Source organism: Anaerovibrio sp. RM50, from assembly GCF_000622005.1.
Taxonomy (GTDB): Bacteria; Bacillota; Negativicutes; order Selenomonadales; family Selenomonadaceae; genus Anaerovibrio.
Window position 1 is genome coordinate 115,344 of the sequence record NZ_KK211383.1, and the last position, 57,671, is coordinate 173,014.

General features: G+C 46.5%; 58 protein-coding genes and 3 tRNA genes (2 of these 61 cut by a window edge). 6 read left to right on the forward strand and 55 right to left on the reverse strand.

All coding sequences use genetic code 11. From position 1 onward, the window contains the following. From T525_RS15120 to T525_RS15145, 19 genes are all read right to left on the reverse strand, one after another. A protein-coding gene (locus T525_RS15120; protein ID WP_051533574.1) for a protein O-GlcNAcase crosses the window boundary here: on the reverse strand, nucleotides 1-1,372 show its 5' portion. 92 nt of this gene lie to the left of the window's left edge; the window shows 1,372 of its 1,464 coding nt (coding positions 1-1,372); it begins with the start codon at nucleotides 1,370-1,372; its stop codon lies off the left edge, out of view. A 24-nt stretch (nucleotides 1,373-1,396) separates the two neighbouring features. Next, the gene (locus tag T525_RS0111895) at nucleotides 1,397-2,800 is read right to left on the reverse strand and encodes an aminopeptidase (RefSeq protein ID WP_027407363.1); all 1,404 of its coding nucleotides are present in this window, start codon (nucleotides 2,798-2,800) and stop codon (nucleotides 1,397-1,399) included. A 271-nt stretch (nucleotides 2,801-3,071) separates the two neighbouring features. Further along, nucleotides 3,072-4,028 (reverse strand): tRNA dihydrouridine synthase DusB, encoded by a 957-nt coding sequence (gene dusB, locus T525_RS0111905; RefSeq protein WP_027407364.1) that lies wholly within the window; start codon nucleotides 4,026-4,028, stop codon nucleotides 3,072-3,074. A gap of 3 nt (nucleotides 4,029-4,031) precedes the next feature. Further along, a complete protein-coding gene (locus T525_RS0111910; protein WP_027397470.1) occupies nucleotides 4,032-4,796 on the reverse strand; it encodes a type III pantothenate kinase in 765 nt (254 codons plus the stop codon). Between the two features lie 28 nt (nucleotides 4,797-4,824). Beyond that, the gene (locus tag T525_RS0111915; RefSeq protein WP_027407365.1) at nucleotides 4,825-5,796 is read right to left on the reverse strand and encodes a biotin--[acetyl-CoA-carboxylase] ligase; all 972 of its coding nucleotides are present in this window, start codon (nucleotides 5,794-5,796) and stop codon (nucleotides 4,825-4,827) included. Between the two features lie 94 nt (nucleotides 5,797-5,890). Further along, the gene (gene ftsH, locus T525_RS0111920) at nucleotides 5,891-7,888 is read right to left on the reverse strand and encodes an ATP-dependent zinc metalloprotease FtsH (RefSeq protein WP_027407366.1); all 1,998 of its coding nucleotides are present in this window, start codon (nucleotides 7,886-7,888) and stop codon (nucleotides 5,891-5,893) included. A gap of 87 nt (nucleotides 7,889-7,975) precedes the next feature. Continuing rightward, nucleotides 7,976-8,512 carry a hypoxanthine phosphoribosyltransferase gene (hpt, locus tag T525_RS0111925; RefSeq protein WP_027407367.1) on the reverse strand — a complete coding sequence of 179 codons (537 nt, stop codon included), beginning with the start codon at nucleotides 8,510-8,512 and terminating at the stop codon, nucleotides 7,976-7,978. A gap of 1 nt (nucleotide 8,513) precedes the next feature. Next, nucleotides 8,514-9,932, reverse strand: coding sequence for a tRNA lysidine(34) synthetase TilS (gene tilS / locus T525_RS0111930; protein WP_027407368.1), 1,419 nt, complete (start codon nucleotides 9,930-9,932; stop codon nucleotides 8,514-8,516). Between the two features lie 64 nt (nucleotides 9,933-9,996). Continuing rightward, the gene (locus tag T525_RS0111935; protein ID WP_027407369.1) at nucleotides 9,997-10,479 is read right to left on the reverse strand and encodes a S1 domain-containing RNA-binding protein; all 483 of its coding nucleotides are present in this window, start codon (nucleotides 10,477-10,479) and stop codon (nucleotides 9,997-9,999) included. A gap of 90 nt (nucleotides 10,480-10,569) precedes the next feature. Further along, nucleotides 10,570-10,875: a septum formation initiator family protein gene (locus T525_RS0111940; protein ID WP_037325646.1), complete on the reverse strand. Its 306-nt coding sequence runs from the start codon at nucleotides 10,873-10,875 to the stop codon at nucleotides 10,570-10,572. Nucleotides 10,876-10,907: 32 nt separating this feature from the next. After that, nucleotides 10,908-11,942, reverse strand: coding sequence for a hypothetical protein (locus tag T525_RS15730; protein ID WP_051533575.1), 1,035 nt, complete (start codon nucleotides 11,940-11,942; stop codon nucleotides 10,908-10,910). A 164-nt stretch (nucleotides 11,943-12,106) separates the two neighbouring features. After that, a complete protein-coding gene (locus tag T525_RS15130) occupies nucleotides 12,107-13,222 on the reverse strand; it encodes a glycosyltransferase (RefSeq protein ID WP_037325647.1) in 1,116 nt (371 codons plus the stop codon). Nucleotides 13,223-13,312: 90 nt separating this feature from the next. Continuing rightward, nucleotides 13,313-14,071 carry an SDR family NAD(P)-dependent oxidoreductase gene (locus T525_RS0111955; RefSeq protein ID WP_027407371.1) on the reverse strand — a complete coding sequence of 253 codons (759 nt, stop codon included), beginning with the start codon at nucleotides 14,069-14,071 and terminating at the stop codon, nucleotides 13,313-13,315. A gap of 102 nt (nucleotides 14,072-14,173) precedes the next feature. Beyond that, nucleotides 14,174-14,506 carry an HU family DNA-binding protein gene (locus T525_RS15135; protein ID WP_051533576.1) on the reverse strand — a complete coding sequence of 111 codons (333 nt, stop codon included), beginning with the start codon at nucleotides 14,504-14,506 and terminating at the stop codon, nucleotides 14,174-14,176. 143 nt (nucleotides 14,507-14,649) lie between these two features. Then, nucleotides 14,650-16,086 carry a nucleoside triphosphate pyrophosphohydrolase gene (mazG, locus tag T525_RS0111965; RefSeq protein ID WP_027407372.1) on the reverse strand — a complete coding sequence of 479 codons (1,437 nt, stop codon included), beginning with the start codon at nucleotides 16,084-16,086 and terminating at the stop codon, nucleotides 14,650-14,652. Nucleotides 16,087-16,164: 78 nt separating this feature from the next. Then, complete coding sequence (mfd, locus tag T525_RS0111970; RefSeq protein ID WP_027407373.1) at nucleotides 16,165-19,467, reverse strand: transcription-repair coupling factor; 3,303 nt, start codon at nucleotides 19,465-19,467, stop codon at nucleotides 16,165-16,167. A 113-nt stretch (nucleotides 19,468-19,580) separates the two neighbouring features. Then, the gene (locus T525_RS15140) at nucleotides 19,581-20,480 is read right to left on the reverse strand and encodes an ATP-binding protein (protein ID WP_051533577.1); all 900 of its coding nucleotides are present in this window, start codon (nucleotides 20,478-20,480) and stop codon (nucleotides 19,581-19,583) included. A 117-nt stretch (nucleotides 20,481-20,597) separates the two neighbouring features. Further along, entirely contained in the window at nucleotides 20,598-20,837 is a 240-nt protein-coding gene (locus T525_RS0111980; RefSeq protein ID WP_027407374.1) for a hypothetical protein, read from the reverse strand. A 20-nt stretch (nucleotides 20,838-20,857) separates the two neighbouring features. Beyond that, complete coding sequence (locus T525_RS15145; RefSeq protein WP_051533578.1) at nucleotides 20,858-21,304, reverse strand: GNAT family N-acetyltransferase; 447 nt, start codon at nucleotides 21,302-21,304, stop codon at nucleotides 20,858-20,860. A gap of 330 nt (nucleotides 21,305-21,634) precedes the next feature. Here T525_RS15145 and relB point away from each other — a divergent pair, with 330 nt between their 5' ends. Together relB and T525_RS0111995 are read left to right on the forward strand one after the other, a co-directional pair. Further along, a complete protein-coding gene (relB, locus tag T525_RS0111990; protein WP_027407375.1) occupies nucleotides 21,635-21,859 on the forward strand; it encodes a type II toxin-antitoxin system RelB family antitoxin in 225 nt (74 codons plus the stop codon). Beyond that, nucleotides 21,856-22,122 carry a type II toxin-antitoxin system RelE/ParE family toxin gene (locus tag T525_RS0111995; protein ID WP_027407376.1) on the forward strand — a complete coding sequence of 89 codons (267 nt, stop codon included), beginning with the start codon at nucleotides 21,856-21,858 and terminating at the stop codon, nucleotides 22,120-22,122. The genes relB and T525_RS0111995 overlap by 4 nt, the downstream gene beginning before the upstream one ends. A gap of 102 nt (nucleotides 22,123-22,224) precedes the next feature. On the opposite strand, the gene T525_RS0112000 is transcribed toward T525_RS0111995, so the two are convergent. Then, on the reverse strand, nucleotides 22,225-22,887 hold the full coding sequence (locus T525_RS0112000; protein WP_027407377.1) for a hypothetical protein: 663 nt from the start codon (nucleotides 22,885-22,887) through the stop codon (nucleotides 22,225-22,227). A gap of 207 nt (nucleotides 22,888-23,094) precedes the next feature. Here T525_RS0112000 and T525_RS15150 point away from each other — a divergent pair, with 207 nt between their 5' ends. Continuing rightward, a complete protein-coding gene (locus tag T525_RS15150; protein ID WP_051533579.1) occupies nucleotides 23,095-23,745 on the forward strand; it encodes a hypothetical protein in 651 nt (216 codons plus the stop codon). A gap of 96 nt (nucleotides 23,746-23,841) precedes the next feature. On the opposite strand, the gene T525_RS0112010 is transcribed toward T525_RS15150, so the two are convergent. The 6 genes from T525_RS0112010 to T525_RS0112035 form a co-directional block, all read right to left on the reverse strand. After that, nucleotides 23,842-25,449: a CTP synthase gene (locus tag T525_RS0112010; RefSeq protein ID WP_027407378.1), complete on the reverse strand. Its 1,608-nt coding sequence runs from the start codon at nucleotides 25,447-25,449 to the stop codon at nucleotides 23,842-23,844. 25 nt (nucleotides 25,450-25,474) lie between these two features. Then, nucleotides 25,475-25,852 (reverse strand): DNA-directed RNA polymerase subunit delta, encoded by a 378-nt coding sequence (gene rpoE / locus T525_RS0112015; protein ID WP_027407379.1) that lies wholly within the window; start codon nucleotides 25,850-25,852, stop codon nucleotides 25,475-25,477. A 41-nt stretch (nucleotides 25,853-25,893) separates the two neighbouring features. Further along, complete coding sequence (gene argS / locus T525_RS0112020; protein ID WP_027407380.1) at nucleotides 25,894-27,555, reverse strand: arginine--tRNA ligase; 1,662 nt, start codon at nucleotides 27,553-27,555, stop codon at nucleotides 25,894-25,896. A 68-nt stretch (nucleotides 27,556-27,623) separates the two neighbouring features. Beyond that, nucleotides 27,624-28,055: a DUF1934 domain-containing protein gene (locus tag T525_RS0112025; protein WP_027407381.1), complete on the reverse strand. Its 432-nt coding sequence runs from the start codon at nucleotides 28,053-28,055 to the stop codon at nucleotides 27,624-27,626. A 219-nt stretch (nucleotides 28,056-28,274) separates the two neighbouring features. Next, complete coding sequence (locus tag T525_RS0112030; RefSeq protein WP_027407382.1) at nucleotides 28,275-28,736, reverse strand: chemotaxis protein CheX; 462 nt, start codon at nucleotides 28,734-28,736, stop codon at nucleotides 28,275-28,277. A 3-nt stretch (nucleotides 28,737-28,739) separates the two neighbouring features. Continuing rightward, a complete protein-coding gene (locus tag T525_RS0112035; RefSeq protein ID WP_027407383.1) occupies nucleotides 28,740-29,603 on the reverse strand; it encodes a response regulator in 864 nt (287 codons plus the stop codon). A gap of 364 nt (nucleotides 29,604-29,967) precedes the next feature. On the opposite strand from T525_RS0112035, the gene putP reads away from it, so the two are divergent. Further along, nucleotides 29,968-31,395: a sodium/proline symporter PutP gene (gene putP, locus T525_RS0112040; protein ID WP_051533609.1), complete on the forward strand. Its 1,428-nt coding sequence runs from the start codon at nucleotides 29,968-29,970 to the stop codon at nucleotides 31,393-31,395. A gap of 296 nt (nucleotides 31,396-31,691) precedes the next feature. On the opposite strand, the gene T525_RS0112045 is transcribed toward putP, so the two are convergent. Beyond that, a complete protein-coding gene (locus T525_RS0112045) occupies nucleotides 31,692-32,627 on the reverse strand; it encodes a glycosyltransferase family 2 protein (protein ID WP_027407385.1) in 936 nt (311 codons plus the stop codon). Between the two features lie 114 nt (nucleotides 32,628-32,741). Between T525_RS0112045 and T525_RS0112050 the strand changes: the two genes are divergently transcribed. Next, nucleotides 32,742-33,143: a GtrA family protein gene (locus tag T525_RS0112050; RefSeq protein WP_027407386.1), complete on the forward strand. Its 402-nt coding sequence runs from the start codon at nucleotides 32,742-32,744 to the stop codon at nucleotides 33,141-33,143. Nucleotides 33,144-33,247: 104 nt separating this feature from the next. On the opposite strand, the gene T525_RS0112055 is transcribed toward T525_RS0112050, so the two are convergent. The 12 genes from T525_RS0112055 to T525_RS0112110 form a co-directional block, all read right to left on the reverse strand. After that, nucleotides 33,248-33,616, reverse strand: a complete 369-nt coding sequence (locus tag T525_RS0112055) for a hypothetical protein (protein WP_027407387.1) — start codon at nucleotides 33,614-33,616, stop codon at nucleotides 33,248-33,250. 14 nt (nucleotides 33,617-33,630) lie between these two features. Then, the gene (gene floA, locus T525_RS0112060; RefSeq protein WP_027397358.1) at nucleotides 33,631-34,617 is read right to left on the reverse strand and encodes a flotillin-like protein FloA; all 987 of its coding nucleotides are present in this window, start codon (nucleotides 34,615-34,617) and stop codon (nucleotides 33,631-33,633) included. A 48-nt stretch (nucleotides 34,618-34,665) separates the two neighbouring features. Further along, nucleotides 34,666-34,920, reverse strand: a complete 255-nt coding sequence (locus T525_RS0112065) for an NfeD family protein (RefSeq protein WP_027407388.1) — start codon at nucleotides 34,918-34,920, stop codon at nucleotides 34,666-34,668. A gap of 67 nt (nucleotides 34,921-34,987) precedes the next feature. After that, nucleotides 34,988-35,506 carry a transcription repressor NadR gene (locus tag T525_RS0112070; RefSeq protein WP_027407389.1) on the reverse strand — a complete coding sequence of 173 codons (519 nt, stop codon included), beginning with the start codon at nucleotides 35,504-35,506 and terminating at the stop codon, nucleotides 34,988-34,990. Nucleotides 35,507-35,605: 99 nt separating this feature from the next. Further along, a tRNA-Val gene (locus T525_RS0112075) sits at nucleotides 35,606-35,681 on the reverse strand. A gap of 38 nt (nucleotides 35,682-35,719) precedes the next feature. After that, a tRNA-Glu gene (locus T525_RS0112080) sits at nucleotides 35,720-35,794 on the reverse strand. Nucleotides 35,795-35,796: 2 nt separating this feature from the next. Beyond that, nucleotides 35,797-35,872: transfer RNA gene (locus T525_RS0112085), tRNA-Asn, on the reverse strand. A gap of 77 nt (nucleotides 35,873-35,949) precedes the next feature. Then, nucleotides 35,950-37,119, reverse strand: coding sequence for a YecA family protein (locus T525_RS16645; protein WP_037325650.1), 1,170 nt, complete (start codon nucleotides 37,117-37,119; stop codon nucleotides 35,950-35,952). 50 nt (nucleotides 37,120-37,169) lie between these two features. Continuing rightward, on the reverse strand, nucleotides 37,170-38,384 hold the full coding sequence (locus T525_RS0112095) for an N-acetylmuramoyl-L-alanine amidase (RefSeq protein ID WP_037325651.1): 1,215 nt from the start codon (nucleotides 38,382-38,384) through the stop codon (nucleotides 37,170-37,172). Between the two features lie 124 nt (nucleotides 38,385-38,508). Beyond that, a complete protein-coding gene (locus T525_RS0112100; protein ID WP_304412566.1) occupies nucleotides 38,509-39,288 on the reverse strand; it encodes an amino acid ABC transporter ATP-binding protein in 780 nt (259 codons plus the stop codon). After that, a complete protein-coding gene (locus T525_RS0112105; RefSeq protein ID WP_027407393.1) occupies nucleotides 39,269-39,913 on the reverse strand; it encodes an amino acid ABC transporter permease in 645 nt (214 codons plus the stop codon). Before T525_RS0112105 ends, T525_RS0112100 begins: the two co-directional genes overlap by 20 nt. A gap of 200 nt (nucleotides 39,914-40,113) precedes the next feature. Beyond that, nucleotides 40,114-40,908: an amino acid ABC transporter substrate-binding protein gene (locus tag T525_RS0112110; protein ID WP_051533580.1), complete on the reverse strand. Its 795-nt coding sequence runs from the start codon at nucleotides 40,906-40,908 to the stop codon at nucleotides 40,114-40,116. Between the two features lie 235 nt (nucleotides 40,909-41,143). Between T525_RS0112110 and T525_RS0112115 the strand changes: the two genes are divergently transcribed. Further along, nucleotides 41,144-42,208: an HD-GYP domain-containing protein gene (locus T525_RS0112115; protein WP_027407395.1), complete on the forward strand. Its 1,065-nt coding sequence runs from the start codon at nucleotides 41,144-41,146 to the stop codon at nucleotides 42,206-42,208. A gap of 78 nt (nucleotides 42,209-42,286) precedes the next feature. On the opposite strand, the gene T525_RS0112120 is transcribed toward T525_RS0112115, so the two are convergent. The 16 genes from T525_RS0112120 to T525_RS0112195 all read right to left on the reverse strand — a co-directional run. Then, nucleotides 42,287-43,504 (reverse strand): ABC transporter permease, encoded by a 1,218-nt coding sequence (locus T525_RS0112120; RefSeq protein ID WP_027407396.1) that lies wholly within the window; start codon nucleotides 43,502-43,504, stop codon nucleotides 42,287-42,289. Beyond that, on the reverse strand, nucleotides 43,494-44,210 hold the full coding sequence (locus tag T525_RS0112125; RefSeq protein ID WP_027407397.1) for an ABC transporter ATP-binding protein: 717 nt from the start codon (nucleotides 44,208-44,210) through the stop codon (nucleotides 43,494-43,496). The genes T525_RS0112120 and T525_RS0112125 overlap by 11 nt, the downstream gene beginning before the upstream one ends. A gap of 19 nt (nucleotides 44,211-44,229) precedes the next feature. After that, entirely contained in the window at nucleotides 44,230-45,357 is a 1,128-nt protein-coding gene (locus tag T525_RS0112130) for an efflux RND transporter periplasmic adaptor subunit (RefSeq protein ID WP_027407398.1), read from the reverse strand. Between the two features lie 35 nt (nucleotides 45,358-45,392). Next, entirely contained in the window at nucleotides 45,393-46,703 is a 1,311-nt protein-coding gene (locus T525_RS15155) for a TolC family protein (RefSeq protein WP_037325684.1), read from the reverse strand. 140 nt (nucleotides 46,704-46,843) lie between these two features. Further along, on the reverse strand, nucleotides 46,844-47,995 hold the full coding sequence (locus tag T525_RS0112140; protein ID WP_027407399.1) for a S41 family peptidase: 1,152 nt from the start codon (nucleotides 47,993-47,995) through the stop codon (nucleotides 46,844-46,846). 94 nt (nucleotides 47,996-48,089) lie between these two features. Further along, nucleotides 48,090-49,223 carry a murein hydrolase activator EnvC gene (locus T525_RS0112145; RefSeq protein ID WP_037325652.1) on the reverse strand — a complete coding sequence of 378 codons (1,134 nt, stop codon included), beginning with the start codon at nucleotides 49,221-49,223 and terminating at the stop codon, nucleotides 48,090-48,092. 9 nt (nucleotides 49,224-49,232) lie between these two features. Further along, nucleotides 49,233-50,120 carry a permease-like cell division protein FtsX gene (ftsX, locus tag T525_RS0112150; RefSeq protein WP_027407401.1) on the reverse strand — a complete coding sequence of 296 codons (888 nt, stop codon included), beginning with the start codon at nucleotides 50,118-50,120 and terminating at the stop codon, nucleotides 49,233-49,235. Beyond that, nucleotides 50,110-50,796, reverse strand: coding sequence for a cell division ATP-binding protein FtsE (ftsE, locus tag T525_RS0112155; RefSeq protein WP_027407402.1), 687 nt, complete (start codon nucleotides 50,794-50,796; stop codon nucleotides 50,110-50,112). The genes ftsX and ftsE overlap by 11 nt, the downstream gene beginning before the upstream one ends. A 207-nt stretch (nucleotides 50,797-51,003) precedes the next feature. After that, entirely contained in the window at nucleotides 51,004-51,870 is an 867-nt protein-coding gene (locus T525_RS0112160; protein WP_198022694.1) for an Rpn family recombination-promoting nuclease/putative transposase, read from the reverse strand. A gap of 284 nt (nucleotides 51,871-52,154) precedes the next feature. Further along, nucleotides 52,155-52,889: an ATP-binding protein gene (locus T525_RS0112165; RefSeq protein ID WP_027407404.1), complete on the reverse strand. Its 735-nt coding sequence runs from the start codon at nucleotides 52,887-52,889 to the stop codon at nucleotides 52,155-52,157. A 135-nt stretch (nucleotides 52,890-53,024) separates the two neighbouring features. After that, nucleotides 53,025-53,951 carry a ketopantoate reductase family protein gene (locus T525_RS0112170; RefSeq protein ID WP_027407405.1) on the reverse strand — a complete coding sequence of 309 codons (927 nt, stop codon included), beginning with the start codon at nucleotides 53,949-53,951 and terminating at the stop codon, nucleotides 53,025-53,027. A 199-nt stretch (nucleotides 53,952-54,150) separates the two neighbouring features. Next, entirely contained in the window at nucleotides 54,151-54,756 is a 606-nt protein-coding gene (locus tag T525_RS0112175; RefSeq protein WP_027397375.1) for a DUF1847 domain-containing protein, read from the reverse strand. Between the two features lie 32 nt (nucleotides 54,757-54,788). Continuing rightward, complete coding sequence (locus T525_RS0112180; RefSeq protein WP_027407406.1) at nucleotides 54,789-55,664, reverse strand: uroporphyrinogen decarboxylase family protein; 876 nt, start codon at nucleotides 55,662-55,664, stop codon at nucleotides 54,789-54,791. Nucleotides 55,665-55,700: 36 nt separating this feature from the next. Then, entirely contained in the window at nucleotides 55,701-56,471 is a 771-nt protein-coding gene (locus T525_RS0112185) for an ABC transporter ATP-binding protein (protein WP_037325653.1), read from the reverse strand. A 13-nt stretch (nucleotides 56,472-56,484) separates the two neighbouring features. Further along, nucleotides 56,485-57,276, reverse strand: a complete 792-nt coding sequence (locus T525_RS15160) for an ABC transporter permease (RefSeq protein ID WP_051533582.1) — start codon at nucleotides 57,274-57,276, stop codon at nucleotides 56,485-56,487. Beyond that, nucleotides 57,266-57,671 carry the 3' end of an ABC transporter substrate-binding protein gene (locus T525_RS0112195; RefSeq protein WP_027407408.1) on the reverse strand. It continues 644 nt past the right edge of the window, so only the last 406 of its 1,050 coding nucleotides appear in the window; its start codon lies beyond the right edge, outside the window — the gene reads right to left on this strand; its stop codon occupies nucleotides 57,266-57,268. The genes T525_RS15160 and T525_RS0112195 overlap by 11 nt, the downstream gene beginning before the upstream one ends.

Here is a 57,671-nt window from a genome sequence, read left to right on the forward strand (position 1 = left end):
CATAGGCTTCATATTGTGTATATTTGGCTTTTGCCTCCTTGAATTTTTGATACAATTCCGGCTTTTTATATTCAGATGGTTTTTGATCCAATATCATTAAAGCGTATTTTTCAGCCTCAGTAAGGGTCTGGAGCTGTTCCAGCTGAAGCTGGCATTCGCTAAGGTACTTCTTTGGCAGCTTGGCATGGAGCTTTGCCAGGGCCTTTTCCCGCTTACGGTTGTCCTTTTTTAGGTCATCCATGGTCTTTCTTTTTGGAATAGTATCCCTACCATTTACTGTTCCCCAAAGGTTCTTGTACAGCACCTGTAAATTAATAGCATCGGGACGGCCAATATGGGCCCATTTATTTTCCAGACGCTGGGAGTGACTGGCAAAAATTCTCATGGGCTCGTACAAATCGCCAAACAAATCCTCAAGGGCCAAGTCCCAGGATTTTCCCTCATTATATTTGCCCGGATTTTTGGCAAAATCAGCCCCGGTGGCAATGGCAATTTTGGAAAGCTCCGCCTTTTCCATAGGATTTATGAAAAACGCAGGAACATCCTTGGCATCCATGGCCTTATCCATTTTGTCCAAAGGGCCCAGGGCCAGCTTTTCCTTCTGGTAATCTGTCACAGGATAATTCCACCAGATTCCCATTGGCTTTCTGTAAATTCTGTTGGTCTGTTGGATAGTATTCTCCGTAAGGCCGTCAGGGCAAACCTCTTCACCGGTGTAAAGCACCAGTACATCCTTGTCCAGCTCATCAGCCAGAATCCTGGTATAGTCGGACACATAGCCCCCCTTGGTCATATCACGAAGATAATATTCCGTAGGTACCAGAATCAGATTACTGCAGTCGGGACGGACCTTTATGAAGTTATCATTTACCCAGTTAACGAATTCCGCCTGGCCATGGGCATCCTTGGTTGGAATGTCATCAAAAAACAGGGCAAAGTGTCTGATACCAATATCATACATAGCCTGCATCTTGTTAATCATGGCATAACGGTCTTCATACATATCCTGGCCAGAAAAGGCAATATCATTACCAGGAGAAACGGCAAAAATCACATCAATTTTCAGTTTTTTGGCCTTTTGGGTCAGCTCCTGAAGCTCCCTGTATTTATCCTCAGGATATGGCTGCCGCCAATACTTGCGGTGATACTCATCATCCTTTGGGGCATAAATATAGGCATTAAGCTTTTTCGAGGCCATAAATTTAAGCATGTCCAGACGGTGCTCATGGGTCCAGGGTTCCCCGTAAAAGCCCTCCACCACACCACGCATTGGAATAGCCTTGCTGTTGCCCCTGTCCGCATGGGCATTTATGGGAAGCTGTGATAGCACTATCAAGCACACAACCAACAAAAATATTAATTTCATTTTCATATACCATTCACCTGGAATAATTGTTTAGATTTCCTGCAAAAAAGCCTTGTAACCCTTCATGGTTTCGTATACATCTACCTTGCTTACTGCCTCCCAAGGAGCATGCATACTGAGAACAGCCACACCACTGTCAATTACATTCATGCCATAGAGAGCCATAATATAAGCGATGGTGCCGCCGCCCCCCAGATCCACACGGCCCAGCTCAGCAGTCTGGAAGGTAACATTATGCTTTTTCATAATGGCCCGGATCCTGCCAAGATATTCTGCACTGGCATCATTTGAGCCAGATTTGCCCCCACGGCCTGTAAATTTATTGAATACCATGCCCTTCCCCGGATATGCCACATTCTTCTTGTCAAAGGCAGAGGCATAAAGGGAATCGTAAGCAGAGCTTACATCAGAGGACAGCATCCATGAATTGGCCAGACAGCGGCGCAGTGAAATGGCATTGTAGCCACCCAAAGCATGGAGCAGCTCTGCCACGGTGTTTTCAAAGAAGCGGGACTGCATACCGGTGGCCCCCACGGAACCGATTTCCTCCTTGTCCACCAGCAAGCAGCATGATGTACGCTTAACCTTCTTTGTTTCCAGCATGGCCACCAAAGATGTGTAAGCACATACTCTGTCGTCATGGCCATAGGCCAATACCATGCTGCGGTCCAGCCCCAGATCCCTTGCCTTTCCGGCAGGCACCATGGTCAGTTCAGCGGAAATAAAATCGTCTTCCTCAATATTGTACTTATCCTTTAAAAGCTTAAGGATACCCGCCTTGACAGCGTCCTTTTCCTCTCCCTTTAATGGATAGCTGCCAATAAGAATATCCAGATTTTCACCTGTAACCACCTTGCTGGCCTTCTTTTCCATCTGCTCCTGGGACAGGTGGATAAGCAGGTCTGTTACGCAGAATACAGGATCCCCATCATCCTCGCCGATGACGATTTCCTGCACGCTGCCATCCAACCGTGCCACCACGCCGTGAAGTGCCAATGGCAGTGTTACCCACTGATATTTCTTGATGCCGCCGTAATAATGAGTATCAAAATAAGCCATCCCCTCGGATTCGTAAAGGGGATTTTGCTTTAAGTCTAGACGGCAGGTGTCGATATGGGCCCCCAAAATGGCCATGCCATCCTCAAGGGACTCCGTGCCAATATTGAACATGGCTATGGCCTTGCCCATGCAAGTGGCATAAACCTTGTCACCGGCAGAAAGCTTTTTGCCGGACTTTATAATGTCATCAAGATTCTTATAGCCAGCCTTTTCAGCCTGCTTTACGGCCTCAACCACGCTTTCACGCTCAGTCTTGCACTGGCTGAGGAATTTCTTGTAGCCTTCGTTCAGCTTGTGGAGGGCCTTCTTTTCTACTTCAGAGTATTTATTCCAAACAGGAGTCTTCTTCTCGTCTTTTTTCTTATCTTTAGCCATGTTTGTTCCTCCTAATAAAACATTTGGTCAGTGGACTATAACTTTCACGCCGTACCAGTACAAAATGTTCTAGTCACCAGCCCACCGTCAAATAAATAATATCAATAATTCATGAAAGGTTCGTGGGGGAGGTGCACATGGGGACGTATTTTGCGTTGGTACTTAGTAAATCCAAGCCAGAGGCGCAGGATGAACTTAGTATCCACTACGCAAACTAGTGAGCGAGAGCGTTCCCCATTGTACCTCCCCACAGGACCTGTAATCAATCAAATCACTTCATCTTGGCAAGAATACGTAAAAAATCGTCGCGGGTTTCGGCCTTGTTGAAGAGAACCCTCAGCTCCGCATTGCCCTTTATGCCTCTGGTGTACCAGGTGGCGTGCTTGCGCATTTCCCTTGGGCCCACGTAATCTCCCTTGAATTCCAGCAGCATATCCAGATGGCGAAGGATTATTTCCTTACGCTCCTCCATTGTTGGACCTGGGAGACGTTCCCCGGTCTTTAAATACTGGGTTAGCTGGCGGAAAATCCAAGGGTTGCCCTGGGCTGCCCTGCCTACCATAACGGCCTCACAGCCAGTTATTTCACGAATCTTTATAAGATCATCCACAGTTCTGATATCCCCGTTGGCAATGACAGGAATATTCAAATGCTCCTTCACCTTGCGGATAATTCTCCAGTTGGCGTGATCCCGATAGAACTGCTCCCGGGTACGGCCATGTACTGCCACCGCCTTAACGCCTGCTTCCTCGGCCAGCTTGGCCATTTCCAGCACGTTAATGCGGTTTTCATCCCAGCCAATACGCATTTTTACAGTAACTGGCATGCTTACTGTATCCACAAGGGCTTTCAGAACTTTATAGGCCCGCTCCGGATCCAGCATCATGGCTGAGCCCTCATGGTTCTTCACGATTTTAGGGGCAGGACAGCCCATGTTAAAGTCCAGTATATCGGCACAGCCCAATGATTCTATGTATTCAGCCGCCCGAGCCACACTGTCAGGCTCCGCCCCAAAGAGCTGCATGGCCATAGGCCGCTCAGCCTCCTCGGTATGAAGCATTTTCAGGGTATGCTCATTGCGGTAGTTAATTCCCTTGTCACTGACCATTTCCGAATACACCAGAGGACAGCCCATTTCCCGGGCCAGTATTCTGTATGGGGTATCCGTAACTCCAGCCATGGGAGCCAAAAAGACAGGGATAGGGAATTCAAAGTTTCCTATTTTCATTAATTACTGATTCCTTTCATATAGAACCCGCAGACCTGTAAGTGTGAGGAAATGGTCGATTTCGTCAATAGTCTGGGACTCCTTGGCAATCATTTTGGCATAACCGCCGGTGGCAATAACCTTCATTGGCTTGCCGTACTCCTGCTTAATGCGGCGGACAATTTCATCTATCTGCCCCACAAAGCCGAAAATAATGCCCGCCTGCATGCCAGTAATGGTATTACGGCAAATTACATTTTTCGGGGTAACCAGCTCGATTCTTGGGAGCTTGGCCGCCTTTTGAAACAGGCCCTCAGCTGAGGTACCAAGCCCGGTGGAAATGACGCCCCCCAAAAAATCGCCGTTTTCATCCACCACGTCAAAGGTGGTGGCAGTACCAATATCAATTACTATAAGCGGACCGCCATACTGCTCATAGGCCCCCACCACATTTACAATACGGTCAGCACCAATATCACGTGGGTTCTCATATTTCAGGCGAATACCGGTTTTTATACCAGGACCTACGATAAGAGGCTTTAAATGAAAATAGCGTTCGCACATTTTCTCCATAGGCACTACCAATGGCGGCACTACAGAGGATATGATTACAGCGGTAATGTCCTCCATCTTGATGCCGTGATACAAAAAGAGATTGTTTATCTCCATACCATATTCATCACTGGTTTTCTGGCGTTCGGTAGATACGCGCCAATGGCGGTACAGCTTCTTGCCATCATAAGTTCCCAACACCACGTTACTGTTGCCAATATCTATTACTAAAAGCATACTTGCCTCCAAACTTTCGGACATTTATTTACTTTCTCGGGCGAATTGATACATCACCGGCATACACCTTGCGGATTTCATCGCTGCCCTCCGGCAGCACCAGCAGTGCACCATCCTCGGCAATATCCACTGCTTCTCCGGCAAAGGTTTCATTAATACCCAAAACATTTATATTTTCACCCAGGGTTACGGAGAGACTGCGCCATCTGTCCAGCACAGCGCCAAAACCATTTTTTCTTACCTCAAGATAATGTGCCTCCAAACGGCGAAGCACCTCCTGAAAAAAGGCTACCCTGTCAAACTCTCCCAAAAACATGGACATGGATCCTGCCTTGTCCTTAATATCCTTCGGGAAGGTTTCGGCAGCAATAATGGCATTGATGCCCATGCCGATAACCACATAATTTATGCGGTCAATTTCAGCGCTCATCTCCGTGAGAATCCCCACCAGCTTCCGACCTTGATATAATATATCATTTGGCCATTTTATTCCAGCCTTCAGCCCCACATTTTGCATTGCCTCGGCAATGGCCACGGCCGCCATCAAGGTGCATTTTGGTGCCTCCTGGGGCAGAAAATCCGGCTTTAATATGACTGAAAACCAAATCCCCCCCTTGGGACAGAAAAAACTACGGTCCAGCCGCCCCTTTCCGGTATTTTGGCTTTCCGCCACCACTATGGTGCCATCAGGAGAACCTTGGGCCGCCAGGCGTTTGGCCTCTGTATTGGTGGAGGAAATTTCCTCAAAGGCCACAATATTTGTGGCAATAATTTTGTTCCCCAGACCATGGCTGATAACCTCAGGCAACAGCCTGTCAGGGGCCCCCACCAGTCTGTAGCCGTTTCTGGCCTGACTTTCAATATTGTAACCCGCCGACTTCAGCTCATTTATATGCTTCCATACGGCTGTGCGGGATACACCCAGCTTCTCGGCAATATCCTCACCGGAGAGATAACGGTCACCTGCTCCCCTGAGCAGCTCCAAAATCCCCTGTCGCATAAAACTAAACCTCGCTTATTTCCATAAAACCATCAAAAGGGGCTGCTGCATTAATTATTTCATGCTTCAGCCCCTATGAATACTTATCGGATACTTATTTCTCAGTAGTGCTATTCAGTTTTGGTTCCGGTTCAGTATAAGGAACCTCCACCTCGTCCTCATCCTTGTCAGCCGTTTCATCACCCTCAACAGGGGTCTGATCTGCTGGCTCCAAAGGAATCAGCTTTGGCTCATCATCGTCATCCTTAGGTTCTTCCGGCTTCTTTTCAGCCTCTTCCTTTTCGGTAACGTTACCAAAGCCAACCAGCTCCTTCAGTTCGGAGGCCTCCAAAGTTTCCTTCTCAATGAGTGCCTCAGCAATAACATGAAGCTTATCGATATTTTCTGTAAGGATTACACGACAGGCTTCGTAAGCCTCCTCGATGTACTTGCGGACTTCCTTGTCAATATCGCTGGCCACGTCCTCAGAATAATTTCTCTGATTATTGATATCACGGCCAAGGAATACCTGATGGTCACGGCTTTCACCATAGGCCACAGGACCAAGGGTAGGACTCATACCATACTGGGTAATCATGCTTCTTACCAGCTGTGATGCTCTCTGAATATCATTCTGGGCACCAGTGCTGATTTCCTTAAGCACCACTTCCTCAGCCACACGGCCTGCCAGCAGGGTTTTCAACTGATCAAGCAGCTCGCTTCTGGTAGCATAGGAACGGTCTTCCTTAGGAAGCATGAGGGTATAACCGCCAGCCCTGCCTCTAGGAATAATGGTAACCTTATGGACAGGATCAGCATTTGGCAGCAGCATCCCCACCAAAGTATGGCCACCTTCATGATAAGCTGTAAGCTTCTTTTCCTTGTCGCTCATCACCTTGGATTTACGTTCAGGACCTGCCATTACCCGCTCAATGGACTCCTCCATCTCCTGCATGGCTATGGTCTTCTTGTCACGACGGGCAGACAGCAGCGCCGCCTCATTAACAAGATTGGAAAGATCCGCACCAGTAAATCCAGGAGTACGTCTTGCCAGCACGTTAAGATCAACATCCTTGTCCACTGGCTTATCCTTGGTATGAACCTTAAGAATCGCCTCACGGCCCTTAACATCCGGCTTGTCCACCACAATCTGGCGGTCGAAACGGCCTGGACGCAAAAGGGCAGGATCAAGAATATCAGGACGGTTGGTGGCCGCAATTATAATAATGCCCTCGTTGGCGGCAAAGCCATCCATCTCAACCAGCATCTGGTTAAGAGTCTGCTCACGCTCATCGTGACCGCCACCCAGACCCGCACCACGCTGACGGCCTACGGCATCAATTTCATCAATAAATACAATACAAGGGGAGTTCTTCTTGGCCTGATCAAAGAGATCACGGACACGGGAAGCACCAACACCCACAAACATCTCCACAAAGTCAGAACCGCTGATGGAGAAGAAAGGAACCCCTGCCTCGCCAGCAACAGCCTTGGCCAGAAGGGTTTTACCAGTACCCGGAGGCCCAAAGAGAAGAACGCCCTTTGGAATCTTGGCACCCAACTGATTAAACTTGCCCGGATGCTTCAGAAATTCTACAACTTCCTCCAGCTCCTGCTTTGCCTCATCAGCACCGGCCACATCCTCAAAACGGACCTTAACCTTGTCCCCGCCACTCATTTTGGCGCGGCTCTTGCCGAAGGACATAACCTTGCTGCCGCCCCCCTGGCTCTGCTGCATGATAAAGAACCACACACCCACCAACAACAGGATAGGCAGTACAGATGATAACAGGGTGGACCACCATGGTGGCTCCGGCGGATTTTCTGCCTTAATATCCACATTTTTATCGGAAAGCAGCTTGATAACATCGCTGTTCTCACTAGGGTAAGTAGGCAGAACCGTAGTAAATTCGGTACCATCACTTAGGGTACCCTTAATTATGTTTTCTACAATTATAACTTTGGCTACCTTGCCATCATTGATTTCCTGCACAAAAGATGAATAATTCATCTCCATCTTGGAAGGACCCTTGGCAGAAAAATAATCAATTAATGATATGGCAACCAGAATGATTAGCAGGTAAAAACCCACATTACGGATAAACTTATTCAAACCTCAACCCCCTAAAAAAGGCATTATAATCTTCACAACTAAGTATTATACCACATTGAAAGATTATCTTACAGTATCATGAAAATATCATGAATAAATTTCTCTCTTAAGAACACCAATTACAGGAAGGTTTCTGTATTTTTCAGCATAATCAAGTCCATAGCCCACCAGGAACTCATCAGGAACCTCAAAGCCGCAATAGTCGATTTTAACATCCACCTGACGGCGGGATGGCTTGGAAAGAAGGGCGCAGAGCTTCACGCTGGCCGGCTTGCGCTCATTAAGGATAGCCATCAGATTGCTCATAGTAATGCCGGAATCAATAATATCCTCCACCAGGAGTACATGACGGCCGGCAATATCCTTGTTAAGATCCTTCTTAATATTTACCTTGCCGCTGGAAACTGCAGCATCGCCATAGCTGGAGGCCGCAATAAAATCAATGTTGATTGGCAGCTTAATCTGTCTGATAAGATCGGTGAAGAATACAGCTGCACCATTCAGGATACCTACTACAACCACATCCTTGCCCTCATAATCCCTGGCAATCTGCTGACCAAGCTCAGCAACCTTTGCTGCAATAGCCTTCTCATCAAACATTACACTTTCCAAATCTTTTTTCATTTTATTTTTCTCCTTTTACATAAGAAAGTATTACATACTGCTTTGTATTCCCGTCAGCCAGTGCCGTTGCCGTCTGTCTCAGGCCTGCCACCCAGATTATTTCACCCGTAACGGGGCTCACAACCAGAGGCATACGGTCCCGGCTGCTTCGTTCCACCTTGGCATCTACGAAGAAATCCTTAAGCTTTTTGCTGCCTGCCTTAAGTCTGATTCTGTCACCCTCCCGGCGATAACGCACTATAAGCTCTATACCGCACTTGTCAGCATCACAATATATTTTATCCTTGGAGAAAGGACCTTCCCCCTCCAATGAATCAGTCACATAGGCAGATATAGCACCGCCTCCGGGCAATGCTACAGTACTTCCCAAACTAAGAATTATTTTATATGGTGTATCTTCTATTGTACCATGACTTGGCAAAATATTTTCAGTTTTTTTTAATAAATTAAAAATACCATAACTGATTTTGGCAACGCACCCATTGGGAAGATCAAGAGAGCTGCCGGTGACATTTTTTTCTATAAGCTCCAATATGGCCTCCACCTGCCTAAAAGTGAGGGTTGTCCCATGACTTATTTTCTGAACCAAATACTGAATGAGCCGCCGTCTGATGGCCAATGGCTCCTTTAAAAATTCAGAAGCTGAAAATTTATAACAGCCCTTTTCCTGTCCCTCCTGGGAACATAGCCTAGCCGCTGTCTGACAGGTAAGATCATGAAGCAGTTTCTCCTCGGCTGAGGCAGTTGCCGCCAGATTACACATTCCCTGAGTAATATTGCTGTTGTACTCAGACTTCAAAAGTGGCAGCAGATGAAGCCTGATTTTATTGCGGGTGCAGTCGGTCTCATCATTGGTGGCATCCTGTCTTGGTTCCAGCCCCTGCTTATGGCAGTATTCCACCAGTTCCGCCTTGACAAAGGGCAGAAGTGGGCGAATGATGTTGTCACGCTTTGGCAAAATTCCCGTCAGCCCTTTAAGCCCCGTACCACGCAAAAAATGCATCATCACTGTTTCAGCCTGATCATCGGCGTGATGGGCAGTAGCAATTATGCCGTTATCAAACCTTTGGGAAAGTTTATGTAAAAATCCGTAGCGCATTCTTCTGGCACAGGTTTCAAGAGATTCCCCACTTTCCCTGCTTAGCTGGGGGATATTGCCAGACTCCGAATAGAAGGGAATGTCCCTTTCATGGCAAAATCTCTTTACAAAGGCTTCATCCTCCCTGGACGCCTGTCCCCGTATACCATGCTCATAATGGGCGGCAACCACCCTTATTTCCAGCCCTTCCTTCAGCTTCCATAATAGATCCAACAGTGCCAATGAATCTGGGCCGCCGGAGCAGGCCACTATTACAGTGTCCCCCCCATTTGTCAGGGAATTACGTTGCCAGTATTCAATTAGGCGTTTTTCCAGACTCATAATTCCCTCCAAAATATAAAATAAACTGGACTGATAAACAGTCCAGTTTTAAATTCGCAAAAAATTATCTTCTGCGGCCACCGCCACGGCCACCGCGTTTTGAATCGGTCTTGCGGCTAAGATCTGTAAGCCGTTCGTCACTGTCCTTCAGAAATCTGGAAAGCTTATCCTCAAAGGATGCAGTGGCATTGTTGAAACGAGGCCCGGCAGCACTGCGGCTAAAACCACCAGCTGGCTTGCTGGCTGCAGGACGTGGTTCAAAATTCTTCTTTTCGAAAGGCTTCTTCTCGAAGCTCTGCTCCTCCTGCTTCTTCTCCTGAGCACGCTTTATGGAAAGTGCAATCTTTCCCTTTTCATCAACGGAAAGTACTTTGACCTTTACGTTATCCTGCTCCTTCAGGAATTCACTAACATTATTGACATAAACATCTGCAACCTCGGAAATATGCACGAGGCCAACCTTACCCTCTGGCAGATTAACAAAAGCACCAAAATTAGTAATGCCGGAGACTACGCCCTCAACAATACTGCCTACTTCAATGGACAAAATACTTCCTCCTTAGATAATACAACACTAATACAAGTATTATACTATCCTGTTTCTTTCAGTGTCAAGAATTTCAAGGCTTTGTGGCACTTACTTTTTTTGATAAATATAAGGGATTTCTCCCTGTTTTGTCATGCCCAGATCCTCTCTGGCCAATTTTTCAACATAGGAAGGATCCACCAGCTGTTCCTTTTCCTCCTGCAGCTGCTCATTTTCCTCCTGGGCCGCCTTAAGTCTGGCCTCGGCCTGGACCTTGTCCTGGCTCAGATCATGGTAGGTAAGGGCCTGTTCCCCCAATTTAAAGGCCGCCAGCAAAAACAACACTGCCATTATAATAACGAACCAGTTAATCTGACGCCTCTGAGGCCTTACACTATGTAATTTTGTCCTGCTCACAAACGTCCTCCTTTCTGGTTCTTAACAAGCAATTAATTTTCACTCCACTGATAATAATCTGTTGTGGCAATACGCCTGTAGATAGAATTGCAGTCATCACAGGCAAAACGTGCCACAGTATCTCTCATATCGGCACGACCGTTAATAATCTTAACTGCCTCCGGCTCCAGATACTTCATATTGGCGCCACAGCGGGGACATGAACAATTTCCATTTGCATCCCGTTTAAGCTGCATAGGCTCCAAATCCCCTGTACCAATAATACGTTTCCGTTCCGGCGGAAGGGTCAGCTCATCAAGATCAAATCTTTCATAAAGGCCGGAATTTAAAAGCTCACGATAGAAGGTTTCACAACGCCTGCATATATAGCGCGGTTTAACATTTTCATAGTCCACCTTGCCATTAACGACCCGCACCTGTCCTCCGTCAGAGAACTCCAGCTCCTGATTGCAGGCAGGGCAAAGATAATGACCGGAGCCATTCTTGGCCAGGGCCACCACCGGGTTAATATCCGTTACCGTATGCTCCTCTGACTGTTTTTTTTCATCCCCCTCCTCCAAAGGAAAGGTATCATACATACCAGAGGTCAGAAGTTCACGATAGAATACCTTGCAACTGTCACAGATAAATTTTGGCTTAATACTTTCGTAATCCACCTTGTCGCCCACTACTTTTATGGCACTGCCTTCGGTACACCGAAGAGTCTTGTTGCAGCGGGGACATTTAAAGCTGCCTCCCTGTCCCTTAATAAGGTGAACAACATTATCAACTTCTTTTGTTTTTTCTTCCCCTGGCCCTTCCTCGGCCATGGGAATATCCAAGTGAAGGCTTTTGGCTTCCTCCTTCAGCTCCTCATCCAAATCAAAGACATCATAGAAGCCGGAATGAAGCATTTCTCTGTAGAACTTCTGACAGTAAAAGCACACATGGCGCGGCTTAATATTTTCATAGTCAACCTTGCCATCAACAACCCTGACCTGGCCACCATCTTTATAAACTAAGGGCCTTTTGCACTCCGGGCACAAAAGAGCCCCATCTTTTCCACTCTCCAATGCGGTAACTGACACCTTAACCACCACACGCTTTCTATAGCATTAATAATATTAATTGCAAAAATAGAAAAATAGAAACTCCCCAGAAATTTCCAGACAGTTTTACATGTTTATTATAGCATGAAATTTAAAACTACAATACTAAAAAAAATTACCATTATAAGTTAATTTTTTATCACTTAACTCATACACCTGGCAATGTGGTTGGCGGCGTCAGTACGCCTGTATTTTAGGGAATTCTGGCACATCCGGGCCAGTTTTTCAGGATGGGCCAGCAGATCGCCAATAATCTTTGAAAGACTGTCCCCGGAATGAAGCCATATTGCCATGCCCCCCTCGGACATGAAGCGGGCATTATCCGTTTCAGGACCCGGAATAGGCTCATGGAGTACCATAGGCAGTCCCAGGGACATGGCCTCAGTCAGTGTCAGTGCCCCTGGTTTGGTAATAAGAACATCAGAGGCAGCCATCATAACCGGCACCTTGTCCGTATATCCCCATGGAATAACATTATGATGAGATTTAAGGGCGAGGGCTTCCACCTTCTTCTTTAATTCTTCATTGCGGCCGGCAATCACCAGAAGCTGCAGCTTCTCCTTAATCTTCTCCAGCTGGTCCATGGCAGCATCCATACCCCCAAGGCCCAGACCGCCCCCCATCATCATCACCACAGGCATATCCATGGAAAGCCCCAGCTCCCTGCGGCTTTGTGCCTTGTCATAGCTATGGCAGAAGGGCTGTGAAACGGGAATGCCGCTGACGTGGATAATATCCTTGCTAATGCCAAATTCCACCAACTGATCCCTCATGGAATCAATGGCCACAAAATAATGGTTCAGCTTTGGACAGACCCACATCTGATGCACGGAATAATCAGTAATTATGGCGCAGGAATCAAAATCGGCTTTTTTGTGCTCCAGCAAATGTGAAACGGCATCTGCCGGAAAAGGATGAGTGCAGATAATGGTATCCGGCCTGTATTTTTTTATAATGGCCTTCATTGAATACACAATAACAGAGCTCATAGCCCATTTTACAAAGCCGCCCTTCTTTTTGCCGGCGGTGAACTGGTACATAAACTCGTAAAGATTAGGCACAAAGTGCAGCATGTTGAGGTAACAGTTCTTCATAAGGGCATTTATCCAGGAGGTCTTCATGGACATGAAATCAATAATATTTATGACAGCATGGGGATGCTGGCTTTGAATGGCTTCAGCCACAGCAGCTGCTGCCTTTTCGTGTCCGGAGCCCACAGACGCCGTTACGATGAGAAAGGACTTTGCTCCTGAATTCATGCACCAATACCTCCTTAATTTTTTCTAAAAAAATATAGCGGTGTCATTGTATCACACCGCCAAAAAAGTATCAATATATTCCATTTATCACTAGGCAGTAATCCCGCCGTCAACGCTCCAGATGGCACCATTAACAAATGCTGCATCATCAGAACACAGGAATTCAACGACGCCGGCAATTTCCTCAGGTGTGCCTATTTTCCCCAAAGGATATACGGAACTCATTTCATTTAGAGCAGTCTCCCGATCTGGATATTGAGCCAACTGTTTTTCCGTTAGGGGAGTCATCACATCCCCAGGGCATACACTATTGACCCGGATATTCCAAGGTGCCAGCTCCAGGGCCATGGCCTTGGTAAAAAGATTTACTGCCCCCTTGGAGGCACAGTAAGCACTGCACAGCATATTGCCATGGACCCCGGCATCGGAGGATATATTGACAATAACTCCAAAGCCCTGTTTCTTCATTTCTGCTGCCACCTGCTGGGTCATGAAATAGGTGCCCTTGAAGTTTATATCCATAATAAGATAAAAATCTTCCTCAGTCATATCCTCAATGGCCCGTTCAAAATAAATCCCCGCAGAATTTACCAGCGCATCAATATGCCCATATAAATCTGCAACCTTTTGAGCAGCATTTTTACAGTCGTGAATATTTCGTACATCGCAGGGTATATAGGAGCATTTTGCCCCGCTGACCCTTTCCATAACGGTCTTTACGGCACGGAGGCCCCTGTCAGCATCCCGTCCCAGCAAAACCACATTATTTCCTTTTCCTGCAAACCGCATAGCTAAAGCCAAGCCAATGCCCGACGTGCCACCGGTAATAATAACAGTTTTATTTGCCATAATATCAGATTCCTTTAACCATACCTTTCCATTTAGGAAGGCAACAAAAAGGCTGCCCCAGAAAATCGCGGCAGCCAGATTGTATTTCATTTCATAAGAATATTATTTTTTCTTGCCCTTCTTAGCCTTCTTGTCCTTCTTAGGAGCAGCTGCGCCCTTCTTAGGGTTAACAGCGTCCTTCAAAGCCTTACCAGCTTTGAATGCAGGATTCTTAGAAGCTGCAATCTTGATTTCCTCACCAGTCTGAGGGTTACGGCCGGTACGAGCGGCACGAGCTTTAACCTCGAAAGTACCAAAACCAATCATCTGAACCTTGTCGCCAGCTACCAGAGCTTCCTGTACGCTTGCAAACAGGCCATTTACTGCCTTTTCAGCATCCTTCTTGGTAAGGCCAGCCTTTTCTGCAACCTTTGCAACCAACTGAGACTTATTCATATACATCCTCCTCTTTTTTAGGTATAACTGAAAACCCGCATAATTACTAGGTTTTCACCCCTTCACTGTCTCAAATATACCATAAACACTGGGTTTCTGCAAGGAAAGTATTAAAAATTATTGAATTTTTTTGAATTTTAGCACTATTTTGCTGCATTCCACAGCTCATCCAGCTCATTTAAGGTGAAATCTGACCACTTTTTGCCTGATTCTTTTACCTTTTCTTCCACAAAATGGAAGCGGGTTGTAAATTTTCTGTTTGTATTCATAAGGGCCAGCTCCGAATCCACCTTCAGGAAACGGGCCAGATTAACCACTGTAAAAAGCACGTCTCCCAGCTCTTCCTCAATATGCTTGGGATCACCCTCTGCCTGGGCTTCCTTCAGTTCATCCACTTCTTCCTTTATTTTGTCCCATACTGGGCCGATTTCATCCCAGTCAAAGCCCACTTTTGCCGCCTTATGCTGAAGCTTCTGTGCACTCATCAGGGCTGGCAGACCCTTTGGAACACCATCTAATACGGATTCCCTGTCCTTCTTTTCCTTTTTCTTTATGGATTCCCAGGCCAATACAGCCGCCCCGGCATCTGAGGCCTGCACGTCCCCAAATATATGGGGGTGACGGCGAACCAGCTTTTCCGTAGCTTCGTCAATTACCTGTTGCATGGAAAAAGCTCCCGTTTCCTCCGCCATACGGGCATGGAATACCACCTGGAGAAGCAAGTCCCCCAGCTCCTCGCACATAAGATGAGGGTCCTGTAAGTCGATGGCCTCAATAACCTCGTAGGTTTCCTCAATAAGATTGGTGCGAATGCTTTCATGGGTCTGGGCAATATCCCAGGGGCATCCCCCCGGGGAACGGAGAGTATGAACAATATCCTTTAATGGGATAATATCAAATTCTTCCTCATGCTTAAAAGGAGGTATGTAAAGGCTGGTGAGATAATCTATATCCGGCTGGCGGTCCAGCTCAAAAAGCTCTATATTGCGGATACTTTCATCTGGCATTCCCAGCTTGTGAATGTAAGTAATGGGATATTCATCGGGGAATACCTCCATAAGGCTCAGCTTGGTATCAGAGGCAATCTGATGGCTGTAAACCTGGGTAATAACCAGTCCCGTAGGCATATCCACTGGCAGCTGATCAAAATCCTCTGCGTCAATAATGGTCATGCCATCAATAGGGTCAATGCCCAGCTTGCTGTACAGCACCTCCACAAAGCTCATGCCCGGCTGTATATCCAGCTTAATATTCCCCTGCTGACAGTATTCCCGCAAAAGGACCACAGTTTTTTCAGCCACCATGGGACTCCCCGGAACCGCATACACCAAATCCTCTGACCCAGCCTTCTTCACCAAATCCTTTGCGATGGCGTCATAAAGGGCCTCAAAGCTTTCCGCCCCCTCATAAAAGCTGTCATAGGAAGTAAAAGTGATGCCCCGTTCCTTTATCATCGGCACCGTTGGGTGCTTTTCCGTGCGAAAATATAAATGCTGTGCATTTTTCATACGCTCCCAGCTGTCTATGGTTATAAGGCCGAAATCTCCTGGACCAAGGCCGATAACAGTAATACTGCCCATTTATAAAATCCTCCTGTTGAATAAATCCAAATAAACAACTATCAATCTATGCTTGGAAATAATATTACAAAATCATGCTCATTTTGAAGCGGCACCGGCCACAGCCTTGCCATTTAATATTTCCATAATTATCAGCACAAAATCGTGAATGGTAGCCCTTGGCACAATGGCCAAATCTATAAGCATGGCCTTGGCCTGATTATCGAATTTTACGTGATTGCCATACATCCCCGAAACCTCCAGAAGATTTTCCACCGGGCATTTTGGCTCTCCCGCAAAATATATTTCCAGATACTGGCTGCCCTCGGTAATGCGCTGCACTCCTGCCAGACGGGCCTCATTTCTGATACGGGCAACTGTAAAGAGATTCATCACGGACTTAGGCGGGTCACCAAAGCGGTCCACCATCTCATCCATGAGTCTTTCAAGGGCTTCGTTATTTCTAAGAGCTGCCAGCCGCTGATAAATCTCAATCTTGTGCATGGCATCTCCCACGTATTCGTTATCTATATAGGCCTGAACCTTTATCTCCACCAATGGATCTGTCTGACGCTCCACTGGCTTGCCGGTTTTAAGCTCCTGCACTGCGTCATCCAGCATACGGCAATACATTTCAAAGCCCACACTGGCAATGTGGCCGTGCTGCTGGGCACCCAGAAGATTTCCCGCTCCACGGATTTCCAGATCCCGCATGGCAATTTTAAAGCCGGCCCCTAATTCCGCAAATTCCTTAATGGCCTGAAGACGCTTCTCTGCCACCTCGGACAGCACCTTATCCTGCTTATACAGGAGATAGGCGTAGGCAATATTTCTGGAACGGCCCACTCTGCCCCGCATCTGATAGAGCTGGGCCAGACCGAACTTATCCGCATCATATACAATAATGGTATTGGCATTGGACACGTCCAGACCGCTTTCAATAATGGTGGTGGAAAGGAGAATATCAAACTGTCCCTCGTAAAATTCCACCATTACGCGCTCCAGCTGGGCCTCCGGCATCTGACCGTGGCCTACCCGGATATTGGCTTCGGGAACCAGCTTTTCCAGTCTGTCCAGCATGGCATAAATGCTGTCCACCCGATTATAAACGAAATAAATCTGTCCACCACGCTTTAATTCCCTGTTAATGGCATTTCGGATAATATTGTCATTTTCCTCCACCACATAGGTCTGGACCGGGAACCGCTCCAAAGGCGGCGTTTCAATAACACTCATATCCCGTGCCCCCGCCAGGGACATGTGGAGGGTTCTCGGAATAGGGGTGGCACTGAGGGTAAGCACATCGATGCCTATGGCCATCTGTTTTATCTTTTCCTTCTGGGATACGCCGAAGCGCTGCTCCTCGTCCACTATGAGAAGGCCCAGATCATGGAATTTCACCTTCTTGGCATTTAAAATGGCATGGGTACCGATGAGTATATCCACCTGGCCGGCCTCCACCTTTGCCACCACAGCCTTTTGTTCTTTTAGGCTTCTGAAACGGTTAATAACCTCCACTGTGGGACCGAAATTGTGGAATCTTTCCGCAAAGGTCTGGTAGTGCTGCTGAGCCAAAACTGTGGTAGGCACCAGCACTGCCACCTGCTTGCCATCCATAACAGCCTTGAAGGCGGCGCGAATGGCCACCTCAGTTTTGCCAAAGCCCACGTCACCACACAACAAGCGGTCCATAGGCTGCTGACGCTCCATATCCGCCTTGATTTCTGCAATGGCCGTCAGCTGGTCATGGGTTTCCTCATAAGGGAAGGCATCCTCAAACTCCTGCTGCCAAACTGTATCAGGAGAAAAGGCGTAGCCCTCGTCCCGCTTTCTCTTGGCATAGAGGTTGATAAGCTCCTTGGCAATATCCTTGACAGAGGAACGGACCTTGTTCTTGGTCTTGGTCCAGCTGGAGCTGCCAATCTTATGAAGCCGTGGCACCTCCCCCTCCTTGCCGATATATTTCTGCAGCATGCTTACTTGGTCAGTAGGCACGAAAAGACGGTCCTCACCCCCATACTGAATATAAAGGTAATCCCTCTTAATGCCATCGATTTCCTCGGTTTTTACGCCGCAGTATTTACCAATACCATACTGGGAATGAACCACATAATCCCCCACGTTTATTTCACGGAAGTGGTGAATGCGTTCCTCCTTGCTGACACGGGAAAGACGTTTTTTCTGACGGCCGAAAATATCCTTTTCTGTAACAACCACCAATTTGGCCCCCGGCAGCTCAAAGCCATTTAAAAGGCTTGCCTTAACTACCGTTGCCACTCCTGGCCTAAGGGCAGTATCTGCATCCCCCTCCACTGAGGCCAGACGGTTACGGCCCAATATTTCCCGCACAGAGGACACCTTGGCCATATCCCCAAGGGTTACAATGACCTGATTTTTATCTCCCAACCAGCCTTCCATATCATTGGTGAGCATATCAAACTGCCGCTGATAGGAGGCCACACCCTGGACGGAAACGCCAATAAGGTGGTCAAGATTTATACTGTGAAGGCTGTGAAGCATCATGGCCATATATATTACATTATAAGAATTAATCTTTCCCAGAAAATCCTCCCAGGAAAAGAGACGTCCCTTTATATCAGGATTTTCCTTGGCCAGCTTTATAATTTCCTCACGAACCTTAAGGGGATCGTCAACAATAACTGCCGCCTCGGTGGTAATAAATTCAGTAAACATGGCCTTGCGATGCTTGTCGTCAAAAACATCAAAGGGCAGTATTTCCGCCTTGTCTGTCTTGGAAATAGAGGTCTGGTTTTCCACATCAAAAAAGCGTATGGAATCCACCTCATCATCAAAGAATTCCATACGATATGGAGCATGACTATTTACGGGGAATACATCCACAATGCCGCCACGGACACAGAATTCTCCCTGCATATCCACCTGGTCCACCCGTTCGTAGCCCATCTTTACCAACTGATCCAGCAAATCCTCACGCTCTATAACGGTGCCCACCTTCAGCTTAAGACTGAGGGCCTTGAACTGCTTTGGTGAAATACCCTTCTGGGCCGCCGCCTGGGCCGTGGCCAAAATAATTCTGGTATCCCCCTTAAGGAGACTTCCCAATATTTCCATTCGGCGGGAATTTCTGGCAATACCCTTGGCCGCCGCATTAAAGTCCACCATATCCAGAACTGGCAGCTCCACCACCTCAACCTCCGGAAGCAGGGCCATGAGATTTTCCTTCCATGCCCCCAGCTCGTCCTGATCATAGGTGATGATTATACTCGTTCTTGGATTTTCTGCATAACAAGCACAAAAGGAGGCATGCTTTTGGGTACCGGATAAACCGTACACAAAGGCCTGCCCCTTTCCTCTGTTATAGCAGGTGCTCATTTGCTCTATTGAACTGTCCTTTAACATGACAGATAACAAATTCTGCATTACTTCACCTTACACTTTTCTGTTTGTATCTAAATTCTCTATTCTTAAACGCCGCCTATATCATATCACAAAACACCTGGTTAGGGTACTTAATATATACCATGCAACCAAGTTCACTGTATGGAATATGTTGTTCCCCGGCCGTTGCCCCTTCGTTGAATATATCCGCTGGCATGAAGAGTATTCAGTGCCCTAATGGTTTTGGCCTTGCTCCAATCCAGTTTATTGGCGATTTCGCTGCTGGAAAACCTCATGCCCCCCTCCAATGCTTCCATTACTTTTTTATTATCCGTGGTTATCTCGTATGTAGTCGTCAGAGATGGCAGCACCACAAATACTGCATTTTCTGTCACATCAAAGGAAGGCTGCCGGGTTGCACCATTATAAGCCTCTTTTATCCGTTTGATACCAGTTCCAAACATCTCAATGAGACGCAATCTAAAAAAGACATTGGCCACTATCGGATTTCTAAGGTCGGAGATAAAACCATTGATATATTCTTCCTTGGTAAGGCCCTTTGGCAATCCTCCCGTAGAAGCGATTTCTATTCTATCGGAAAACATGGAAATTCTGATATGAGAGTTAATATCCCAGGTCCGATGAACCAAGGCATTGGCCACAGCTTCCCTAAAAGCCTTCTCTGGGATAATCTCAACCTTTCTCCGCTCTATGCCATCAATTTTATCGTATTGATAATACCGCTCATACATGGCCACGGCCATATCATATTGCTTTAATACAGATACCCCCGAATAGGTTTCTCTATCCATTATTTCACTGATACTATTGCCGAATCTGGCCATATCAATACCGCTATATTTATTTTCATCTGCAAATAAAGCCGCCGCAATATTATATCGTTTTTCCTCATTGTAAAAACCAAAGGTCCGTAAAATATCATCTGTGAGCTTGGTTACACCTAATATATCCTTCAGCTTTTTCCCAAAATAGTCAAAGTTAAGCTGCTCATCTTTGCAGGCCAGCTCCTCAAAATGTAGATTTGAACCTTCCAAGTTCCATCCCTCCCTTTTTGTTTCATTTATGTTGCAATTATCATATAATATGCATAACAAAAATGCAACGAAAATCTTTTCGTTGCATTTTTATATCAAGCATTAACCATTTACCAATTAGAATTTACTATTGATTTGATTTGCTACACTTCTGACTAAGGACAAATAATGTTCCACCTCATCTTTTGAGTAGCCTTTAACATTCTTCACTATATACTCCGGCAATATACATTCCATACTGTGAAAACAATCCTGTTCATCAGGAGTTTCAATATAAACTTTAACAGTACCATCATCCCGCATTTCAGTGTGGGTAATAACGGTATCATCTTCCAAAGTCATAACTGGGTAAATCATAATATCCCCCAACTACAAATTTAACTATTTTCCCTTCTTAGTTTGATTTTATCATTTTGGTTTCTTACCTGCAATTGCTTAACCATAGCACGGTCATTTAAAACTTCATATCCAAATTTTTTATACAGGCCCTGTGCGTCCCTTGTAATCAAAACGCCTCTCAACCCTGTATATTCAGTCAAAGCCTCGATATATGATATTAAAGCTGTGCCAATTCCCATGTGCTGATATGCCGTGTCAACAATTACATCACACAAGTAATACGTTGTTGCATAGTCACTGATAACTCTTGCAAAGGCAACCAGCGTTTTCTCTGCATCAATGTATATGCCATAGCACGCCGAATTTTGCATAGATTTTTCAATGGTTTCAATAGGACGCTTATCCGCCCAGTAGGTCATCTTTAAAAGTCTTACAACATCATTAATGTTCAAATTCTCTGCACCATCGATAATTCTGTATTGCATAGTATAACCTCGTTTAATAGCTATTTAATAGGGCTGTATTGTTTGAAAAATTATAGCATGATGTGGCAGTTCTTACCAACGATTTATATTATGGGTGGGGCATATGCCGTGGGGGCGGCTGCGCTTTTTTTAATGGTTGTGTGCAGCTGTGGCCACGGCTGGGGGGCAGGGTCATAAAAAAATGACTCCGTTATGAGTCCTTGATTACCATGCAAATTGTGCAACAACCTCTTGCACAATTACAATATTAATCATTAGCGATATGCCCAATACTCTAATTGACATTTTATTCTCCTTGTAATACATTTGTAATACAAGGAGGCGATTTATATGGCAACCATCAGTTTACGGGTACCTGATCGGGAATTAAGCATCTTCAAAGACTATGCAAAAATCAATAGCAGCAGCTTATCTGAAATTATACGCCGCACAATGATTGAACGAATTGAAGATGAATACGATATGAGTGTTTTTGAGGAATACGAAAACGACAAGGCTGCCGGTACTGTAAAAACCTACTCGCATGAAGACGCCTGGAAAGAGCTTGATTTATGAACTATAGGGTAGAATATACAGAGAAAGCTATAAAATCACTCAAAAAACTGGATAAATCAATTCTAAAAATGATAAAGGCATGGATAGAAAAAAATCTGGTAGGGACCGAAAATCCCCGACAGCACGGCAAAGAACTAATACCCAACAGAAGCGGCCAGTGGCGTTACCGTGTGGGTGATTACAGAATTTTAGCTGAAATACAGGACGAAAAACTTGTTATAATCCTTATTGGCGTTGGCCACAGAAGTCAAATTTATCAATAAAAGAATATGTGCACTGAACACAAAAAACCGTGGACTTTATTGCACTTACCTGCAATAAAATACACGGTTTCCTTATTTTTCAATCAAATACAATTATTCCATTTACTCCATAAACCCAGCCACTTTGCCGTTTTGGAGGTAAATGATGATATTACGGCCTGGGGCGTAATATACAAACTGCTTTGTTTCAGTGTCTCCCACCACTGCGCGGCCTACATGGTCAGGGGTACCGAAAAGCCTACGTACCTTTTCCTCAGAGTCGCCTATATATACATTATTGGCCCGTTCTGCTTCCTCAGCGGCTTTTCTGGCAGCTTGGGCAGCTTCCTCCTGGCGCTTTATTTCAGCCTGGCGGGCCTTCATTTTCTCATAATCATCATTGACTCGTTCACGGTCACGGCGGATATCATCGGCCAACTCACCGGAATAGTCAGTGCTGATCTGTTCAAACCAGTCATGGGCACTTTCAATACCAGCATTATCAGCCTGACCATTTTTGTATTTGATCATAGCATAGGCATATAGCAAAAATGTATCACAATCGACACAACGATCCTCATCCAGGGATTCTAAGGTGTAGCTGGCATAATCCCATTTTCCTGCCTTTATATACTCCACAGCACTGCTGTGACTAGTCTCATGATACTCGGCATGACGCTTTTCTTCCATTTTAGCCTTGTAACCCTGATAGCCGAAAATAGCCACTACTATAGCTACCACCAGCCCTATTGAAATCAGAAATATTTTCTTTCCATTATCCTGCATATCTTCCACTCCTTGCTCAAACTTGCACTTATGCTAGTGTAACATTTGCCAATTTTTTCTGCAACTTTTGTACTAGAAAAAAATACTGTATACATTCTATTATATTTAATTTTCCCGAATTATAATTACGATATAGAGATTAGATAGGATTAGGTGTTCTGTCTTTGTATTTAATTTTTCTTTTAAGGATGAAGGAGGAAGATGAACATGGATGTTAATATGATTTCTTCTTTGTCGCAGCAAACAGCATCGGTGAAGGCCAATATGACAAAAACTACTACCACCAATGAAGCGACAAACGAAACCACCACCACCGAGGCTTTTTCCCTGGATATTTCCACGGAAGTGAAAAAAGCCTCCACTGCACTGGGCAAGCTCACCCCTGAACAGGTTGACGCCTTACAGGAGGGCATTAACAGAAGCTACATGTTAATGATTCAGACCCTGACAGAGCAAAACACCACGTTGCAGGGCTACCTTGACCAGGGTCTTTTCAAATTTGACTTTGACGGTGTAGAAATCGGTCTGGACAAATTTGTACTGCCGGAAGTGGCAACCACCCCTGAGGAAGCAGCCAAGGCTGTTGGCGAGGGTGGCGAGTATTCCGTAGATGCAGTGGCAACCCGTATCATGGATATGGCTACCTCCATTGCAGGGAATGACCCGGAAAAATTAAAGATGATGCAGGAAGCTGTGGAAGAAGGATTCCGCCAGGCTGGAATCACCTGGAAGGAAGCTATCGGACAGGATGATATGCCACAGATTACCCACGATACCCATGATGAGATCACCAAGCGCTTCAATGAGCTCTTTGAGAAAATGGGCATCAATACAAAGCCTGCCAATACAGAGGAGTAACACACCCTAACAAAAAAGGATGCAGTCATAATGGCTGCATCCGATTTTTTTGCATTTATTTTTTGCACTTATTTTTTTGAGATTATTATCTTGGGATTATTTTACATCCAAAGCTGCGGTTACGAAATCACGGAACAATGGATGTGGGTTGTTTGGTCTGGACTTAAGCTCCGGATGGAACTGGGAAGCCACGAACCAAGGATGATCCCTAACCTCAACGATTTCAACAAGGCTGTCATCAGGGAGAGTACCGGCAATAACAAGGCCTGCATCCTTAAGCTCCTGACGATACTTGTTGTTAAACTCATAACGATGACGATGACGCTCGCTGATTTCCAGAGTGCCATAAGCAGCCTCAGTCTTTGTACCAGCCTGGATTTTGCAAGGATATGCACCAAGACGCATGGTGCCGCCCTTATCCTCCACATCCACCTGGGATTCCATAAGATCGATAACAGGGTGGGTGGTTTCCTGGCAGAACTCGGAGCTATGTGCATCGCTCATGCCACATACGTGACGGGCGAACTCGATAACTGCACACTGCATGCCAAGGCACAGGCCAAGGAATGGCAGCTTGTTCTCACGGGCATACTGAATTGCCATAATCTTGCCTTCCACGCCGCGATCGCCGAAGCCGCCTGGTACAAGGATACCCTTGCAGCCTGCAAATACTTCATCAAGATCCGGATTCTTGGTGTTCTCCAGGGTCTCTGCATTTACCCAATGAATCTTAACGTCAGCCTCATTGTAGATGCCTGCATGGTGGAGAGCCTCAGTAACGGAAATATATGCATCCGGAAGCTCAACATACTTACCCACAACAGCAATCTTAACACGCTTTTTAGGGTTGTTGATTCTATGAACCATCTGCTCCCAGCTGTCCATGTTTACAGGAACATAATCCATGTTCAGCTTTTCCATGGCAATGCGGTCAAGACCCTCGGACTGCATCATAAGAGGCACTTCATAAATGGTGGAGGCAGTTCTGTTTTCGATAACAGCTTCCTTGTCCACGTCACAGAACATGGCCAGCTTCGCCTTCATATCATCAGTGAGAGGCTTCTCAGTGCGGCATACCAGAATATCCGGCTGGATACCAATACCCCGGAGCTCCTTAACACTGTGCTGGGTAGGCTTGGTCTTAAGCTCGCCGGCAGCGGAGATATAAGGAACCAAGGTTACGTGGATGTAAAGTACATCGTTCTTGCCTACTTCCTTCTTCACCTGACGGATGGCCTCCATAAATGGAAGGGACTCGATATCGCCCACGGTACCGCCGATTTCGGTGATAACAACATCAGCATTGCTCTCAGCAGCCACATCGTATACGCGCTGCTTAATTTCGTTAGTGATATGAGGAATAACCTGAACGGTCTTGCCAAGGTAGTCGCCACGACGCTCCTTATTGAGAACGTTCCAATACACCTTACCAGCAGTGATGTTGGAACCCTTGGTCAGATTAATATCGATAAAACGCTCATAATGGCCCAGGTCCAAATCAGTCTCAGCACCGTCGTCAGTAACGAAAACCTCACCATGCTGATAAGGGCTCATGGTACCAGGGTCGATGTTAATATATGGATCAAACTTCTGAATGGTAATGTTATAACCGCGGTTCTTCAGCAGACGGCCCAGTGAAGCTGCAGTAATGCCCTTACCAAGAGAAGAAACAACGCCTCCGGTGACAAAAATATACTTTGCCATGTCTTAATCCTCCTATACACAAAAATTACATATTTTCCTGAATGCTCTCGAACTTGTGGGTGTCGTTGGCCTTTTTCTTTTCAGAAGCAGCAGTCTCCTTGGATACAGTGCGGACACTGCGGGCAGTCTTCTTCTTCTCAACAGGGTACCACTCAGTGAGGCCCCACATGCCATCATTTCTATAGGTAAAGCGGCTGTCCATGTTAATCTGGGTGTAAATCTCGGAAATAGCCTCTGGGAGAGACTGAACAGGCTTCTTCTTTCTCTTAATAACCTCAAGAATCAGATCCTTGAAATACATTGGCTCATAAGCGGAGGAATCCACCACATTGCCAAGATCAGCGTTATGCTCTGCCAGAATATAAGCAGCAACTTCTACATCGGTACTCTTTAAATAATCCACTTTAAAAATCTCCTTATATTATATATTAAAATCAAAATTTCTTACATCTTTTCCGGAGCAGAAACTCCCAAAATTCCCAAAGCATGACGAATGGTATGGGCAGTAACAGTTACCAGGGCCAGACGTGCCTCAGCCAGCTTGTCATCAACGCCTAAAATACGGCACTGATTGTAGAAGCTGTGGAACTTGCCTGCCAGCTCATAGGCATAACGGGCAATACGCTGTGGTGCATATTCTGCCGCCGCACGCTCAATTTCTTCCTCATACTCCTGAAGCTTGTTGATAATATCAATCTCAGTCTCATCCTTAAGGAGTGAAAGATCAACCCCATCAGTAACCTTAAGACCAGTTTCCTGGGCCTGACGGAAAATACTGCAAATACGGGCATGGGCATACTGAATATAATAAACAGGATTCTCATTGCTTTTTGACTTGGCCAGATCAAGATCAAAGTCAAGCTGGCTGTCCATGGAACGCATAATGAAGAAATAGCGGGCAGCATCGGTGCCAACCTCTTCAATAAGCTCCGCCAATGTAACTGTCTGACCAGTACGCTTGCTGAGCTTAACCAGCTCGCCGCCTCTCAGAAGGCGAACCATCTGGAGAAGAAGTACATCCAAATCATCAGCATTGAAGCCCAAAGCACTCATGGCTGCCTTTACACGGCAGATATAGCCATGGTGGTCTGCGCCCCAAATGTTAATCAGCTTGCCGAAGCCACGCTCAAACTTATCCTTGTGATAAGCAATATCCGCAGCCAAATATGTAGGAACACCGTTGTCGCGAATTACAACGCGGTCCTTGTCATCACCATAATCCGTAGACTTAAGCCAGAGAGCGCCGCCCTCCTCATAAATCTTGCCATTCTTCTGAAGCACCTCAACGGCAGCCTTCACCTTATCCGGATGGAGAGTACGCTCACTGTACCATACATCAAATTCGCAGTTAAATGCCGCCAGATCTTCCTTCAGGGCTGCCAGCTTTTCCTTTAAGGCCAGCTCCTTGAAGATATCAAGGCGCTCCTCCTCGGACATATTAAGGTACTTGTCCCCGTCCTTTTTGATAATGCGCTGGGCAGTATCAATAATATCTGCACCGTGGTAGCCGTTCTCCGGGAAGGTATCCTCAGTGGCCTTGCCCAGAAGCTCCAAATAACGGTGGTCAACGGAAAGGGCCAGATTATTAATCTGATTTCCCGCGTCATTAATATAATACTCAGAGGTTACAGGGTAGCCTGCAGCTCTCATTACATTAACAAGAGCACTGCCTGCTGCAGCACCGCGGCCATGACCCACGTGGAGAGGACCCGTAGGGTTTGCGCTTACATATTCCACCTGAACCGGCTTCATATCCTTCTTTGGCAGCTGACCAAAGTTCTCACCACGGTCCATAATAGCCTTAAGTCCATCATAAAGAACATTGGCCTTCAGGAAAAAATTAATAAAGCCCGGGCCGGCTATTTCCACACGCTCCAGCCAATCACCCTTGATGCGGCCAGTTACCTCCTCCGCAATCTTTCTTGGATTCATGCGAAAGGCCTTGGCGGACTGCATTGCGAAGTTAGTGGCAAAATCTCCCATTTCCTTCTTTGGCGGAACCTCAAGAATAATATTTGGCAACTCCGCCTCCGGGAAAACACCATCGGCAATAGCAGCCTTGGCAGCCTCCTCAATAGCGGCTAATAAAGTATCCTTAATATCCAAAATTCATAGCCTCCCAAACTTTTTTATTAATCTGTTTATCTATATAATATCTATCTTTTCAGCAGATCTTATTTATCCGATCTGCTGATTTTTATATGAAGCTCGTACTCACCAACAGGTGACCCGTTAACGGTCAAATCGTAAAAGAGGTCAATTTCACCGTTGGCTCCTACTTCGTCCATGTGTATTTCCAGCTGTCTGGTATTTATTTCCAGCTCCATGGGCCCATAAGGGGTATGGTACATGGAACGGGTCATTTCACCATGGGAAAAAGTCATTTCCGTATCCACCGCCCCACGACGGAAGAGGGTGAGCCTGTCACCATCAGTTTTGATGGTGGTGGCAATAACATTCTCCTTGTCCATGGCGCTGTCATCATATTTAATGTAATGCTTTTTATTGCGGAAATAATACTGGCCTTCAGCCAAGTGGGCAACCTTTTCCCTCTGGCCCTTCAGGTCCTTCTGAAAGCCGGAGGTAACCACTTTAACCTTGTTCATAATGGTCCTTTTCGTCCTTACTAATTGCAGAACATATATTCGGTTCTGCGTTTAAACAAAACTATACCTATTATACCCAAAAGACATATTATTGCCAAGAAATTTATTAATATTTTTCAGGATAATATTCACCCGTTTTCAGGATAATATTTCCCCAGCCGGCCAAATTGAAAAGGGACTGCCGAAGCAATCCCTTGAATCTTATTTTTTCTTATGAGCTTACTGCTGAACCGCAATATCAATTTCCACCTGGTGGCCGCTGACATCCATCACAACACACAGATACTGCTCATTGCTGATCTTAATCTGAAAATCAGAACCCACAGTAAGGGACGGGGTGGAAATATCCACCTCCAGGCCCAGGGCCGTCAGATTGGTGGCCGCATTGGCAGTCAGCATATTGGACATCTCGGAAATGGCACTCTGGGCCATTTCATCAAAGTTCTCCACCGGCATCCCCATCATCATGGTGGAAGCTATAAACTTTGCGGTGTCTTCACTCATATTATAAACGACGTTTCCTCTTATTTCCTTGGTAAAACCAACAATTACAGCTACGCCCTGACTTACTGCGTTTTGATTATTTACGGTCATACCTGTACGCTGTGGTGTTGGGAAGCCCATCTGAGGAAGTACAGTCGTAAATGCATCGATAAACGGATTAACCAGTTTTACATCCATAAGTTATACTCCCCTCGCAAAACCAACATTCATATGTACGTCCCCATAAGAGGTCTTAGCTTTTACATTAAACGAAATTAGCTCAGGATTGGACAGAATAATATCCGAACCAATAACTGTCCCCGGCGGCGTAATACGCATTTCCTTGTCCTTAAATACGTCATTTACCCGCGAAACAGCACGGCCTGTAATAATATTACCTGCCTCTTCAATAGCAGCCTCTGCCTCATCAGCAGACAAATCATCCTGTGGATCCATGCCCAACATGGCCTTGCTCAAATTGTACATGGTATCGGAATCCATATAAAGAGCCACCCTGCCCTTAGGCTCACCAACAATACCAATAACAGCTGCCACGCCGTCCACCTTGAGGACAGAATCCTCATTCTGGGCAATCTCAATCTCACTCTGAATACCAAAGAGAGACATAAGGCTCTGCTGGAGCACCTTGGCAAAGGTTGTCACATAGGACTCCCTGTAAACGGCCACTGCACCAACATTCTCATTACACATAATCATCAGCGTATCAATCAGCTCATTTGTGCTGACTGGCTTCTGCAGGAAGGAACCGATACCGGCCATACGGCCCTGCATAATCAGCTTGGCATCCTTCATGGCACTGATCATAACAATCTTTGCCTTTGGATCTATCGCATGAATACGACGGGTGCACTCAATACCATCTGCATCCGGCAAATTCATGTCCATGGTAACAACATCTGGTTTAGTCTTAGCATAAAGAGCTACTGCCTCAGCAGAATTCTCAGCCATTGCGCATACTTCAAAATTAGTCTTGGCCAGCATGGAGCTAACCATCATACGGCTAATCCTTGAATCATCAACTACCATAACCTTGACTTTTTCCACAAACAATCACCTGCGCTTTTCGTGTATTTTACTCTCACTATAAATATTCGCCAAAAAAGTGAAAATCCTTCTAAAACTACGAAAAAACTATATGTGTTTCTTCTAGTATACAAAAATTAGCAGGGCAATTCAAGGAAAAACGTCCCAACCGCCCCACACTTTGAAGGGTTATTAACTATTAAAATTCTTTAAAAAATTAAAAAATCCTTCTTTGATTTCAATTTTATTTATCATTCTTTAAAATCCGATTTGCCAAAAAGGAATTCTTCTTTGTATAATAGGAAAGTATTATGTTTTGATATAGGAGGAATAACATTTGGATAATATATTAATAATTTCGGCCTTTGTTATATATTTGGGCCTGATGATGTTTATCGGATTATATTATTATAGGAAGACAAACAACATGGACGACTATATCATAGGCAACAGAAAGCTGGGGGCATGGGTAACCTCCCTCAGCGCCGAGGCCTCTGATATGAGCGGCTGGATGCTGATGGGTCTCCCCGGCGCAGCATATCTGGCGGGGCTTAACGCCGGCTGGATTGCAGTGGGGCTGGCTATTGGCACATACGCCAACTGGAAATTTATTGCGGCCAGACTGAGAAAGTTTACGGAAATTGCCAACAATTCCCTGACCCTGCCGGATTTTTTCCAGAACCGCTACAATGACAACAGCAATATTTTGCGGGTTGCCCCGGCAATTTTTATCATTATTTTCTTCGTAATATATACCTCCTCAGGCTTTGTCAGCGGTGGCAAGCTGTTCAGTACCCTCTTTGGGCTGGACTACTCCACAGCCGTGCTTCTTGGTGCCTTTGTGGTGGTATTCTACACCCTCACCGGCGGCTTTATGGCCGTGTGCTGGACTGATTTTATTCAGGGCGTTATGATGTTCTTTGCCATTATTATGGTTCCTTCCGTGGCAGTATATGCTTTGGGTGGTATATCCAACACAGCCACTGCTGTAAACATTATGAATCCAACCTTCTTCAATCCATTCATGGGTCCTGATGGTTCAACCATTTCCTTCATTGAATTTATTTCCCTTATGGGCTGGGGCCTTGGTTACTTTGGCCAGCCACATATTCTCATTCGTTTCATGGCCATCAAGTCCTCCAATGAACTGAGCCGTGCCATGCATATTGCCATGGTTTGGGTTGCAATTTCCCTGGCCGCAGCAGTGGCCGTTGGTATTGTGGGCAGCGTTTATCTCACGGAAACTCTTACGGGTCCAAAGGTTGAAACAGTATTTCTGGTAATGACCGAAGAGCTGTTTACCCCATTTGTTGGTGGCCTTATAATGTCTGCTGTATTGGCTGCAATCATGAGTACCGCATCAGCCCAGCTGCTGGTGGCTGCCTCCGCCTTCTCACAGGATTTTTACCGCTCTGTTTTCCGCAAAGAGGCAGGACAGCGTGAGCTTATCTGGGTAAGCCGCACTGCAGTGCTGGTTATTTCCACCATGGCCATCGGCTTGGCCATGAACCCGAACAGCTTCATTCTGGATATGGTTTCATACGCCTGGGCCGGCTTCGGCGCCGCCTTTGGGCCAGCTCTGATTATGTCCCTGTTCTGGAGAAGGGCCACCAGAAACGGCATACTGGCAGGCATTTGTGTAGGTGGCCTTACCGTGCTTATCTGGAAGCAGCTTGCCCTCTTCGGCCTCTACGAGATTATTCCGGGCTTCCTGTTCTCCCTGCTTGCAATTTATATTGTAAGCAAGCTGGATAAGGAGCCTTCCAAGGAAATTACGGATATGTTTGATTCCGTACAGCATTCAGAAATCTGATAGCATAAGCAAGATGAAAGCATAGGGCTTTTCATAGTAAAAATGGACTGACAGCGGGGCATTTCCCTGGCCTGTCAGTCCATTTTTAAATTTCTCAAAAAAATTTTGAAATTTTTTCTCATTTGGGTATTGAAAATCATTTTCATTTATGCTATATTATATCCAGGCTTTGAAAAAAGCCGTAACTCTCCTAAATATAATACACACACACCAGAAAAGGGATTCCCCGAGGACAGGGAATCCCTTTTCTGGTGGAAAACAATATTCCAAAGGCAGTTTACAACACTTTATTTAATTTATTCTTCATCCTTGGGACGACCGCGGCCGACGAGGTATAACGGTCTGTTTTTAACTTCCTCGTAAATGCGGCCGATGTATTCTCCCAGAATGCCCAGCACCGTCAGCTGCATGCCCCCGAAGAATACTATGCAGGCCGTAATGGTAGCCCAACCAGCTACCGCATCATCATAGACAAATTTTGATACCAAAACGTGCAAAAACAGCAGTATACTTATGAAACCGCAGAAAACACCAATATACATGCCCATACGCAATGGCAAGGTGGAAAAGGCCATTACACCATCAATGGCCAAATGAAGCATTTTCTTGGGGGAGAACTTGGAAACCCCCGCAAAGCGCTTTGGGGCCACAAATTCTATATAGGTCTGCTTGAAGCCCATGGAACCTATCATCCCACGAATGAAGCGGGCGTGCTCACGATAACGGCGGAAGGCCTTTACCGCCACCTGATCCATAAGGCGAAAATCTGCCCCACCTTCCTGAATATGTACGGTGGAAACCATGTTCAGCAGCTTGTAATAATAGGTCGAGGTCAGCTTTTTCACGGCTGAAACCCCTTCCGTGGTCTTGCGGATGGTCTGCACCACCTCATAGCCCTCTTCCCACTTGGCAAGCAGCTCAGGAATCAGCTCTGGAGGATGCTGCATATCCCCATCCATCATAATAACCGCATCACCGTCGGCGTGATCAAGGCCGCAGGTGAGGGCCAGCTGATGGCCAGAGTTTTTGGCAAGGAAAATGGACTGAACCCTGGAATCCTTCTTTTCCAGCTCCCGCAGTATTTCACGGCTGCGGTCCTTGGAGCCGTCATCCACAAAATCCAGCTCAAATTCATAGTCCAGCTTGTCAAACACGTCAACAATGGCCTCATAAAAATGCTCTATATTATCTTCTTCATTGTATACAGGAACAACAACTGATATAATCTTCATGGTTATCTCTTTTCTATTTTTTAATCCAGTACAAAATACCCTAACTATTTAATACCTAAATATTATAATAGCAGCGGGAGTTTTTCTCAACACAAAATTCCAAAGGGGAGCATAATGAAATTAATCCAACAAACAAAACATCACTTTTTAACCAAGGAATTTTTCCTTTTTTTGGTTATTGGCTGTATCAACACCTTTAACTGCACTTTTCTGGCCTGGCTCTGTTCCTTCCTTATAACCGATGCCAATCTCACCTTCAACATTGGTTACATTTTGGCTAATCTCTGTGCCTGCTGGATGAACAGCCGCTTTGTCTTCCATGATACATTGTCCGTAAGCCGATTTGTCAAATTCTTTATATCCTATATTCCCAACTATATCATTCAGAATATCATCGTAATAATATTCTACAACTGGCTGGACTATCCGCCAATTGTCAGCTACCTTATAGCTGCAATACTTGGAATACCAATTACCTTCCTTATGGTAAAAATCTTCGCCTTTGGGCGAAAGTAAAAATCGGACCGGGTTGACCAGACCGATTCACTTTTGCAATAAAACGGGACTGTCCCAGCTGATGACTTTCATCAGGGAACAGCCCCGTTTTAAATTATCTTTATTTACCTTATTCTGTTACGTCTTGCTTTTGGTTTTCCCAATATTTCCGCCCAGACTACGGCCTGTGCCATACCACTCATGGGCTTTCTCCTATGCTCCGTGGTATAGGAAGGGTCCTGGGGCGGTTCCACATGCTTTTCCTCATAATCGTCCGTATGACGGGTAAGATACTCCTGATAGGGATTATGGACCTGGGCATACTCATTGGGATGATGAGGTCTGTGCTGGGGCGGAGGCGGCTCCTGGGGCCTGCCTATATCCGGCGGTGTCCAGTCCTTTGGAATAGGCTGGGCCGGTGGCTTCTTTTTGTCCAGCACATTGCCCAGTATAACCATAAAGGCAAATACCACTATTGGAATAACATAATCCATAGCATTTCACCTGCTTACTTAATTGGTGGTGGGGTCAGTGGACTGTCATCGGCACTGCGGCTGATGCTGTCACGCATATCAGTATCAGCCTTTACGTTGTTAAGATTGTAATAATCCATTACCCCCAAATTGCCGTTCTTCAATGCCTCAGCCATGGCGTGTGGCACCTCTGCCTGGGCCTCTACTACCTTGGCCTCCATCTCCTGGGTATAGGCCTTCATCTCCTGCTCCTTGGCTACGGCCATAGCACGGCGTTCCTCAGCCTTGGCCTGGGCAATGCGCTTGTCGGCCTCGGCCTGATCAGTCAGAAGCTCGGCACCGATATTTCTGCCCACATCAACGTCGGCAATATCAATGGAGAGAATCTCAAAGGCAGTACCTGCATCCAGGCCCTTGCCCAACACTGTCTTGGAAATATCATCAGGATTTGCCAGCACATCGGTGTGGCTCACAGAGGAACCTACAGTGGTAACGATACCCTCACCGACACGGGCGATGATAGTTGGCTCACCGGCACCGCCCACAAGGCGGTCGATGTTGGCACGGACAGTAACCCTTGCCTTGATACGCAGCTCAATTCCGTTCTTGGCCACAGCGGAAACCACAGGAGTCTCAATAACCTTTGGATTAACGCTCATCTGTACAGCTTCCAGCACATCACGGCCAGCCAGATCAATGGCGGCAGAGCGCTCAAAAGGAAGTGGTATCTGGGCTCTGTGGGCAGCAATAAGGGCATCTACCACCTTGTCCACATTACCGCCGGCAAGGAAATGGGCCTCCAGCTGGTTAACCTCCACGCTAAGACCAGCCTTGTTTGCCTTAATAAGAGGATATACGATGCGGGAAGGAATAACCTGACGCAGGCGCATACCTACCAGAGTAAAGATTCCCACGGGCACGTTGGCCGCCTTGGCTGCAATCCACAGGCGCAGAGGCACAAAGTGCAAAAATACAAAGAGAAATACAATGGCCAGGAAAATCCACAGACCACTGAAATCCATTAAAAAATCAAAAATTTCGTCCATAAAATACACCCTTTCAACTTTATATTATCTGACAACCACGTGGTTGCCGTTAACAGCAATAACTTTGACCTCCTGTCCCTTGGGGATATAATCCCCCTCGGAGACCACGTCCACAGGCTCACCGTTAATAATAACCGTTCCCGCGGGCCTCAGTTCCCGGGACACAATGCCCTTGCAGCCCACCAGCTCCGATTTTTCCACGGCACTGACATAGCCCTTTTCAGTTGTGGTACGGTCCTTCAGCACAAAGTTGTGCCACAAATCACTTAAGAAGGACATGCTTCTCCCCCCTTACTGCCCTATATAATAGCAATATCATCTGATTATTAGCTGAAAAAATACTGCTCTATTTGTTGGCGCAGATGTTTTCCGCCCTGAGCTGGGCCTTGATACGCTCCAGTGAGGCCTGATCCGGCACCTCTATGGTGTGGAGATGCACCCCCTGGGTCACAATGGAAAGGGGCATTCCCGCACATTCCTTCATTCGGCTGTCGAAAACCTCCACATCATGGCGGTTTCTCAGCATCAGATCAGCCCTTATTTCACCGTAAAGTGGGTGTTCCACAATAACATCCCGCACATAGCCACCATTGTCCACAATAATCTCCAGTTCCCGTCGCATAAGCTCCGGGCCGTGCTTGCAGGCAATAATCCCCACTATGCCGTGAACCTCCCCATCCTCCGGCAGCACATAGCCCCTTGGGGTGGCATATACAGTAACACCGCCGGCTCTGATTACGCTGATATCCCCCACAATAATCTGGCGGCTAACATTAAATTTCTTGGAAAGATACCCTCCCGTAAGAGGTCCCTTGGCCTGCTTCAACGCTTCCAAAAGCAGGTCCCGACGTTCCTGAGTGTCCATAAAAATTCCCCCCCTTTATTTCATTGTAGTAAAGCTCTATGAAAAAAGCAAATGGACAAATAAAAAAGACTACTAAAAATAGTAGTCTTGATTTTTAAATGGTGGGCGCTAACGGGATCGAACCGCTGACATTCTGCTTGTAAGGCAGACGCTCTCCCAGCTGAGCTAAGCGCCCGTATAAAAGGGGATTGGGTAATCCCCTCTATTTTTTAATGGTGACGCGTACGGGATTCGAACCCGTGAAGCCGCCGTGAAAGGGCGGTGTCTTAACCACTTGACCAACGCGCCATTGGCTCCTCGAGCAGGACTCGAACCTGCGACATACGGATTAACAGTCCGTCGTTCTACCGGCTGAACTATCGAGGAATCATTTGTGTCGGTGACGTCGACAAGTGATATAATACTGCATTTCAAAATAAAATGCAAGCATTTTTTGAATTTTTTTAGTAATTTTTGTCAAGGCAGCAATTCTTGTACTTTTTGCCGCTGCCACAAGGGCACGGATCGTTGCGGCCAACCTTCTTGCCACCGCGCACTACAGTCTGACGTGGCATATTTGCCAGCTCGTCCTCTGTATGCCCCTTCAGAACCCATTTAGGCAGGGTCTTGTTGTAGCGGCCGATGAGGCCATACAGCTCCTGGGTCTCTTCCAGCTTCGGAAGCACCAGCTTCTGGTCCTTCAAAAAGCCCACGATTTCCTTCATACCATAACCATTCTGGATAATAATATTAATGGAACGGACAGCCTCTGCGGCCTGGAGAACGTCCAAATTACACTTGTTCATCAGGAACTGGGCCAATGCCCTGTAGGCACCCGTGGACTCCACGTAGGATTCCTGCCCCGCATCCCACACCTTATCGTATGGCAGTTCAGCATAATCAATGGTGGTATTTTGCATTTGCGCTGACTGCAGGGCCTCCACATTCATCAGCTCGGAATACATGAGCTCATGCTTGCCGGCCTGAATATTGTCATACCAGCAGCCACCGTTAAGGATAATGCCGATAAAATCAGCAAACTCCAGCTCATCGTCAATATATTCGCAAACCTTGGCATAAAGCTGATCGTAATCCATTACGCCGTAATAGAATACCAGGCCGGAGGCCAGACGGATAACCTCCGTATTGAGGGCAGTTGCCTGCTGGAAGGCAGCATTATTAATCTTGCTGTACTCCTTCTGGATTTCCTTTGGCATATACCATACCAGCTTGCCATCAGAAAGGCCGCAGTACATAATGCCGATACCACGGAGATAATCCAGACGGCCATCATCAAGCTGCAGATCAGTGGCTAACCCCTTGTTCTTGCACGCATAGTCGAAAACGTCCTTCTGGTCCTCAAAGGCACTGACAAACCAGCGCTGGGCGAACTTAATAACCTCCGGCATTACTGCCTCCACCATCTCCGCCTTCTTTACGCGGTTGATGTTGGCAGCAACGGGAAGATTCAAATTATACTGTATATCCTCCAGCTCTGTCTTGGTAAGGGCGGTAAGGGCCTCCTCCAAAGTCAGCTTGGCTGGAAGCTTATGACGACGAAGGCTCTTCATGCGCTCTGCCTTCTGCTCCGCAATTACTTCATTAAATTGTTCATCAGAAAAGGTAAATTCCAAATCACTCAACCTCACATATTTTCATATTATATAATTTATCAAATTTTCCATTAGCCAAAGAATTTTCTGATTCCCGCCAAAATACCGGAAGCGGCCTTTTTAATGCCCGCATCGGAATTCAGCAGCCTTTCTTCCTTTTCATTGGAAATAAAGGCGGTCTCCAGCAGAACAGCCGGCATGGTGGTGTGTCTTACAACGTAGAAATTACAGCTCTTGACTCCTCTATGGCCTGTGGAAAGGGCTGATACCACCCCATCAGAGATACACTGGGCCAACCGGACAGAGGCCTTGGTGCCCTTGCCATAGTAATAACCAGTGGTACCGCTTGGGCTGCTGCTGGTAAAGGAATCCATGTGAATGGAAACAAATATGTCCGAATTATTTTTGTTGGCTACGTCACAACGGGCCTGAAGCTCCTCAATATCCGTTGCCTTGCCTCTCTTTGGGGATACCTCAGTATCCTTGATGCGGGTCATAATGACCTCGGCCCCCTCTGCTTTCAGCTGACGCTGCAGCTCCTGGGCAATGCGAAGAGTAATGCTTTTTTCTGTAACCCCTGTTGGTCCAATGGCACCCACATCGCTGCCACCGTGACCTGCATCAATGGTAATCTTTTTCCCCTTGATGCCGGGAGTAAATTCAGGCTCCACAACAGGGATAACCTCTTCCTTCTTGTCCTTATTTTCTTCAGGGTTGGTGGAAGGTGTAATGGTATCATCCCCCGATGATGGCTGCGTATTATCCTTATTGCCGGTTTCGGAGCCCTTCTTGCCAAAATCTATGGCCGCCCCTCCTGAGCCCTTGCTCACATTACCGAAATCCAAAACAAGGCGATGCCCTGTGTCTCCCCCGTTAAGGGTAAAGAAATTTCGGTTGCTCTCGTTCATGGAGCTTTCAATAACCACCCGCACTGTATTAGGGTCAAACTGGGCCAGCCGTACACTTTTGGCAAAGCGGCTGCCCACGTTAATAGTCTTCTTTAAATCCGAGCTGATCCAGGCCCCCTGAATATCCACTACTATACGTTGAGGATTGCTGAGGACACTGGTCTTGAAGGTAACATCCTTCGTGGTATCCAGTACAATACGGGCTCTGTCCCCGTTGGAGCTTACACGTATATCCTTAATCTCCGCCATATTGGCCATACGCTGGGCGAAGGTGGCTGCCTGTGCTTCTGAGGAAGCAAAAAACATAAGAAAACCAGCCAAAAGCAGCATTATCCCTGCAAAATGAAGAAAAATGCCCTTAGCCTTAAGAAAATGCATAATATATATTCCCCCAAAAACGGGCTTTTACGCCCCTAAAACACGCTAAAATTTCCAATTTCTTCTAATATAATATATGAGAATAAATTTCTAACTAGAAAGTTTATCATATAATTCTGAAAAATTAAAGCATGTTCTTGAGGAAAGCCTGTGTCCGCTCTTCCTGTGGGTTGTCAATGACCTGACGGGCAGGCCCCTCCTCCACAATGACGCCACCCTCCACAAATACCACGTGACTGGCCGCCTCTCTGGCGAAGTTCATTTCGTGGGTAACTACCATCATGGTCATGTGCTCATCAGCCAGCTCCCGCATGGTCTTCAGCACTTCCCCAGTGAGCTCCGGATCCAGGGCGGAGGTTGGCTCATCAAAGAGCATAATATCCGGCTTCATGCAAAGGGCCCTGGCAATGGCCACACGCTGCTGCTGACCGCCGGAAAGACGGGAAGGATACCAGTCCTTTTTTTCCAAAAGACCAACCTTTTTCAGGAGGGCCTCCGCCTCGGGAATTACCTCCTCCTTCTTCCGTTTCTGCACTTGTACCGGGGCCTCCAGAAGATTCTGCATAACGGTCATGTGGGGAAAGAGATTAAACTGCTGGAACACCATGCCGGTGCAGGAGAGAATATTCCGTGATTCCTTTTCGGAAACGTATTCCGCCACGTTTTCCCCGTTATTTTGGGCCAGCACCCGGCCCTTGATCTCGATTTTCCCCGAGTCAATCTCCTCCAGGCGATTAATGCAGCGAAGAAGGGTACTCTTGCCGGAGCCGGATGGGCCGATAACTGCCATTACCTCACCCTTTTTCAGCTCCAGATTGATGCCCTTTAAAATCTCCAGGTCACCAAAGCGCTTATGAATCTGCGTCAGCCGCAGCATTACATCATTATTTGTCATATTTTCCATAATATGCCTCCAGCTTCTTGAAGCCCCATGTAAGTACGGCTGTCATAATAAGGTAGAAAACTGCTGCCACCACAAAAGGTGTCATGTCGAACTCCCGCTGTACGATGGTACGGGCCACCCTCAGCAGGTCGTTCATGGCCAGTATATAAATGAGGGAAGTATCCTTTACCAGATTAATTGTCTCATTGCTTACAGGAGGCAGCACATAACGGATCATTTGTGGAATAATAATGCGGCGCATGGTCTGCTTGTGGGTCATGCCAAGGGTCTTGGCCGCCTCATACTGGCCCTTGGAAATTGACTGAATGCCAGCACGGAAAATCTCCGCAAAATAGGCGGCATAATTCAGGGTAAAGGCCAAAAGAGCCGCCACCAGATCCGGCAGCATAATGCCCACCATTGGCAGGGCAAAATAAACGAAAAGCAGCTGCAGCATCAAAGGAGTGCCACGCATAAGCCAGATGTAAAATTCCATAAAGCGGCTTACCAGCTTCAGGGAGGACAGGCGCCCAAAGGCAGCCAGCAATCCCAGCGGCAATGAAAAAATCAGCGTAATAAAGAATATCTGCAATGTGACCTGGGTGCCTTCCAGCATCAGGACAACAGTGTGCATCAAATTATCCATAATTAATTTGAAACCCCTTTTAAATTATTTTATCAATTTTGCGCTTTACCGTAGCAAAGCATCAAGCCTATATATTTTACATCAAAAAAAGGACTATTGCAAACATGCAACAGTCCTTTTATGAACCTCATCCGGTCACTGAGTGTAGGCACCGACGGCGAAGCCTAGTACCCGAAGGGTGCTTCCCCAGAGGGGAAGGCTTACTTCTTAAGAGTAATATCCTTTGCGAACCACTTCTCGGAAATCTTGGCCACAGTGCCGTCCTTGATCATTTCATCAAAGACCTTCTGTACCTTGTCACGGAGAGCCTGGTCATCCTTGCGGAAGGCAAAGCCGAACTGGCTTACATCGCCGATAACGGTATCAATGGCAGTAATCTTTTCAGGGTGCTTGCTGATGTAGTAACGGCCGATAATCTCATCACCTACTACCGCATCAATACGGCCATTTTCCAGATCCATAAATGCATTGATGAAATCAGGATAATACTTTACTTCCTTCATGGAAGACTTCAGTTCCTTCTTGCCCTCGAAATATTCCTCGGAGGTGCCGCCGCTCTGGGTACCGATTACCTTGCCGGCCAGATCTGCCTCGGAAGCAATTTTTACTCCCTTGTTGGTGGCTACGAAAACAATCTGACGGTTGTTCATGTAAGGGTCAGAGAAAAGCATATTTTCCTTGCGCTTCTCGGTGATATCAAGACCGTTCCAGAGAACATCCACACGGCCGCTCTTCAGCTCAGCCTCCTTGGAGTTCCAGTCAATGGCCTTAAACTCCACATCACAGCCCAGACGCTTGGAAGCCTCCTTGGCCAGATCAATATCAAAACCTACGATTTCATTCTTTTCATCCTTGAAGCCCATAGGTGGGAAGTTGTCGTCCAAACCAACCACAATCTTCTGTGTGGCATCCTTCTTTGCTGTGTCATTGCCGCAGCCGGCCAGAGCCGCCATAGCCAGAACCAGCATCATGCAAATAGCCAAAATCTTCTTCATAAACCAATACACTCCTTTTTGAAATAAATAATTGCATTTTCAATACGCATATTATACTTTAGTTCGTTAATGTATTGCAAGAGAAAAATGATAAAATATTAAAATTTCTGGTACATTTTCCCCGACTTTTGTCCAGTTATAAATTATTTTTTAGTTTTTTTCACATTTAAGTAGGATTTTTATTGTATGATATAGAAATGTACAAGGGTAAATATTGAATACGGAGGGGCTGTGTATGAAAGAATTAACTATTAGCGAATTAGAACCGGGTATGGAACTGGCCCGTACAATACTTAACGATGACATGGTTGTTGTTCTGTCAGAAAATACTTTGCTGACCAAGGCTCACATTACCAGACTGGAATTCCTTAACGTTCCTTACGTTTACGTTAAGGATGAATATGAACTCAGCCCGAACTACCAGAATGTTATGGCGATGTTCAATCGCAGCAACGCATTTGCAGCCCAGTATCGGGAGGTAGTTCACGAGGTAAACGATATCTTTACCTCCACCCTGAAGGATAATCAGGTTCCGGCGGAAAAGACCAAGGAGCTGGTTAAGGAAGACCTGATGCCTATGTCCAAGCAGAGCGGTGCCATTGATTATCTCTATGAGCTCAATCACATGGCTGATGACGTATATAACCACTCCATTCGCGTATCCATTCTGGCAGGTGTTATCGGCAAATGGCTGCTCATGCCATCCAGACAGGTAACCGATCTGATTACTGCCGGCTTCCTCCACGATATTGGTAAGGTTCATTTCCCTGAAAGATTACAGAACCGCCAGGTGGAAACCCTCAAGGGTGAAGATTTCGAGGCATATCAGCAGCATACATACGATGGCTACAAGATTCTGGCCACCAGCCCTGAGCTTTCCGAGGGAATAAAGCAGGCCGCACTGCAGCACCATGAGGCAATGGACGGCACCGGCATTCCGGATGGTATCAGCGGTGACAAAATTCATCAGTTTGCCCGTATTATTGCCATTGCTGATCTTTACGACAACATTACCACAGAGCGCGAGGGCTTTGTCCGTCAGACACCGTTTGCGGCCATTGCCAAGATTACAGAGCTCATGTACAGCAAGCTGGACCCTGAAATCTGCGTCGTAATACTGAAGAGAATCAAGGATGCCTTCCTGGGCTCCACTGTAGTTCTCAACAACGGCCTCACCGGCACCATCCTCCGTTATCCTGATGATTTGGCCATTCATCCACTTATCAAGATTGACCAGGACAATATCATTGACCTGAATGAGCATCGGGGCATCAAGATTGTGGAATATAACGCAAAATAAGTCAGATACAAAGTAAAATTAAATGACATAAAAAAAGTTGTGAATGCAAATGCATCCACAACTTTTTTATTTGGAAACTTACTCGTACCTTAAAGCCTCAATAGGGTCCAGCTTGGCAGCCTTCCTGGCAGGATAAATGCCAAAAAACAGGCCGATACCCACGGAGAAGCTGAAGGACACAAAAACAGGCAACGGAGTAATAACCGTGGTGAAATTGCCAAACTTCCCCACCAGCATGGACAGGCCGCAGCCAATGCCAATGCCTATAATGCCGCCGATTACGCCGATTACCACGGATTCTATCAAAAACTGCATCATAATATTCTGGAAGGTGGCACCCAAGGCTTTGCGGATACCTATCTCCCGGGTACGCTCCGTAACTGACACCATCATTATATTCATAATGCCGATGCCACCTACCACCAGGGAAATTCCCGCAATGCTGCCCAACAAAATGGTAAGCATGGTGGTGGTCTGATTCATGGTTTCCATAAGACTTGTCATATTGCGGACATTAAAATCATCCGCCTTGCCACCGATGATTTTGTGACGCTGACGAAGCAGCACCTCGATATCCTCCTGAACCTGATCCATTTTATTGGAATCAGACACCTGAATATTTACTGAGGACACATAATCCATGGCCATAAGGCGCTCCATGGCAGTGGTAAGTGGCACAATAACCACGTCATCCTGGTCCTGGCCCATTGAGGACTGGCCCTTGCTTTCCAGAACTCCGATTACCTTAAAGGGCTGATTGTTGACGCGAATATTCTGTCCCACAGGATTGCTGGTGCCAAAAAGATTGGTGGCAACGGTACTGCCGATAACCGCCACACGGTTTCTCTTGTTATTGTCATTTTCTGTGATGAAGGATCCGGTGCCCACCTCCAGAGAACGGATGGACATGTATTCAGGGGTCACACCCATTACCGAGGAATTCCAGTTCTGATTGCCGTAGACAATCTGGTAGGAACGGGACACAGAAGGAGATACGAAATCGATATTCTTTGCCTTCTCCTTAATAGCCAATGCATCATCATATTTCAGATTGGTGCGGGAGCCCGCCGCCCCACGGATACCGCCTCGGTCGGTGGAGCCAGGGGATACGATAAGCATATTGCTTCCCAGTGAGGAAATGCTGCTTACCACGTCGCTTTTTACACCCATACCCACAGAAACCATGGCAATAACGGCACCAACGCCGATGATTATGCCCAGCATGGTGAGAAGGGAACGCATTTTATTGGCCAAAAGGGCTGTAAAGGCCATGGAAAAGCTTTCCTTAAACAACATCCAAAACCACGCCCTTCCCTTCATCTCTGGTAATAACACCATCACGTACCAGCAGCTGACGGCTGGCACATACTGCTATATCCGGCTCATGGGTTACCAAAATAATGGTACGTCCCTTTTCGTGCATGGACTGGAATATTTCCATTATCTCCTTGGTGGACTTGGTATCAAGATTGCCTGTTGGCTCGTCCGCCATGATAATCTGGGGATCATTTACCAGAGCGCGGGCAATGGCCACACGCTGGCGCTGGCCACCTGAAAGCTCGTTGGGCTGATGGTCCGCCCGATCCGCCAGACCCACCTGCTCCAGAAAATACATGGCCCGCTCCTCCCGCTCATCTGAGTCCACCCCGGCATACACCAAAGGCAGGGCCACATTTTCCAAGGCGGAAATTCTGGAAAGCAGATTGAAATTCTGAAAAACAAAGCCAATTTTCTGATTTCTGGTCTTGGCCAGCATATCGTCACTGAGGTGGGCCACCTCCTGACCATCCAGTCTGTAGGATCCTACACTGGGGCGGTCAAGGCATCCCAGAATATTCATAAGCGTTGACTTGCCTGAGCCTGATGGCCCCATAAGAGCAGCAAATTCCCCTTCCTTAATGTCAAGATCGATGCCATTGAGGGCCGCCACCTCCTGGTCTCCCACCTTATACAGCTTTTTTATTCCCCTAAGGCTGATAGTAATTTTTTCAATATTCCCCATTAGTTATCAACCTCCGATCTTATATTGGAGGTCCGCCCGGGCCACCACCCCTGGAGGCAGTGGAGCTGCTGGCTTTGGCCTTATAGGTAATGGCAACGGTATCTCCGTCTGAAAGGCCATCCTCAATTTCCACAAATTCATCACTGTAGATGCCAGTGGATACATAGCGTTTTTCAGTAGTGCCGTCCGGCAGACTCAGCTGAACATAGGAGCCCTTGGTATCAGTTTTCAATGCTGAAATTGGCACCACCAGGGCATCCTCCTTCTCGGAGGTCACAATATCAACACGGGCTGTCATGGCCGGCAAAAGCAGATTATCCGGATCATCAACGTCCAACACCACATAATAGTAAATTACGCTGGCACTGGAGGAGGAGGAAGCAGAACTGTTGCTGGAGTTGGTATTCCAGCTGTTGGTCACATCGGTCTGGGAAATCTTGGAAACCTTGGCATTAAAGGTTTTTCCAGTGTATGTATCAACGGTAAAGGTGGCATTCTGGCCCACCTTCACGCTGCCAATATCTGTTTCATCCACCTTGGCCAGAATCTGCTTTTTGCTCATATCTGCAATGGTCATAATTACAGTAGGATTGCTGTTGCCCTGAACGGCCATGGTTCCGGCACTCTTAGGCTCCCCTACCACAACGCCGTCCATAGGAGCCACAATAACTGTCTCACTTAAATCGGACTGGGTTTTTTCCAAATTACTGGATGCGGTATCATAGGTTAGCTGGGCATCCTCCAGCTCCTCCTGGGACTTGGCCCCAATGGAATTAAGGTAGGATACGCGATGATACTTGGCCTTGGCATTAATCAGCTTAAATTCCGCCTGGTCATTGGAGGCCTCATAATCCTTGCCGTCCAATATGGCCACCGTCTGCCCCGCCGTTACGTGGTCGTTTTCCTTCACCAGCACCGACTTGATACGGGCTGTAATCTTGGAGCTTACCTCTACGGAATCCACAGGACGGATGGTGCCTGTGGCGGATACCGTGGACTTTATTTTCATGCGCTGAACCTTGGCCATTTCAGTGGCTGGCTTGTTCTTCTCCGCCTGAGAGTTGCTGTAATACATATACCCGCCAAATATTACCACCAGAATTGCCACTATTATGCCAGCTATGGTGAAAGTCTTTTTCTTTCTCATAGTTTTGCCTCTTTTCTAACTTGGGAATTAGCCCTTTATTTTTCAGCAGGAGCATTTGAAAGGGTGGAGGTGGAAGGATGAACATCCAGTCCCATATCACTTTCCACAGCAGCCTTGTGTCTTGCGTAATCATACTGAGCACTAAAGTAATTGTGCTGTGCCCGTTCCAGAGCATCCTGGGCATCGATAATATCCAGCATTATACCCTCGCCAGCCTTATACTTCTCATTGGCAATAAAGTAATCCTCCTGAGCCTCGCGAACGGCCTCCTTGGTGGATTCAAAGCGCTTTTCTGCTTCCCGCATACTGTTATAGTCCGTGCGGACATTCATGTCCACAGTACCCTTGTCCTTGCTGAGGGTAAGCTTGGCCGTCTCCAGATCCACCTTGGCGGCATTTACCTTTCCCTTGGTAACGCCACTGTCCCAGATGTTCCAGCTAACGCCGATAGTTCCGGAAACGCTGTGATTGTCGCGGCTTGGCACCACCTGATCGCTCCAGCCGGTGTTTACGCTGAGATCCACCGTTGGCATGTAGCCCGCTTGAGCGTTCTTAAGGGCCAGCTCCTTCTGCTTCACCTGATATTCATCCACGATTAAATCCTTGCGATTCTCCAAAGCGTATGCCACGCAGGAATTTACATCATCTTCAAAGGGCTCGTAAACAAAGTCGTCCGTCAGCTCCAATGGCTCGTTCTGGTCCATAAAAAGGAGATTTTTTAACTTGCTGATGGAGTTTTCATAGGCATTTTCCCCTTTTATCAGGCTCTGGCGGGCATCAGCCAGCTCCACCTGGGAGCGGAGCACATCTATTTTGGCCTTGCTGCCGGCATTGTAGAGCTGCTCCACGTTGGTAAGGTGCTGCTGGTACTTGTCCACGGAATCCTGATAAACCGCCGTCTGCTTTCTGGCCTGTAAAACGTCATAATAGGCCTTGATTACCTCCAATTTGGTGGTTTCCCACTTGCGCTGGGTCTGGAGCTTGGCAATATCCACGCCGATTTCCGCGCTTTCAATATTACGGCCCGTTGTGTTTCCGTTAAAAATAGGCATGGACGCAGAAATACTGGTATTGTTGTTGTTATTCCAACCCATGTCGTTCTGCTCGGACTTGCCAAAATTGGTCCCCGCCTTTACGGAAATACTGTTACTTCCTCTGGCCTGGCTCAGCTTGGCCTGGGCAGAATCCTCTGCCAGTCTGGTTATATTTACGTCAGGATTATTAACCAGAGCCGTCTGTATGGCCTCCTCCAGTGACAGGGCCGCACATTCCCCGGACGCCGGAGCTCCTGCCATAAAGCCGCTGGCAGCCAGCAATATGGCTCCTATTAAAAATCTCTTTTTCATAATTAACATCCTTTCAAAGCTCCCGGCCCATCATCGGGGCAGAACCTGTTAAAAACAGTGTTTTTATCTCATTAATGAGTATATGACCTGAACATAAACATTTTATAAACTAAAAATTAAAATCCCATTAATTTAAGGACTTATTGTATTTTCTCCTTCATAACCTCAATGGCCCTCTTAAGCTGGACATCCTCAGTTGGATTTTCCGGCAGTTCTATTTCCACATCGGGCTGAATGCCGATGCCATCGATGCTGGCGCCAGATGGGGTGTAATACTTGGCCACGGTGAGCTTAATACCGTCACCCCTGAAAAGTGGCATAATGGTCTGAACAGAGCCCTTGCCATAGGATTTCATTCCCACCAAAGTGGCCGCACCCCTGTCCTTCAGGGCTCCAGCCAAAATCTCCGAAGCACTGGCACTGTTGCCGTCAATAAGCACCACAATAGGAAGGCCCCTCTCAGTCAGACTGGATTCAAAGACCTGCTTATTGCCGGATTTATCTATGAGAGATACCACTTCCCCCTCGGGCACCACCATATTGGCGATTTCCATACAGGAAGTAACCAGCCCCCCCGGATTGGCTCTCAGATCAATAATAAGCCCCTTGGCATTCTTGGCCTTTTCCTTTTCCAGAGCATCCTTGAATTCCTTGCCAGTGTTTTCACTGAAGGAAGCAATGCGAATATAGCCGATATCAGTATCCGGAATCATCTCCCCCGCTGCGGTGGTCATGGCAATAATGGAGCGGGTAAGGGTATAATCCTTGTCCTCTTCTCCCTGACGGCGGATGGTGATTACCACCTGGGTTCCCTCAACGCCACGGATTTTTCCCACCACTTCCTCTGGCTGAAGCTCGGAAACGGGAGTCCCCTCCACGGCAATTACTTCATCCCCGGCCTGAAGTCCAGCCTCCTGGCCAGGAGTATTTTCCATTACGGACATAATCTTGCAGTGGCCCGGCTCAGCAAAGCTCATAACCACTCCAATGCCACCAAAGGTACCATTATTTATATCATTAAGCTGACGATATTTTTCCTCATCAAGGTAAATGGAATACTTGTCTCCCAAGGACTTCATCATGCCATCAATGGAACCGTTAATAAGTGCTGTACGGTCCACCTCTCCGGCAAAATGACTTTCCACGAAACGCACAGTGGCTATAAAGCGGATCATATCCCCTGCCTTTACCACTGAGCCCCCCATAAGATAAAGGGCAGCACAGCCTGTCACCACCAAAGTAATCAGTACAGTGCTGATTACAAGAAGAATATTTTTCATAGTCTGACTCATGGACATTCTCCATTCATTTCCAAAATAACCCCTAAAGCAAATTAGAGCCCTTTCGCCTGCCACTGTGGGCAGGCAAAAGAGCACGCTAATATTATTACAAATAACTATATGGACTTACAGGCTCACCGTTTTCACGAACCTCGAAATGGCAATGAGGTCCCGTGGAATTACCAGTGGATCCGCAAAGGGCAATGGTCTGGCCCTGGGTTACGGACTCACCAACACCCACCAAGAGAGACTGATTATGACCATACAGGGTAGTAATGCCGCCGCCGTGGTCAATAATAACAGTGTTGCCATAACCGCTGATCCAGCCGGAATGAATAACAGTTCCAGTGGCAGCAGCCGCAATTGGCTCACCATAATCGCCGCCAATATCCAGACCGCTGTGATAACGCTGGGTACCAAAAATTGGATGGGTGCGCCAACCAAATTCAGATGTAATAGGACCATAAATAGGCCATATCATGGCACCGGAGCCACTGCCAACATAGCTGCCCCCCACCATCTGGCTGCGCTGAATCATGCGGGTAATTTCCTCAGATGCCGCCATGATTTCCTCATAGGCCTGCTGTGAAACTTCCCTGTCATACTCTGCCTTATCCAAAAGGACCTGCTGCTCCTGCTTCTTGTCCAGCATATTCTGCTGTTTTATTTCAGCATCTGCCACCAGAAGCTCCACATCAGCCTTGTCCTTTTCCAGCTTGGCCTTGGTAGCCATCACTACCTCGCGGTCAGCCTTAACCTTCATAATGAGCTCATAATCATGCTTTATAATGCGCTTGAGAATGTCCATACGGGTAAGGAAATCAGAGAAATCCTTGGCCCCGAAGAGCACATCCACATAGCTGATCTGACCGTTGATGTAAATATCCCTTACACGTTTGGCCAGCTTTTTGTTCTTTTTCTTCAGATCCTTCTCGGTTTTTTCCAGCAGCTCCGTATTGTCGTCAATATCGGACTTAACCTGATCCAGTCTGCCTTTGACTTCCTTGTATTCGGCGGTGGCTACATCCACTTCCTCCTGCAAAACCCGCAGCTTTTCAGAGAGATTGTCCACACGGGCCTGGGCCTCGTTGGTAATCTCCTGCTGCTGGGCTGCCTTCTCCTGAAGATCCTGAAGCTGTGCCTCAAGATCGTCAGCCAGAGCAGTCCCCGCCACAGAAAGTGACATAAAAATGGCCATCACCATACTGGCCGTCTTGTGCTTTGTAGTAAAAATACCCATAGCAGCACCTCAGACCTTCAGGAAACGCTTGATGGAGACGGTACTGCCGATGGCCCCCATAATCATGCCGCCAATAACCACAATCAATGTAACGTAAGTGAGGAATGGCTCCTCTGGAATCAGCGGGAAGAAGGCCAAAGTATCGTAAATCTTGGCAGTAATGCCGGAATAGGTGAGGCGCAGCACAACGGAAGCGATAATACTTCCCAAAAAGCCCATCACAATACCCTCCAGCACAAATGGCCAGCGAATAAACCAGTCAGTTGCCCCTACGTATTTCATAATGGCAATCTCCTTGCGGCGGGCAAACACCGTAAGGCGAATGGTATTGGAAATAATAAATAGGGTGGCCAAAGCCAGCACCATCATCAGGGCAAAGCCGAAAATACGAATGAGACGGGTAATATCAAAGAGATGCTCCATAACGTCCTGACCGTACTTGGCACTGTCAACTCCCTCGAACTTTTCAATGTTCTCAGCGGCGGTTTTGACCATTTCCGGCTGAAGCACCATAACCTCGAAGGAATCAGGTAAAGGATTTGTCTCATCAAGAGCATCCAAAAGTGTCTTCTGGTCACCCAGACGCTCCTTGAATTTCTCCATGGCCTCTTCCTTGGTCACGAAGGTAACCTTCTCAACGCCCTGCATCTGCTTAAGTTCCTTCTCCAGATCCTTGGCATCCTCACGGGAGAAATCATCCTCCAGATAAACCTTGATCTGAACCTGGGATTCCATGGTATCCACCATTTTATTCATATTCATAACCAGCATGAGGAACATGCCGAAAATAAACAGGGATACAGCAACAGTGCCGATGGAAGCAACGGACATCCAGTTGTTGCGCTTAAGGGAGTGCATAACCTCCCGGACAAAATACTCCACAGTATTAATGTTCATAGCCGTAACCTCCTCGTGCCTCGTCACGGACTATTTCACCATTCTCAATGGCAATTACACGCTTCTGCATGGCATCCACAATGGTCTTATCATGGGTTGCCATTACGATGGTGGTGCCGGAAGCATTAATGCTCTTGAAAATGTCCATAATACCCCATGAAGTCTCCGGATCAAGGTTACCCGTAGGCTCGTCGGCGATAACGATGGCAGGATTATTTACAATAGCACGGGCAATGGCCACACGCTGCTGCTCGCCACCGGAGAGCTGATTTGGGAAGCACTTGTACTTGTCACGAAGTCCCACAATATCCAGCACGTTGTTCACGTTGCGCTGCATCATGCGGCGCGGTGCCTCAATAACCTGCATGGCAAAGGCAATGTTCTCATACACTGTCTTGTCCGGCAGCAGGCGGTAATCCTGGAAAATTACGCCCAAAGAACGGCGCAAAAAAGGCACATCCCTGTTGGACATGTGTATAATATCACGGCCGTTGACGGTGAGAATGCCGGAGGACGGCAAAACCTCACGAAACAGCATCTTAATAAAGGTGGATTTGCCGGCGCCACTAGGGCCTACCAAAAACACAAACTCACCCTTCTTAATATCAACATTGATATGATTGAGGGCAATGGCACCATTGTCATATACCTTCATAACATCATTCATATGAATCATCGAGAAACCTCCATTTCTACACTGAACTTAATTTTATCACAAATGGAGCTATTCTAAAAGAATTATCAATTAGAGGTTTTTGGTTTCGCCATACACTAACAGTTAATCCTAATGAAAAAAGAGAGCTGATGCAACAACATAGTGCAGTCACTCTCTTTCTTATTTTCATTATTCGTGTACTATGGCTGATTTTATTACACACGCGATTCAGTTGTACGCGAGGTTATTTCTCTTGGCAATTTCCATAACATTTTCCAGAGGTGTATCAGCCTGTCGCGAGATTTTTTCGTATGGTTCACGGTCTTTGAGCATATTAATAACAACCTTTATAGTTTTTGCTTCCGTAGCTTTCTTGGTAGCTTCTTCAGCTGCTTCTTCTGCCCTGACTTCCATGGCCCTGTTCCAATCCCATTTGAAATTTACCATATCCAAAACCTCCCTCTGTTCCTTGTTGGAGAAATAGTCTTTCAAAAAATCATTTTCTTTACAATACTGTATAGCCTTAATAATAGCTTGACGAAGGGGTTTGCCCTCAGATATTTTCTGCCGCACCTGGGCAACGAAGATACTGTAGCACTTCAAATCATTGCATTTTTGCAAAAGTTCACTGCTTTTATCATAGTTTATGTTAAAAGCCGAAAGCTCCAGCTCCAAAGAATGAGTTTTTTCCGTAAAAGCATCTGACAATCGCATTATCCAATGCTCCGGTGTCTCATCAGTCCCGTTGTAAAACACATAAAACTCTGGTGCAGGAAGTAGTATACGAGTCTTTTTGTAGGGAGCATCAGGTTTAACTCTTTGCCGGTACAATTTAGCAATGTACCAAAGCATCCGCAGTGGCATATTTTCCGACAGTGTTGACTGGTGTTCCATGAGTACGATATGACGGTTCCCCACCATAAAGCTGATGTCATTCTTGATATCTTCAAAAAATGTTCCCCGTAAGGTGGTAATCTTGATGTCCTTTACAGCGACCTTCTCACCAGTCAAAGCATAATAGATTCCCTGTAGCCTCTTTTTGTCATTAAAAATGTCACGAAACAGTGAATCCTTATATGTTCGTCTAGCCTTCATAAAACGACCCTCCCATGTCATTTTTAAAAAAATCGACCATGGGAAAGCCCTTAAAAGGCTTCTTTTACATGTATCCTCCCAATCTCAACCTAATTTTATCACAAAAGCGGATAACCTAAAAGAAATATGTTATGGCTCATTCCCTCAGATTTTACAATTTCATTCCCTCAGTTTTTACGATTCCATTCCTTCATATTTCATATTTTCATTCCCTCATATTTCATGTACCAAAAAATACCCTTAGTACACAGCTAATTGTACCAAGGGCATCTCTACACTAATATTTAATCCAATATTCTTCCGTCCCGGGAGATGGTTACCACCTGCCATGGAAGGAATTTGCCGCTGTTTTTCAGGGCTGTTTCTGCAGCTCTTTGGAGGCCGCCGCAGCATGGCACCTCCATACGGAGAATAGTTACGCTCTTAATGTCATTATTGCTGATGATTTCCGTCAGCTTTTCGCTGTAATCTCCTTCATCAAGCTTTGGACAGCCAATAAGGGTTATCTTACCCTTCATGAAATCCTCATGGACATTGGCATAGGCATAGGCGGTGCAGTCCGCCGCAATTAACAGCTTGGCTCCGTCATAAAATGGTGCCTGGGTTGGCAGCAGCTTGATCTGGCAAGGCCACTGATTAAGCTGGGAAACAGGCCGTGCAGAAGCCATTGGCGGATTATCTGTCTGAGGCTCTGGTTCTTCTGTCCGTTTCAACTGCATTAATCTGGAGCCAGGACAGCCCATTCCCATTTGTGGCATCATTGATGAAGGAGCCGCCTTCTTGGCACTTTGGGCCGCCTTCACTGCCGCCTCATCATAGGCCGGTGCTTCCCGCTTTTCAAAGGTAATGGCTCCTGTAGGGCATCCTGGCAGGCAGTCACCAAGTCCATCACAGAAATGCTCCCTCATCAGCTTGGCTTTACCATCTACAATATCTATGGCTCCCTCATGGCAAGCCTTGGCACACAGTCCACAGCCGTTACATTTTTCCTCATCAATATGAATAATCTGTCTAAGCATATTTATTTCCTCCTATTGTTCACACACCTTAACTTCATGACATGATTATATACGAATCATCCTAAATGTTATGTTGTAAAAACAACATTTTAGAAGTTTTTCACAGTTTATCAGGAGAAATATGCCAGATTATCATTATTTTATTGCCTTAGCAGCTCCCCAGTCATTTATCTTCTCATAAAGTGGCACTGAAACGCCATATTCCTTGCCTAGACTCACCACTCTGGTTACCAGACCGCTAAATTCTGACTGACGGCCCCGCTGGATATCCCTCTGCATGGACATGGTGGAGCCCGGTTTCAGTGCGTCCATCATCTTAAGGCCCGTTTCCACCAGATCCTGCTGGAAATCCGCCCCCATGGCATTTCCCAGATTCTCCACTTCCTTTATAAGCCCGGCAAACATATCCCGCTTTTCCCCCGGTGTCTGGAACACCTCACAGGAGGAATCATAGTAGGACCCTGCCGCTGCGGCAGGAGATACAAAGGCAAATTTCTGCAGGGCATCACGGATAATATTATCACTGAAATGTGCTTTTATCTCTGCGTCACGCAAAATCTGCTCCAGCTGCCGTGCCTTGTCTATTAGCTTTCCCTCCTGCTTTGGCCGATAGCCAAAAATCACCCGCAAAATTTTATTGGACTGGTATATAACTCCAGGAGCTTCTATTTCACTCATTACATAAATACAGCCATCAAGGCAGGTCAACTCAGTAAGCTTTTCCTGCATCACACCGCCAGTTCCAAAGACATTCAGAATAGGTACAATCAGAGTATCCTGCCCCGCCTTTTCATGGGCAAATGCAATAGCATCCTCAATATTGTAGTATTTCACGCAAACAAAGAGCACATCCGGCGTATCCACATACTCATCTGCCGTAACGGCCTTTATATTGTCCACCGTAACGGTACCACGATGATTGGTATGTAGCACCAGTCCTTTTTCCTGTATTGCCTTTAAATGCTGCCCCCGAGCGATAAGCGTCACATCATTGTTCGCCATAGCCAAATAAGCCGCCAATGTTCCGCCAGTTCCCCCGGCACCAAATATACAAAATTTCATGTGAGGCCCTCCCTCTCTCTACTTTCCTTGATTGTACATGTCACTAGTAACCTTCATTGATTGTTATACTATTATTTTATCTGTTTTGTAGTATTTATACAATTTGACATTCTATATATCGCTAAGACACGTAAGGCTGGATACCGATGATACGCACCATCGGCTCCAGCCTTTTTCACTACAATATATAATATGACTTTTACAAATCCTGTGCCGCCAGGCCCAGTTTTTTCTTCCAATAACCGGAATATACCACCGCCATTGGATTGTTCCCCAGCACCCGATCCTTAACCACCAAGGTAGTAACCGGACCATCACAGGCCTTGGAAAAGAGAGCATCATGTCCCACACATAGTCCAGCAGACACGAAAAGCTCCACACCATGCTCATTAAGGTACTTGGCCTGAGCCTTTGGATTACACATTGGCTCTACTGCACTCTTTGGATTTACCTTCTTTAACTTCAGCACATCCTTGGGAATACTGCAATTCTTACAGCAAACGGAAACGACTTCAAAGCCCTGATCAGCAAAAAACTTGGCAAATAGCTTTGCTTCATCCCGAATACCCATGCAAAACCCGATACCAATGGTCTTATATCCCATTTTTCTGGCAAACTCAGCAGTTTCCTGCAAACGGGTATATTTCATATAAAAGGTACCCTCCACATAGGCGGCCGCCTTCATTATACGTCTTTCCTCTTTATCGTATAGGGCCAATACCTCGCTCTGCTCCACAGGAACACAGCTTTTCCCCTTCATAAAACACATATGATTAGCATTGCAATTAGCGCAATCTCCCAACATTGTTCACACACTCCCTTCTATATCGTTCATCCTTAGCATAGCTTCAGTTCATATACCACCGGCTTGGCCATCTTGCAACAGGAATGCTGTAAGCAGCCATGGCCCACCAGCTGGACACCCGCCTGATGACGGGCAAAGCACAGGGCCTCACCATAGCACATTCCCTTAGGCACGACGAAAGGACGACATTGACAAAAGCCAGCCCGTTGAAAGGCGGCTGAGGTGGCACTACATACATGAACTGTCACATCGGGTACAGCCACCGTAATCCGCTGCAGGGCCTCACGAATAATATCACCACACAGCGTTGTATAAACTTTCGGAGATACCATATTACAGGAAATCAGCGGATCGGCATAGGAAATCACATCCGCCCCCGCCTCAGCCACATAGGCAGCCTCCAGCACAATATTGTCAATGAGCTGCTCGCACAGCCTTCTAAGAAGCTCTGGTTGAGCCCGCATCCCTTTGTAAATTTCCTTGGATGGTACCAATAGACTCAGCAGGGTAAAGGGGCCTTCAATATTGAAGCTGACCCGTTCTCCCCTGTGCTTCAGCAGGCGTATTGCCTGTAAATTCTCCTGCATAAGGCCATAGTCAAAGGAAAAGGTCGGTATTTTCACATCAATCAGCTTCTCATAGGGCAAGGCTCCCGGAACCGGTTGTGACTTATCTGAGATGATATTCCACTTAGCTCCTAGCTGTTCGGCCTCAGCCATGGTTGCAAAGGGCAGCTTGCACAGCATATCCCCTTCCAACTGACAAATAGTATGGGACATAGTAGCCATGGCCTCACTGTGGCAATATACATCACTGACCTCCACACCAGCCCGCTGACACAATTCAGTGGCAATATGCCGCTCCGGTTCACCACCGCATCGAAAATGTTCCATGAAGCCCTTCGCCATATTGCCACCACCTTTCCCAGTTTACTCTAAAACGATTTAAATATAGTATTCCACTTCCTGCTTGCGCACCAGCTGGAAGGCCTGCATGATTTTATCCTCATACAGATGGAAATCCTCACTGGTACGATCCCGCACCAAGCCCTTATTAATATCTAAAATTGAATGAACCGTTCCTGGATGAGCATTCATTACCACCACCCGGTCCCCCAGATAAATTGCTTCGCTGATATCATGGGTTACAAATACCACACTTAGCTTGTTTTTGCTGTAAATATCCAGCAGCAGCTCCTGCAGCTCCATGCGGGTAAAGTTGTCCAAGGCCCCAAAGGGCTCATCCATGAATAATATTTCCGGCTCCAAGGCCAAGCTCCTGGCAATAGCTGTCCGCTGACGCATACCACCAGACAATTCGTGGATATATGAATTCTCATATTTTTCCAAATGCATGAGCTTCAAGTATTCCTTAGCCTTCTCTACCCGGGTTTTCTTATCATACATACCTTGAACATCCATACCATAAACCACATTTTCCAATACGGTTTTCCAAGGAAACAGGGCATAGTCCTGAAATACAAAGGCGCATTTAGGCTGAGGCTCATTCACCAGCTTGTCATCCAGATATACACCACCGAATTCAGCACTATCCAGGCCCGCCATAATTCTAAGAAGGGTGCTTTTACCACAGCCAGATGGTCCTAAAAGGCAAACAAACTCTCTGGACCCTACTGCCAGATTAAGGTCCGACAGTACCAGCTGGGACTGTCCATCCTTGGAGAAGGACTTACTAACATGTTTCACTTCCAGCATAATTGTCCCTCCCTTAATCCGCCGAATACTTGGCCTGCCACCGCAGCAGATGACGCTGTATCCTGTCAAAAACAGCCATTACAGCAGTTACCACCAGACCAATAAACAGAATACCCACAATAACCTTGCCATAATCGCCAAAATCGGAATAATATTTTACATACCAGCCTATACCTGAGGTGGCTCCAATCATTTCAGCCGATGCAAGCAGGATAAAGGAGAAAATCAATCCCACACTGCATCCAGTCAATACCTGGGGCATAATAGCCGGCAGGATAATCTCAAAGAGTAAGCGCCGTTCCTTGATGCGGAGCATTCGGGCCGAATCAATCAAGGTTTTATCTATCTGCACCGTAGCATTTAGCGTACTCACGAATATTGGCCAAAAGGCCCCCACAAAAATTACCAGAATAGACGCCAACTGAAAGGTTGGTAAAATAGCAATGGCGTATGGTATATACACAATAGGTGGCACTGCACTCATAATCTTTGAAATGGGATGAACAGCATTAAACAATCTGCGTCGCCAGCCCACAAATAAGCCCAAAGGAATGGCCGTGGCCAGTGCCAGGGCATAGGCCGCTGACAATAATACCAGGGAGCTGCCCAATCCACGGAATATGGTTGGCAGGTCACCGATAAACAGCTCCAGTACCTGCTGAGGAGATGGGAACAAGAAGGCATCCAATACCTCCAGCTGCACCGTCAGCACTTCCCACACCACCAGAATCCCCAGAAAAATAGCTGTAACATCCACCACCTGTTGAGTCTTGGCCGACTTAGTAAAATTGAATTTATAAATCATTTTTCTCAAAATCTGCTTTAAGCTGCTTGTAAATGCTATCCTGCGGCTCAGCTTCAAGAAGCTTGTCCAGGGCCTTCTGATAGAGCTGGATATTGATGTGCTCTGCAATGTCAAAGTCCTTTTCAATATAACCCACTTCCTTCATGTACTTATAAAAGTCAATTACGGCATTACGATTTGGATCTGGATTGGATTCCACATATTTACCATAGGTCTCCTCATACAGTGTATCCTTATCAATATTCACATACTTGGATAATATCTCTATGGATTCATCCTTATTTGTCTTGTAGAATCGATACGCCTTAATCATGGCCCGGAGAAACGCCTCATAATTTTCTGGATGCTTCTGGATATTGGCGGTAGAGGCAATTTGACGGCAGCATGGATGATTT

Bases quoted from the DNA above. Each gene is read 5' to 3' on its own strand.
- T525_RS0111915 (WP_027407365.1), bottom strand. From the start codon at position 5,796: ATGCGACAGGGGATTTTGGAGCTGCTCAGGGGAGCAGGTGACCGTTAT.
- T525_RS15160 (WP_051533582.1), bottom strand. From the start codon at position 57,276: ATGATTTATAAATTCAATTTTACTAAGTCGGCCAAGACTCAACAGGTG.
- T525_RS0112100 (WP_304412566.1), bottom strand. From the start codon at position 39,288: ATGGAAAATATGACAAATAATGATGTAATGCTGCGGCTGACGCAGATT.
- T525_RS0112045 (WP_027407385.1), bottom strand. From the start codon at position 32,627: ATGAAGATTATATCAGTTGTTGTTCCTGTATACAATGAAGAAGATAAT.
- T525_RS0112030 (WP_027407382.1), bottom strand. From the start codon at position 28,736: ATGGATGTAAAACTGGTTAATCCGTTTATCGATGCATTTACGACTGTA.
- T525_RS0112125 (WP_027407397.1), bottom strand. From the start codon at position 44,210: ATGGGGAATATTGAAAAAATTACTATCAGCCTTAGGGGAATAAAAAAG.
- T525_RS0112055 (WP_027407387.1), bottom strand. From the start codon at position 33,616: ATGGATTATGTTATTCCAATAGTGGTATTTGCCTTTATGGTTATACTG.
- relB (WP_027407375.1), top strand. From the start codon at position 21,635: ATGGCAACCATCAGTTTACGGGTACCTGATCGGGAATTAAGCATCTTC.
- ftsE (WP_027407402.1), bottom strand. From the start codon at position 50,796: ATGATTCATATGAATGATGTTATGAAGGTATATGACAATGGTGCCATT.
- floA (WP_027397358.1), bottom strand. From the start codon at position 34,617: ATGGATTTCAGTGGTCTGTGGATTTTCCTGGCCATTGTATTTCTCTTT.
- mazG (WP_027407372.1), bottom strand. From the start codon at position 16,086: ATGGGCAGTATTACTGTTATCGGCCTTGGTCCAGGAGATTTCGGCCTT.
- T525_RS0112175 (WP_027397375.1), bottom strand. From the start codon at position 54,756: ATGTTGGGAGATTGCGCTAATTGCAATGCTAATCATATGTGTTTTATG.
- T525_RS0112115 (WP_027407395.1), top strand. From the start codon at position 41,144: ATGAAAGAATTAACTATTAGCGAATTAGAACCGGGTATGGAACTGGCC.
- T525_RS0112185 (WP_037325653.1), bottom strand. From the start codon at position 56,471: ATGCTGGAAGTGAAACATGTTAGTAAGTCCTTCTCCAAGGATGGACAG.
- T525_RS15145 (WP_051533578.1), bottom strand. From the start codon at position 21,304: ATGCAATACAGAATTATCGATGGTGCAGAGAATTTGAACATTAATGAT.
- T525_RS0112165 (WP_027407404.1), bottom strand. From the start codon at position 52,889: ATGCTTAGACAGATTATTCATATTGATGAGGAAAAATGTAACGGCTGT.
- T525_RS0112050 (WP_027407386.1), top strand. From the start codon at position 32,742: ATGAAATTAATCCAACAAACAAAACATCACTTTTTAACCAAGGAATTT.
- hpt (WP_027407367.1), bottom strand. From the start codon at position 8,512: ATGAAAAAAGATTTGGAAAGTGTAATGTTTGATGAGAAGGCTATTGCA.
- tilS (WP_027407368.1), bottom strand. From the start codon at position 9,932: ATGAGTCTGGAAAAACGCCTAATTGAATACTGGCAACGTAATTCCCTG.
- T525_RS0112180 (WP_027407406.1), bottom strand. From the start codon at position 55,664: ATGGCGAAGGGCTTCATGGAACATTTTCGATGCGGTGGTGAACCGGAG.
- T525_RS0112160 (WP_198022694.1), bottom strand. From the start codon at position 51,870: ATGAAGGCTAGACGAACATATAAGGATTCACTGTTTCGTGACATTTTT.
- T525_RS15155 (WP_037325684.1), bottom strand. From the start codon at position 46,703: ATGAAAAAGAGATTTTTAATAGGAGCCATATTGCTGGCTGCCAGCGGC.
- T525_RS15150 (WP_051533579.1), top strand. From the start codon at position 23,095: ATGGATGTTAATATGATTTCTTCTTTGTCGCAGCAAACAGCATCGGTG.
- T525_RS0112110 (WP_051533580.1), bottom strand. From the start codon at position 40,908: ATGAAGAAGATTTTGGCTATTTGCATGATGCTGGTTCTGGCTATGGCG.
- T525_RS15130 (WP_037325647.1), bottom strand. From the start codon at position 13,222: ATGAATTCAGGAGCAAAGTCCTTTCTCATCGTAACGGCGTCTGTGGGC.
- mfd (WP_027407373.1), bottom strand. From the start codon at position 19,467: ATGCAGAATTTGTTATCTGTCATGTTAAAGGACAGTTCAATAGAGCAA.
- T525_RS0112000 (WP_027407377.1), bottom strand. From the start codon at position 22,887: ATGCAGGATAATGGAAAGAAAATATTTCTGATTTCAATAGGGCTGGTG.
- T525_RS15135 (WP_051533576.1), bottom strand. From the start codon at position 14,506: ATGAATAAGTCTCAGTTGGTTGCAAAGGTTGCAGAAAAGGCTGGCCTT.
- T525_RS0112130 (WP_027407398.1), bottom strand. From the start codon at position 45,357: ATGAGAAAGAAAAAGACTTTCACCATAGCTGGCATAATAGTGGCAATT.
- T525_RS0112025 (WP_027407381.1), bottom strand. From the start codon at position 28,055: ATGAACAAGGTTAAAGTGGTTACCTCCGGCTTTCAGAAGGACCTGAAG.
- T525_RS0112010 (WP_027407378.1), bottom strand. From the start codon at position 25,449: ATGGCAAAGTATATTTTTGTCACCGGAGGCGTTGTTTCTTCTCTTGGT.
- T525_RS0111980 (WP_027407374.1), bottom strand. From the start codon at position 20,837: ATGATTTACCCAGTTATGACTTTGGAAGATGATACCGTTATTACCCAC.
- T525_RS0112145 (WP_037325652.1), bottom strand. From the start codon at position 49,223: ATGGGTATTTTTACTACAAAGCACAAGACGGCCAGTATGGTGATGGCC.
- ftsX (WP_027407401.1), bottom strand. From the start codon at position 50,120: ATGAACATTAATACTGTGGAGTATTTTGTCCGGGAGGTTATGCACTCC.
- T525_RS0112105 (WP_027407393.1), bottom strand. From the start codon at position 39,913: ATGGATAATTTGATGCACACTGTTGTCCTGATGCTGGAAGGCACCCAG.
- T525_RS0111910 (WP_027397470.1), bottom strand. From the start codon at position 4,796: ATGCTTTTAGTAATAGATATTGGCAACAGTAACGTGGTGTTGGGAACT.
- T525_RS0112120 (WP_027407396.1), bottom strand. From the start codon at position 43,504: ATGTTGTTTAAGGAAAGCTTTTCCATGGCCTTTACAGCCCTTTTGGCC.
- T525_RS0112140 (WP_027407399.1), bottom strand. From the start codon at position 47,995: ATGAGTCAGACTATGAAAAATATTCTTCTTGTAATCAGCACTGTACTG.
- putP (WP_051533609.1), top strand. From the start codon at position 29,968: ATGATGTTTATCGGATTATATTATTATAGGAAGACAAACAACATGGAC.
- T525_RS0111995 (WP_027407376.1), top strand. From the start codon at position 21,856: ATGAACTATAGGGTAGAATATACAGAGAAAGCTATAAAATCACTCAAA.
- dusB (WP_027407364.1), bottom strand. From the start codon at position 4,028: ATGAAAATAGGAAACTTTGAATTCCCTATCCCTGTCTTTTTGGCTCCC.
- T525_RS0112070 (WP_027407389.1), bottom strand. From the start codon at position 35,506: ATGGACACTCAGGAACGTCGGGACCTGCTTTTGGAAGCGTTGAAGCAG.
- T525_RS0112170 (WP_027407405.1), bottom strand. From the start codon at position 53,951: ATGAAATTTTGTATATTTGGTGCCGGGGGAACTGGCGGAACATTGGCG.
- T525_RS0112095 (WP_037325651.1), bottom strand. From the start codon at position 38,384: ATGCATTTTCTTAAGGCTAAGGGCATTTTTCTTCATTTTGCAGGGATA.
- T525_RS0112065 (WP_027407388.1), bottom strand. From the start codon at position 34,920: ATGTCCTTCTTAAGTGATTTGTGGCACAACTTTGTGCTGAAGGACCGT.
- T525_RS0111955 (WP_027407371.1), bottom strand. From the start codon at position 14,071: ATGGCAAATAAAACTGTTATTATTACCGGTGGCACGTCGGGCATTGGC.
- T525_RS0111895 (WP_027407363.1), bottom strand. From the start codon at position 2,800: ATGGCTAAAGATAAGAAAAAAGACGAGAAGAAGACTCCTGTTTGGAAT.